Here is a 55004-nt window from a genome sequence, read left to right as displayed (position 1 = left end):
GTTCGAGCGGGTCCGCGCCTCGGTCGACGTACCGGTGCCCAACTATCCGGCCCCCGACGGGGTCAAACTCGCCGCGGGCTGGCTGGTCGAGCAGGCCGGGTTCGGTAAGGGATATCCCGGCGACGGCGCCGCCGCCCGGCTGTCGACCAAGCATGCGCTGGCGCTGACCAACCGCGGCAGCGCCACCACCGCCGAGGTGATCGCGCTGGCCAGGGCGGTACGCGACGGCGTCCGAACGAAATTCGGGATCGAGCTCACAGCCGAGCCTGTCCTGATCGGGTGCTCGCTGTAGGTACGCTCGATTCACGTGAGTACTGCAGAACCCCTACCGCCGGGGTTCAACCGGCGGCGCGCCTTGGCCGCGTTCGCGGTCGGTGTTGTCGCGCCGGGCGTGCTGGCCGCCTGCAGCACCAAGAACGACGGGTCGGCGCCGCAGGGCGATGACGCGCCCGCAGCCCCCTCGCTGAATTTCGAGCCCGCAAACGCCGCGACCGACGTATCGCCGACCGGGCGCGTCGGTGTCCAGGTCACGGACGGCTGGTTCCAGCGGGTCTCGCTGACGAACGCGGACGGAAGGGCCGTCGCCGGCGCCCTCAACCGCGACCGCACCGAGTTCACGATCACCGAACCGCTCGGCTACGGCGTGGAGTACACCTGGAAGGGCTCGGCCGTCGGCCGCGACGGCAAGGCGGTGCCCATCGAGGGCTCCTTCTCCACGATCAATCCCAGCACCCAGGTGAGCGGCCGCTTCCAACTCGCCGACGGCCAGGTCGTCGGGGTCGCGGCGCCGATCATCATCCAGTTCGACGGGCCGATCAGCGATAAGGCCTCGGTCGAAAAGGCGCTCGAGGTCACCACCGATCCGCCGGTCGAGGGCAGCTGGGCGTGGCTACCCGACGAGGTCGGCGGATCCCGTGTGCACTACCGCACCCGCGAGTACTACCCGGCCGGCACCAAGGTGAACGTCGACGCGAAGCTCTACGGCGTGCCGTTCGGCGACGGGGCCTATGGCGCGCAGGACATCTCGCTGCACATTGAGATCGGGCGCCGTCAGGTGGTCAAGGCCGACGCACCGTCGCACCGAATCCAGGTGCTCGACGGGGCGGGCGCGGTGATCATGGACTTCCCCTGCAGCTACGGCGAAGGCGACCTGGACCGCAACGTCACCCGCAGCGGCATCCACGTTGTCACCGAGAAGTACGCGGACTTCTACATGACCAACCCGGCCGCGGGCTACGCCAACGTGCACATGCGCCACGCGGTGCGCATCTCCAACAACGGCGAGTTCATCCACGCCAACCCCGCGAGTGCGGGCGCACAGGGCAGCAGCAACGTCACCAACGGCTGCATCAACTTGTCACCGGCCGATGCCGAGCAGTACTACAACAGCGTGATGTACGGAGATCCCGTCGAGGTCACCGGCACGCGTATCCAGCTGTCCTACGCCGACGGCGACATCTGGGACTGGGCCGTGCCGTGGGAGGAGTGGAAGGCGATGTCGGCGCTGTCGGACGAGGAGGCGCCCGATATGCCGAGCACCGCGCCGGCAACACCGTCGGGTGCACCGGAGGCGGTGAACGGCCGTCCCGGCCGCTGATCACATTGTTGGCCGAACGTGGGTTACCCGCACGCTTCGCGGGCGCGCGGCGTGACACGAGCCCACACTGGGCGACGGCCAGGACGCGACTTTCGGTTGAACCGTGATCCGCTGGCCCCGCTGACCTGATCGCACGCCCGGCGGCCGACCTGCCTACCGAGCGTCGGTGCTGAACAGGTACCAGCCGCCGTCGCCCGGGGCGCAGAACCAATACGGGTAGGCCCGGTCGAAGTTGGGATCGTTCCAGACGATGGGAGCGTCCGACTGACATTCGGCCTCGGTGGGCCAGAACCACGGGTTTCCGTTGGCGTCGGTCTCCAGGTAATCAGTGGCATGGGCCGTTCCCGTTGCGCCCATCAAGCCCGCGAATGCCAGTGCAGCTGCCCCGATTGCCTTCTTCATGTGATCCACCCTGTTCAGTTGAATTGATTTGTCGAGTGGAAAGATAACGTCTGCGGCTCAATGATTCACGCGAACGTCAAAGCAATTCTTCAGACGCTTCGGTTGAACCGCGATCCGCTGGCCCCGCTGACCTGATCGCGCGGCCGGACCACGATCAGGTCCAGGTCGACATGCGACGGTCGGCTGGCGACGAAGCCGATGATCTCGGCGATGTCTTCGGCCACCAGCGGAGTGACGCCTTCGTAGACCTTGGCAGCGCGGTCCTCGTCGCCCTCGAACCGGTTCAGCGAGAAGTCCGTCTTCACCATGCCGGGCGCAACTTCGGTGAAGCGCACCGGTTTTCCGAGCAGCTCGCTGCGCAGCGTGCGGTGCAGCACGCCCTGGGCGTGTTTGGCAGAGGTGTAACCGCCGCCGTTGTCGTAGATCTCCACCGCCGCGATCGAGGTGACGGTGACGATCAGGCCGTCGCCCGAGGCGATCAGTTTCGGCAGCAGCGCGCGGGTCACCAGCAGCGTGCCGAGCACATTGACCTCCCACATCCAGCGCCAGTGCTCGGTGACGGCCTCTGCGACCGGATCGAGCCCGAGGGCCCCACCGGCGTTGTTGACCAGCACGTCCACCCGGTCCACCGCTGCCGCCAACGCCGACACCGCCTCCTCGGATGTGATGTCCGCCACAATCGCGGTGCCGCCGATCTCGTCGGCGAGGGCCTTGATGGGCCCCTCGCGCCGGGCCACGCACACCACGTGAAAGCCTTGTGCGGCAAGGGTTCTCGCGGTCGCTTCACCGATACCGGCACTCGCGCCGGTAACCACTGCGACACGACCGTCGCCCTGGAAAGTCGTCATCTGCCCAACTCTAATTGGCGTGCTAAGTTCACCCCGTGTTGTCCGGTCAGGCCTGTACGCGGTGTGCGTGTGGTTGTTGCACGCCTCGCCGCGCCTGACTGTTTCGTAGACGACATCGCTGTCCTGCCGAAAACGCCCGGTGTGGCCCGAACACCCCCGCCGGCCGAATTCTCCCCAAGGACAAGCAGATGCGTACTTCTTCCACCACCACCCTCCCCGCGAAATCTCCCGTGCGCAGCGCGCAACACGCCAAGCGCGCGCTGACGCCCGTCACCGGCCGGTACCCCCAGGCCCGCACGCGGATCGTCGCACCGTCGCTGAAGGTCGCCGACGCGGCCGCCGCCTCGGTGTTCAGTGCGGCCCGCCTGCGCGGACCCATCGCCCGTGATGTCATCGCTCAGGTCACCGGGCTGAGCATCGCGACCGTCAACCGACAGGTCACCGCACTGCTCGAGGCCGGTGTGCTGCGGGAACGCGCAGACCTCGCGGTCTCCGGAGCGATCGGCAGGCCCCGGGTGCCCGTCGAGGTGAATCACGAGCCGTACCTCACGCTCGGCGTCCACATCGGCGCGAAAACCACCAGCATCGTCGCCACCGACCTGTTCGGCCGCACCCTCGACGTGGTGGAGACCCCCACCCCGCGGGGCCCGCAGGCCGCGGCGCTGACGTCGCTGGCCGGCAGCGCCCGTCGCTACCTGAGTCGCTGGCATCGCCGGCGCCCGCTGTGGGTCGGTGTGGCGGCCGGCGGCGTCGTCGACAGCACGACGGGGTACCTGGACCACCCGCGGCTCGGATGGTCGGACGCACCGATCGGGCCGGTGCTCGCCGAGGCGATCGGACTGCCGGTGTCGGTGGCCTCGCACGTCGACGCGATGGCGGGCGCCGAACTCCTGCTGGGGGCGCGCAGGCAACCGTCGCCCACGTGGCCGGAAACGTTGCTCGCCCCAGCGGGCACGAGCCTGTACGTCTACGCCAGGGAGACCGTCGGCTACGCGCTGTCCATCGACGGGCGCGTGCACTCCCCGGCCAGCGGTCCGGGCACCATCGCCGCGCTGCCCGCACACTCCGAATTACTCGGCGGCACCGGCCAATTGGAGTCGACTGTCAGCGACGAGGCGGTGCTGATCGCCGCTCGCAGGGCGCGCATCATCCCGCTCGAGGGGCCGGGCTCGACGATGCAGGCGCTGCTCAAGGCCGCGCGTCAGGGCAGCCGGCCGGCGCAGGAACTGCTGGCCGAGCGCGCCCGGGTGTTGGGTGAGGCCGTGGCCCTGCTGCGCGACATGCTCAACCCCGACGACCTCGTCGTCGGCGGTCAGGCGTTCACCGAGTACCCCGAAGGTATGGCCACAGTGGAAGCCGCGTTCGCGCAGCGGTCGGTGATGCCGGCCCGCGAGATCCGGCTCACCGTATTCGGCAACCGCGTCCAGGAGGCCGGCGCGGGCGTGGTGTCGCTGGGCGGGTTGTACGCCGATCCGATCGGGGCCATGCGGCGCGCGCAACTGCGCAGACCCGAAGCCAGGCCCGAGGTCCCTGCGTAGCCCGGCGCATCGGGCCGACGGTGTAGACATGTCTGTGTGCGCCTAGCAACGGATCCGTCCCGTTCTGATGCCGCCGGACTTCCGGTCCCCAGGCGCGTCGCCGTGTTGTCGGTGCACACGTCGCCGTTGGCCCAGCCCGGCACCGGTGACGCGGGCGGCATGAACGTCTACGTGCTCCAGAGCGCCCTGCAGATGGCTCGCCGCGGAGTCGAAGTGGAGATCTTCACGCGAGCGACCTCCTCGGCCGACCAGCCGACCGTGCGGGTCGCTCCCGGTGTGCTGGTGCGCAACGTGGTCGCCGGCCCGTTCGAGGGGCTCGACAAGTACGACCTGCCCACCCAGTTGTGCGCGTTCACCGCGGGGGTGCTGCGCGCGGAGGCGACGCATGAACCGGGCTACTACGACATCGTGCATTCGCACTATTGGCTGTCCGGTCAGGTCGGCTGGCTGGCCCGCGACCGCTGGGCGGTGCCGCTGGTGCACACCGCCCACACGCTGGCAGCGGTCAAGAACGCGGCGCTGGCCGAGGGCGACTCACCCGAACCGCCGCTGCGCGCGGTCGGGGAGCAGCAGGTCGTCGACGAAGCCGACCGGTTGATCGTCAACACCGAACACGAAGCACAGCAACTGGTTTCGGTGCACAACGCCGATGCGTCGCGGATCGACGTGGTGCATCCCGGCGTCGACCTCGAGACGTTCACACCCGGGGACCGACTGGCCGCGCGTGCCGCGCTGGGACTCGACACCGGCGAGCAGGTGGTCGCGTTCGTCGGGCGCATCCAGCCGCTCAAGGCGCCCGACGTCGCACTTCGCGCCGCGGCCAAACTGCCCGGAGTTCGCGTGCTGGTGGCGGGCGGTCCTTCCGGCAGCGGATTGCAGGCTCCCGACGGGCTGGTTCGACTGGCCAACGATCTGGGTATCTCGGACCGGGTGACATTCCTGCCGCCCCAATCGCGCGAACAACTGGTCAACGTGTACCGCGCCGCCGATCTGGTGGCCGTGCCCAGTTACTCGGAGTCGTTCGGCCTGGTCGCGGTCGAAGCCCAGGCATGCGGAACGCCGGTGGTGGCCGCCGCGGTCGGTGGGTTACCGGTCGCGGTGCGCGACGGTGTCACCGGGGCACTGGTCGACGGGCACGACGACGGCGACTGGGCGCACGCCATCGGCGACGTGCTGAGCCGTGCCGACAGCCTCAGGCCCGCGGCCGCGGCGCACGCGGCGACGTTCTCGTGGGCCCGCACCGTCGATGCGCTGCTGGCCAGTTACGGCCGCGCGATCGCCGACTACCGGGCGCGCCATCAGATGCGCGACGGCGTGCGTCGTACCGGCCGGCGGTTCACGCGGCGGCGGGGGGTGCGCGCGTGAATTCCAATGCGGCGAAGGTCATCGAGGAGGCGTGCAAGGAGAACGGCCTGGTCTGCTCGTATCACGAAGGTGCGCATGGCGGGTTGCCCGGCATCATCGTCGAACTGCCCGGCGAGCGACGGCTCAAGACCAACACGATCCTGTCGATCGGCGAGCACTCGGTGCGCATCGAGGCGTTCGTCTGCCGCAAACCCGATGAGAACCACGAGGGCGTCTACCGGTTCCTGCTCAAACGCAACCGCCGTCTCTACGGAGTGGCGTACACGCTCGACAACGTCGGTGACATCTACCTCGTCGGGCGGATGTCGCTGGAATCGGTGACCTCCGACGAGGTCGACCGGATCCTCGGTCAGGTGCTCGAAGCCGTCGACAATGACTTCAACACCTTGTTGGAGTTGGGCTTTCGCTCGTCCATCCAGAAGGAGTGGGAGTGGCGGGTGTCTCGCGGTGAGTCGCTGAAGAACCTGCAGGCATTCGCCCACCTGATCGACGACGACGACTGACCCTCTCACTCAGACCGACGTTTTGGCGGGTGTTGCCGTTCAGAACCCGCCATTTCGTCGGACCCGGGACGGGGCGTGGCCGATCCGTCTGCCGTGAGAGGATTTCGTCATGGGTGACTGCACGCTGATCCTGCTCCGCCACGGCGAGAGCGAATGGAACGAGAAGAACCTGTTCACCGGCTGGGTCGACGTCGACCTCACCGAGAAGGGCCGCGCCGAAGCGGTGCGCGCCGGCGAACTGATCAAGGAACTCGATCGCCAGCCCGACGTGCTCTACACCTCGCTGCTGCGCCGTGCCATCACCACCGCGAATCTGGCCCTGGACAAGGCCGACCGGCACTGGATCCCGGTGCACCGCGACTGGCGGCTCAACGAGCGCCACTACGGCGCGCTGCAGGGCCTGAACAAGGCCGAGACCAAGGAGCGCTACGGCGACGAGCAGTTCATGGCGTGGCGGCGCAGCTATGACACGCCGCCGCCGCCGATCGAACCGGGCAGCACCTTCAGTCAGGACGGCGACCCGCGATACGCCGACGTGCCCGGTGGTCCGCCGCGCACCGAATGCCTCAAGGACGTCGTCGAGCGGTTCGTGCCCTACTACACCTCGACGATCGAACCGGACCTGCGCGCGGGTAAGACCGTGCTGATCGCCGCGCACGGCAACTCGCTGCGCGCCCTGGTCAAGCACCTCGACGGCATGTCCGACGAGGACGTCGTCGGGCTCAACATCCCGACCGGCATCCCGCTGCGCTACGACCTGGACTCCGATCTGAAGCCGACGATCATCGGCGGCACCTATCTGGATCCCGAGGCCGCCGCCGCCGGTGCGGCAGCAGTCGCCTCCCAGGGCGCCAAGTAGTCCGTCAGCCGTCCCAAGCGAACGGGCGGTGAACAGCGGGGGTCCGGAGCCCGAATTTCGGTGTTTCGGTATGTGAGTTGTCCCGTTTTGGCCGCACGCTGCTGGGATGACGTTCACCGTGTGCGTACGATTTCGGCGTGAGTGTCGTTTGGGCACTGCTGCTGGCAGCGGTGGTCGCACTGCTCGCTCTGGGGGCCGGAATCGCGCTCGGGGCGCGTTCGGGCCCCCGTCTCACGGATCGCAGACGACGTCGCGCCACCGTGCAGACCGGCATCACCGTCTCTCAGATGCTCTCCCACATCGCATCGCGAGCGCCCACGGGGATCGTGGTGGTCGACCACTTCCGTGACGTCGTGTACGCCAACGACCGGGCCCGCGAGCTGGGACTGGTTCGCGACCGGCTGCTCGACGAGCGGGCCTGGCGGGCCGCCGAGCGCACACTGTCCACCGGCGAGCCCGGCGACGTCGACCTCACCGCACACAAGCGGGCCAATCCGGGCCGGTCCGGCCTGTCGGTGCGCGGACACGTTCAGCTGCTGACCGACCAGGACCGCCGCTTCGCCGTCGTCTACGTCGACGACCACTCCGAATACGCCCGCATGGAAGCCACTCGCCGGGACTTCGTCGCCAACGTCAGCCACGAGCTCAAGACGCCGGTCGGTGCGATGGGGCTGCTGGCCGAGGCGCTGCTCGCATCGGCCGACGACCCCGAGACCGTGCGCCGATTCGCCGAGAAGATGGTCGCCGAGTCCAACCGGCTGGCCAACATGATCGGCGAGCTGATCGAGCTGTCCCGGTTGCAGGGCGCCGAGCGCCTGCCCGACCTCACGGCCGTCGACGTCGACACCGTGGTGTCCGAGGCGCTGTCGCGCCACAAGGTGCCCGCCGACAACGCAGACATCAAGATCACCACCGACGCGCCGACCGGTTTCCGCGCGCTGGGCGATCAGGCGCTGCTGGTCACCGCGATAGCGAACCTGGTCTCCAACGCGATCGCCTACTCGCCGCACGGGTCGTCGGTGTCGATCAGTCGGCGGCGTCGCGGGGACAACATCGAGATCGCCGTCACCGACCGCGGTATCGGCATCGCGGGCGAGGACCAGGAGCGGGTGTTCGAGCGATTCTTCCGCGTCGACAAGGCGCGGTCCCGGGCCACCGGCGGCACCGGACTCGGGTTGGCCATCGTCAAACACGTTGCGGCCAACCACAACGGAAGCATCCGGCTGTGGAGTCAGCCGGGAACGGGATCGACGTTCACCCTGTCGATCCCGGCCTATCCCGATCACGAATCGGACGAACGAGAGGACCATCCAAACCAATGACCAGTGTGCTGATCGTGGAGGACGAGGAGTCCTTGGCCGATCCCCTGGCCTTTCTTCTTCGCAAAGAGGGCTTCGAGGCCACCGTCGTCACCGACGGTCCCGCGGCCTTGGCCGAGTTCGAGCGCTCCGGCGCCGACATCGTGCTGCTCGACCTGATGCTGCCCGGTATGAGCGGTACCGATGTCTGTCGGCAATTACGTTCGCGCTCAAGCGTTCCGGTGATCATGGTGACCGCTCGCGACAGCGAGATCGACAAGGTCGTCGGTCTCGAACTCGGCGCCGACGACTACGTCACCAAGCCGTACTCGGCCCGCGAGTTGATCGCTCGTATCCGTGCGGTGCTGCGGCGCGGCGCCGAGAACGACGACACCGGGATCGGCGACGGCGTACTGGAGGCCGGGCCGGTCCGGATGGACGTCGAGCGCCACGTGGTTTCGGTGAACGGACAGCCGGTGACCATGCCGCTCAAGGAGTTCGACCTACTCGAGTACCTGATGCGCAACAGCGGCCGGGTGCTGACCCGCGGCCAGCTCATCGACCGCGTGTGGGGTGCCGACTACGTCGGCGACACCAAAACCCTTGACGTGCATGTGAAGCGGCTGCGGTCCAAGATCGAGGCCGATCCGGCCAACCCCGTACATCTGGTAACCGTCCGCGGCCTGGGCTACAAACTCGAGGGCTAGTGGCCTCACCGGTCTAACCCGTGGTGCCGCCCATGATTTCGAGGACATCGAACGTGTTGACACCGGCGGCGACCGACGGGTCGCGCTCGGCGATCGCGAGCACCTCGGCGCGGTCGCGCGCGCGCAGCACGCCCATTCCCCACACGCCTTCGGGGTCGGCGACCGGGCCGTAGACGACGACGCGACCATCGGCGAGCAGTTGCTCCCAGTACTGCTGGTGCGCCGCCATCGCCTGCTGCTCGGCCGGCGTCATGGTCTGGGCGAAATCCGGTCTCGGCGGGATCAGCCGGAACAGGAACAGCGATGCGGCGCCCGAAGGGTCGGTCATCCGGCCAAGCGGGTCGCCGGGTGCACCGCGATGAGCCCTAATCCGCTGCGCCGCTTGCACATCGCCGCGAGCTCCGCGTAGGCCTTCTCGCCGAGCAGTTCGGTCAGTTCGGGGCCGTAGGATTCCCACACCCGCCTGTTGCCGACGTGCGCGTTCGGATCGCCGGTGCAGTACCAGTGCAGGTCGGCGCCGCCTTCACCCCAGCCGCGTCGGTCGTATTCGGTGATCCACGTCTTGAGGATCTCGGTCCCGTCGGGCCGCTCCACCCACTCCTGGGTGCGGCGGATCGGTAGCTGCCAGCACACGTCGGGTTTCATGGTCAGAGGTTCGACGCCCAGCTTGAGCGCCTTGCTGTGCAGCGCGCACCCGATGCCGCCGGCGAAACCGGGCCGGTTGAGGAAGATGCAGGCGCCCTTGTACTTCCGGGTGCGCAGGTTGGGCTTGTCGTCGTACTCGTCCATCTCGAGGTAGCCCTTTTTGCCGAGCCCCTTCTCGCGGAACTGCCAGTCCTCGGCGGTCAGCGTTTTCACCGCGTCGTCGAGGCGGGCGATGTCGTCGTCGTCGGACATGAACGCGCCGTGCGAACAACACCCGTCATCCGGGCGTCCCTCCACCGTGCCCTTGCACGCCGGGGTGCCGAACACGCACGTCCACCGCGAGAGCAACCACGTCAGATCGGCCGCGATCAAGTGCTCGGGATTGTCGGGGTCGTAGAACTCGACCCACTCACGGGCGAAATCGAGTTCGACCTCTCCACGGTGCGGTGCAGTCACAATTCTCAACGGTAGACCCATTAAGTTGGATGAGTGCGATTAGGCGTGCTCGACGTGGGCAGCAATACCGTTCACCTTCTGGTGGTGGACGCGCGACGCGGTGGCCACCCGACACCGATGAGTTCGACCAAGGCCTCGCTGCGCCTCGCCGAGGCCATCGACAGCGACGGCAAGATCACCCGCAGGGGTGCCGACAAACTCATCGGCACCATCGACGAATTCGCCAAGATCGCCACGAGTTCCGGTTGTGCGGAGCTGATGGCGTTCGCCACCTCCGCGGTGCGTGACGCCAAGAACTCCGAGGAACTGCTCGCCCGGGTGCTCGCCGAGACGGGGGTGGCGCTGCGCGTGCTCGCCGGCGTCGACGAGTCGCGGCTGACGTTTCTGGCGGTGCGGCGGTGGTACGGCTGGAGCGCGGGACGCATCATCAACATCGACATCGGCGGCGGCTCGCTCGAACTGTCCAACGGCGTCGACGAGGAGCCGGAGGTCGCGCTGTCGCTTCCGCTCGGGGCGGGCCGGCTCACCCGCGAATGGCTCCCGGACGATCCGCCGGGCAGGCGGCGGGTGGCGATGCTGCGCGACTGGCTGGCCACCGAGCTGGCCGACGCCGGGGCCCAGATGCTCAAGCCCGGTGCCCCCGACCTCGCGGTCGCGTCGTCGAAGACGTTCCGCTCGCTGGCCAGGCTGACCGGCGCGGCGCCCTCGGGGGCGGGTCCGCGCGTCAAACGGACGCTGACCGCCACCGGATTAAGGCAGCTCATAAATTTCATCTCTAGGATGACCGCGGCTGACCGTGCCGAACTGGAAGGGGTGAGTGCCGATCGGGCGCCACAGATCGTGGCAGGAGCGTTGGTCGCTGAGGCGAGCATGAATGCCCTCGGTGTCGAGAGCGTCGACATCTGCCCCTGGGCGTTGCGGGAGGGGCTGATTCTGCGGAGACTCGACAGCGAAGCCGATGGCAGCGGTTTCGCCGGCGGTGCCGACAATCCGGCCTCAGCGCAGGCATTTGTGCGTAATGCTGGACGATAGATGACGAGGCCCGAAGGCAACACACGATGACAGGACCAGAAGACGATCACAGCAACACGCGACCCATCTCGGTCGCGGAGTTGCTGGCGCGCAACGGCACGATCGGTGCCCCGCCGGTCGGCGGGCGGCGCCGTCGTCGCCGCGGTGCCGACTCCATCACCGTCGCCGAACTGACCGGTGAGATCCCGATCGTCCGTGACGACGACGCACCCGCCACGGGACGTTCGGCCGCCGCGGTGGTCGAGGCCCCCGCCGATGCCGAGCCCGTCGCTCCCGCGGAAACCGCGGACACCGAACCCGCCGCCGAGACTGCGCAGGCCGCCCCCGCCGAGACTGCTGACGCGGCATCCACCAACGGCGCAGTCGACCACGTCGAAGAGACCGTCGAGGAAACCGAGCCCGGCGCCGAAGAGGTTGACGAGAACGCGCCCGAGGTCGAAGTCGAGACCCTCGACGCGGATACTCCCGACGTCGAGGACGTCGAGGACGTCGAGGACGTCGAGGCCGACGACGAAGCCGAGCCCGGCGTGGGCGAGGACACGGACTACGCCGATGCGGTCGCCGACTACCAGACCCACATCGAGCAGCGCGACGCCGACGAGGACCTCGACTTCTTCGCCCCGCCGCGGCGCTCGACCTTCGCGCGCCGGCGCTTCGGCATGCTCGGTCGCAGCGCGTCGGCAGAGCGCAGCGACGCCCAGGTCGGCGCCGAGGAGATGAGCCCGGACCCGCTCGACTGGGCCGATCCGGACGCCGACGAGGACGAGGCCGCCGACGCCGCCGTCGCCGTGGCCGAGCCGAAGCACGACGACGAGCGCGAGGATCTGCCGTCCTACCTGCGTTCCCCCGACGACGCCTTGTTCGGCGGTCCCGACGTCGACGACGATGTCGCTCGGCGCGACAGCGGCCTGAGCCCGGGCGACCTCGACCTCGACGAGGAGGAGGACACCGCGCGTCCGGGTGCGATGTCGTCGTTCCTGCGCGGGGCCATGATCGTCGGGCAGTGCATCGTCGCGGTCGCGTTCGGGGCCGGGCTGTTCGTCGCGTTCGACCAGCTGTGGAAGTGGAACAGCATCGTGGCGCTGGTGCTCGGCGTGCTGGTCATCCTGGGCCTGGTGGTCGGGGTGCGCGTGGTCCGCAAGACCGAGGACATCGGCAGCACACTGATCGCCGTCGCGGTCGGGGCGATGGTGACTTTCGGGCCGCTGGCACTGATGCAGGCGGCTTGAGGCGCCCAATCACCCGTGCGTCCAGCCATTAAGGTCGGTCTGTCGACGGCCTCGGTCTACCCGCTGAGAACCGAGGCGGCCTTCGAATACGCGGCCAAGCTCGGCTACGACGGGGTCGAGCTCATGGTGTGGGCCGAGACGGTCAGCCAGGATATCGACGCCATCGAGCGGTTGTCCGAGAAGTACCACGTTCCGGTGCTCTCCGTGCACGCGCCGTGCCTGTTGATCACCCAGCGGGTGTGGGGCGCCAACCCGATCCCCAAGCTCGAACGCAGCGTGCGGGCGGCCGAGCAGCTGGGCGCCCAGACCGTGGTGGTGCACCCGCCGTTTCGCTGGCAGCGCCGCTACGCCGAAGGCTTCTCCGAGCAGGTCGCCGAGCTCGAAGCGTCCAGCGAGGTGATGGTCGCCGTCGAGAACATGTTCCCGTTCCGCGCCGACCGCTTCTTCGGCGCGGGTCAGAGCTCGATCGAGCGCATGCGCAAACGCGGCGGCCGGCCAGGCCCGGGCATCTCGGCGTTCGCACCGTCCTACGATCCGCTCGACGGCGAGCACGCCCACTACACGCTCGACCTGTCGCACACCGCGACCGCCGGCTCCGACGCGCTCGAGATGGCGCGCCGCATGGGGGAGGGGTTGGTGCACCTGCACCTGTGTGACGGCAGCGGCGCCCCGACCGACGAGCACCTGGTGCCCGGCCGCGGCACTCAGCCGACGGTGGAGGTGTGCGAGATGCTGGCCGCAAGCGACTTCAACGGCCATGTGATCCTTGAGGTGACCACATCGGGCGCCCGCACGGCCGCCGAACGCGAGGCGCTGCTGGTCGAGTCGTTGCAGTTCGCCCGCAGGCATCTGCTGCGCTGACACCCTGACCTCGTTCGAACTCGCTTCCAGAAGGATTCACCAGATGGCCGGCTCCACCCTGTTCACCGACGCCATGGCGCTCACACCCGCCGGTGACGGCGTGTATCACGGTGAGCTGAACGAACATTGGACGATCGGACCGAAGGTGCACGGCGGTGCGATGCTGGCGCTGTGCGCGAACGCCGCGCGGATGGAGCACGCGGGAGACGTGCAACCGATCGCGGTGTCGGGAAACTTCCTGTGGGCGCCCGATCCCGGACCGATGCAGGTGGTCACCACGGTGCGCAAGCGCGGGCGTCGCGTCAGCCTGATCGACGTCGAACTCAACCAGGGTGACCGCACGGCTCTTCGGGCCGCGATCACGCTCGGCGAGCCGGAACACCATGTGGCGCCGCTGCTCTCGGTCAATCCCGTGATCCCGTTGATGCAACCGGAGCCGCCACCCGGTCTGGAGCCGATCGGCGAGGGCCATCCGATGGCCGACATCGTCCACCTCGCGCACGGCTGCGACATCCGGCCCTCGCTGACCACGATGGAACCGCGGTCCGACGGCGGGCCGCCGGTGATCGAGTACTGGGTGCGCCCCAAAGGCTGCGCCCCGGACGTGCTTTTCGCGCTGCTGTGCGGCGACGTGTCGGCCCCCGTGACGTTCGGCGTCAACCGGTACGGATGGGCGCCCACCGTCCAGCTGACGGCATACCTGCGCACCCTGCCCGCCGACGGGTGGCTGCGCGTGCTCTGCACGACCGTGCAGATCGGCCAGGACTGGTTCGACGAGGACCACATCGTCGTCGACTGCGAGGGCCACATCGTCGTGCAGTCCCGCCAACTCGCGATGGTTCCGCAGGCCTGAAGCGATCCGCGGTGGGTGGCCGCACACGCGATGGGCGGCCGTCTGCAATGCTTCCGGCATGGCCAGAATCGCAATCGTCGGCGGCGGAAGTATCGGTGAGGCGCTGCTGTCCGGGCTGCTGCGGGCCGGGCGGCAGGTCAAGGACCTGGTGGTGGCGGAGAAGGATTCGGACCGGGCCCAGTACCTGGCCGACACCTATTCGGTGCTGGTGACGACGGTGGCCAACGCCGTGGACCACGCGACCTACGTGATCGTGGCCGTCAAACCCGCCGACGTGGCCGGACTCGTCGACGAGATCGTCGACGCGGCGACCAATGCCGAAAGCGACACGGCCGAACAGGTTTTCGTGACGGTCGCGGCCGGCGTCACCACCGGGTACTACGAGAACAAGCTGCCCGCCGGCGCGCCGGTGATCCGCGTCATGCCCAACGCACCGATGGTCGTCGGCGGGGGAGTCAGTGCGCTCGCGCCCGGGCGCTTCGCCACCCCCGAACAGATGAAGGAGGTCTCGGCGATCTTCGACGCGGTCGGCGGGGTGCTCACGGTGCCCGAGTCCCAACTCGATGCGGTCACCGCGATCTCCGGGTCGGGCCCGGCCTACTTCTTCCTGATGGTGGAGGCGCTCGTCGACGCCGGCGTCGACGCCGGGCTGACGCGATCGGCGGCCACCGAACTGGTCGCACAAACCATGGCCGGGTCGGCCGCGATGTTGCTGGATCGCCTCGACCGGGCCGGGACCGCGGGCGGTGCCGCCGGCGGTCCGTCGGGCGCGGGAATGGACACCACGCCCGCTCAGCTGCGCGCCACGGTCACCTCGCCGGGTGGCACCACCGCAGCAGGTCTGCGGGAACTCGAGAGGGGCGGTCTGCGGGCGGCAGTAGCCAGGGCGGTCGAGGCGGCGAAAAAGCGCTCTGAGCAGCTCGGAATTACATCTGAGTAATTCATTGAATTGCCCACACCCGTCGCAGTAACACCATCTGCCACGCTATTCTCCTCGTGTAAGCACGGGTCGGTGCCAGCGGTGGGGAAGCCGCTGGAACTGCCCGTGCCTGAATGATTGGGTTGCGATGACGTCTATGAACGGGCCATCCTCGCGGGATTCGGCCAGTGGGAAGTCGGCTCGGGACTCCGGATCCGACGGTCAACAGCCACGGGCACAATTCCTCACCGTCGCCGAGGTGGCGAGCCTGATGCGGGTCAGCAAGATGACGGTGTACCGGCTGGTGCACAACGGCGAGCTGCCTGCCGTCCGGGTCGGCCGCTCGTTCCGCGTGCATGCGAAGGCCGTTCACGACATGTTGGAGAGCTCGTACTTCGACGCAGGCTGATCTACCCGCGTCCCGGGCGCCCATCGCCGGTCGGGCGCGTTTCGCGGTTACCTGCACAGCCCGGTAAAGTGGCCGGGTCAGTCAACGATGCTCATCGGGCAGGTAAGGCGTAGGTAGCGGAGTTCATGGGTTCAGTCATCAAGAAGCGGCGCAAGCGCATGTCGAAGAAGAAGCACCGCAAGCTGCTTCGTCGCACCCGGGTCCAGCGCAGAAAACTCGGCAAGTAATCGCCGCCCGCCGTCGCTAGGCTGACCGGACATGGATTCCGAGGGCCGCGCCAATGGAGACGTCAACGGGACTGACCCGCGCGACGCCGTGCAGTATCCGAAGGTCGTGCTGGTCACCGGGGCGTGCCGGTTCCTCGGCGGCTATCTGACGGCCAGGCTGGCGCAGAACCCGTTGATCAACCATGTGATCGCCGTCGACGCGATCACTCCGAGCAAAGACCTTCTACGGCGGATGGGCCGCGCGGAGTTCGTCCGCGCCGACATTCGCAATCCCTTCATCGCGAAGGTCATCCGCAACGGCGACGTCGACACCGTGGTGCATGCCGCGGCCGCGTCCTACGCTCCGCGCTCCGGAGGCCGGGCGACGCTCAAGGAACTCAACGTGATGGGCGCGATCCAGCTGTTCGCGGCCTGTCAGAAGGCGCCGTCGGTGCGACGCGTGGTGCTCAAGTCGACGTCGGAGGTGTACGGCTCGACCGCGCGCGACCCGGTGATGTTCACCGAGGACACCAGCGCGCGACGGCCACCGGGGGAGGGCTTCGCCCGCGACAGCATCGACATCGAGGGCTATGCGCGGGGACTGGGACGGCGTCGACCCGACATCGCGGTCACCATCCTGCGGTTGGCCAACATGATCGGACCGGGCATGGACACGGCGCTCTCGCGCTACCTCGCCGGGCCCGTGGTGCCGACGGTGATCGGGCACGACGCCCGGTTGCAGTTACTGCACGAACAGGATGCGCTCGGGGCACTCGAACGCGCGACGATGGCAGGCAAGGCGGGCACCTACAACGTCGGCGCGTCCGGCATCGTGATGATGAGTCAGGCGATCCGGCGGGCCGGCCGGATCGCGCTGCCCGTGCCGCGGTCGGCGCTGGCGGCGGTGGATTCGCTGAGGCGTGCGACTCGTTACACTGAACTCGATCGTGAACAGCTGAACTACCTCAGTTATGGCAGAGTGATGGACACATCGCGGATGCGCAACGATCTCGGCTACATCCCGAAGTGGACGACGGTGGAGGCCTTCGACGATTACGTCCGAGGTCGCGGATTGACTCCGATCGTCGACCCGCGGTGGGTACGCTCAATGGAGAGTCGCGCCGTTGCCGCGGCGCAAAGGTGGGGGCGCTAGGCGCATCAACTGATCGGGTGGGGAGAAGGAAACGACCGTGGCGGGCGAGTCCAAGGCGAAAGTCATTCCGCTGCATGGTAATTCAAGCCGTGCAGCGGCTCAGCGGCGTAATGCCGCACGAGCGCAGGGCTCGCGCCGACATCCCTCGCAGCTGTCGGATCCGGTAGGCGGAGCTTCTGCCGAGGAGATCGCGGCCGTCGTCCGCGAGATCGACGAGCACCGCGGCGGTGCCGCGGGCGCGCCGGCGGTCGACGAGACGCCCACCGAACTGGCCAAGCAGATCGCTTCGGTCGCCGAGTTCGTGCGCAAGCGGATGACGGGTGAGTACACCGTCGACGAGTTCGGGTTCGATGCCCACCTCAACAACGCAATCTTTTTGCCTTTGCTGAGAGTCTTCTTCAAGTCGTGGTTCCGCGTCGAGGTCAGCGGCATCGAGCATCTGCCCGAAACGGGCGCCGCGCTCGTGGTCGCCAACCACGCCGGTGTGCTGCCGTTCGACGGGCTGATGACGTCGGTGGCGGTGCACGACCACCATCCCGCGCACCGCGACCTGCGCCTGCTCGCTGCCGACATGGTCTTCGACCTGCCGGTGGTCGGTCAGGCCGCCCGCAAGGCCGGCCACACGATGGCCTGCACGGCCGACGCCCATCGACTGCTGGCCGCGGGTGAGCTGACCGCGGTGTTCCCCGAGGGTTACAAGGGTCTGGGCAAGCACTTCAAGGACCGCTACAAGCTGCAGCGATTCGGCCGCGGCGGCTTCGTGTCCGCGGCGCTGCGCACCAAGGCGCCCATCGTGCCGTGCTCGATTGTCGGGTCAGAGGAGATCTATCCGATGATCGCCGACGTCAAGCTGCTGGCCCGGCTGCTCGGGCTGCCCTATTTCCCGATCACGCCGTTCTTCCCGCTGGCGGGTCCGGCGGGCATGGTGCCGCTGCCGTCGAAATGGCATATCCAGTTCGGGGAACCGATCGAGACCGCCGAGTACGACGAGTCGGCCGCCGACGATCCGATGGTCACCTTCGAACTCACCGACCAGGTGCGCGAGACCATCCAGCAGACGCTGTACCAACTGCTCACCCAGCGTCGGAACACCTTCTTCGGCTGAGCGCCGAAACCCGCTAGCTCTACGAATTACTTTGCTTGGCAATCATTTTCGCGATTGCCTCATCGCGGGCGGCGGCGATGCGCTGACTCACCTCGTCGGCTTCGGTGTCCGACTGCGCCTCGCCCATGACCGTGACGACGCTCGTCAGCACGGGCTTCCCGTCGGCGTCGGTCACCTCGCCGCGCACCTCGGTGACGATGGCGCCGTGCGATTCGGTGACCGAGTCGAGGTATGAGTCGAAGAACAGCTTGTCGCCGGCCACGATCGGGCGGTGGAAGGTGATCTTCTGGTCTCGGTGCAGCACGCGCTCCATGTTGATCGGCACGTCGAACTGGTTGAAGATCTCCAACTGGACCCGGCGGCCGGCAACGGCGAGGAAGGTCAGCGGGGCGATCAGTGTGTCGTAGCCGTACTCGGCGGCCGCCTCTTCGGTGAAATGCGCCGGGTGCTCGTCCTTGACCGCGCGGGCGAACTCACGGATCTTCTCCCGGTCGACCTCGAAGTAATCGGGGTACCGGTAGTGGGTCCCGATGATGTTCTCTGCGATCCCCATGCAACGTCTCTTCTCGTCGGAGTGAGCGGCGCGAGCCTATCAGCGGGTCCGGACCACCGGCTCGGCCAGAGCGGCTCGTCAGCGGCCCTCCTGGCGGCGCGAGACCACCGCCGCCAGCGCCCCTCCGGCCGCGCCGAGCGCCAGCGCCGACGGCACACCGATGCGCGCGGCCTTGCGGGCGGTGCGGAAGTCGCGGATCTCCCAGCCCCGTTCACGGGCCAGATCACGCAGATCGGCGTCGGGGTTGATCGCCACCGCCGTCCCCACCAGCGAGAGCATCGGCACGTCGTTGAAGCTGTCCGAGTAGGCCGTGCAGCGGCGCAGGTTGAGTCCCTCGCGGATGGCCAGCGAACGCACCGCGTGCGCCTTGCCGGTGCCGTGCAGGATGTCGCCGACCAGGCGGCCCGTGAACACCCCGTCGATGGATTCGGCGACGGTGCCCAGCGCGCCGGTCAGGCCCAGCCGTTTGGCGATGGTGGCGGCCAGTTCGTACGGGGTCGCCGTGACCAGCCACACCTGCTGTCCGGCGTCCAGATGCATCTGCGCGAGCGCGCGGGTGCCCGGCCAGATCTTGTCGGCGATGATCTCGTCGTAAATCTCCTCGCCGACCGCCATCAACTCGGCCGTCGAGCGGCCCTCGATGAAGGCCAGCGCCTTGCGCCGGCCGGCGGCCACGTCGTCGCTGTTCTCGCGCCCGGTCAGCTGGAACTTGGCCTGCGCGTACACGAACCGCGCGATGTCGCCGTAGGTGAAGTACTTGCGGGCGGCCAGGCCGCGGGCGAAGTGCAGCAGCGATGAGCCATGCACCAGGGTGTTGTCGACGTCGAAGAACGCCGCCGCGGTCAGGTCCGGGGGCGGCGCCGGCGGCGCCGCGTCAGCTTCGGCCACGAGGTCGGTGACGGCCGCCTCCGCGCTGGCCTCACCGGCAAGTTGCTGTTCAGCAGCTTCGCGGTCGCCGTTTCGAGACACGAATCAACCCTAAGTCACGGAAGTGGAGATACTGGCGGGGTGGAGCACCAGGTGGAGTTGCTGACGCGCGACGGTTGCACGATCTGCACCGCGGCGGCGGCCCGGCTCGCGGCTCTGGCCGACGAACTGGGCTTCACGCTGGCCGTCACCGATGTCGACGCCGCCGCGGCCGCGGGCGACTCGGCGCTGCGTGCCGAGTACGGCGACCGGCTTCCGGTCGTTCTGCTCGACGGCAGCGAGCACAGCTACTGGGAGATCGACGAGCCACGCCTTCGCGCCGACTTGGCCGGGTGACCTCTGTTTCTGCGCGAAAATGCGTTCCAGCAGCCCTCCACTCGGGATTCGGCTGCTGGAACGCAATTTCGGCGATAATGGTGTGGAATTTGGTGAGCTAACTGTTCAGCGACTACCTTGGATGACGTGGTGATGAAGCCGTGAGCGTGCTGCTTTTCGGGGTTTCGCACCGCAGTGCGCCGGTGTCGGTGCTCGAACAGCTGAGCACAGACGAGTCCGATCAGGCCAAGATCGTCGATCAGGTGCTGCAATCCTCGCTCGTCACCGAGGCCATGGTGCTGTCCACGTGCAACCGGGTCGAGATCTACGCCGTCGTCGACGCATTCCACGGCGGGTTGTCGGTGATCGGCCAGGTGCTCTCCGAGCACTCCGGCATGAGCCTCAACGACCTCACCAAATACGCCTATGTGCGGTACGCCGAAGCGGCCGTCGAGCACCTGTTCGCGGTCGCGTCGGGCCTGGATTCCGCGGTCGTCGGCGAACAGCAGGTGCTCGGCCAGGTGCGCCGCGCCTACGCCGCCGCCGAGGCCAACCACACCGTCGGCCGCACCCTGCACGAGCTGTCGCAGCGCGCGTTGGGCGTCGGCAAGCGGGTGCACACCGAAACCGGCATCGACGCCGCAGGCGCGTCGGTGGTGTCCGTCGCGCTGGGCACCGCCGAGGGCAAGCTCGGCTCGCTGGCCGGTCGCACCGCGGTGGTCATCGGGGCGGGTTCGATGGGCTCGCTGGCCGCCAAGCACCTGACCCGGGCGGGCGTCGACCGGATCCACGTCGTGAACCGCAGCCAGCCGCGGGCCAAACGGCTCGCCGCGAACATCCGCGAGCTGGGCGTCGACGCACACGCGTTCCCGTTCGACCACCTGCCTCCGCTGCTGACCGACGCCGACGTGGTTGTCTGCTGCACGGGAGCGGTGCGCCCGGTGGTCTCGCTGGCCGATGTGCACCGCGGCCTGGCGCACGGTCAAGAGCCCAAGCAGCTGGTCATCTGCGACCTCGGCATGCCCCGTGACGTCGACCCCGCCGTGGCCGGCCTGCCCGGCGTCTACGTCGTGGACATGGACCGTATCCAGCGCGAACCGGCCGCCCGCGCCGCGGCCTCCGACGCCGAGGCCGCCCGCGCGATCGTCGCCGCCGAGGTCGCCAACTACCTGGCCGGTCAGCGGATGGCCGAGGTCACCCCGACCGTCACCGCACTGCGTCAGCGCGCCGCCGACGTGGTCGAGGCGGAGTTGCTGAGGCTCGATCACCGGCTGCCGGGCCTGGACGCCGTCCACCGCGACGAGGTCGCCAAGACGGTGCGACGGGTCGTCGACAAACTCCTGCACGCGCCGACGGTGCGCGTCAAGCAATTGGCGAGTGCGCCGGGCGGGGACAGCTACGCCGAGGCGCTGCGCGAGCTGTTCGAACTCGACCAGCAGGCCGTCGACGCCGTCGCGGGGCCCGAATTGCCTTTGATCACACCGGATCTCGATAAGGCCGAGTAACGCTTGACTGCAATTCGGATAGGCACTCGCGCCAGTCTCCTGGCGACCACTCAGGCCGGTACGGTCCGTGACGCGCTCATCGCGAACGGGCATGAGGCCGAGCTCGTCCCCATCTCCACCGAGGGCGACCGCAACCAGGGCCCGATCGCCGAGATCGGTGTGGGCGTGTTCACCGCCGCCCTGAGGGAGGCCATCGACGACGGCCGGGTCGACGCCGCCGTGCACTCCTTCAAGGATCTGCCGACCGCGGCCGATGCCCGCTTCGTCGTCGCCGCGACTCCTCCGCGCGAGGACCCCCGGGACGCCCTGGTGGCACGCGATGGCCTGGTGCTGGGGGAATTGCCCCCGGGTTCGCTGATCGGCACGTCGAGCCCGCGGAGGGCGGCACAGCTTAGAGCACTGGGTCTCGGTTTGGAAATCCGCCCCCTAAGAGGCAACCTGGATACCAGGTTGAACAGGGTTAGCAACGGTGATCTCGACGGCATCGTAGTCGCACGGGCGGGACTGGCTCGCATCGGGCGACTGGCCGATGTCACCGAGACTCTCGAGCCGGTGCAGATGTTGCCAGCACCGGCTCAAGGTGCGCTCGCGGTCGAGTGCCGCGCAGGCGACACCGAGCTCGCCGCGCTGCTGGCGGAGTTGGACGACGCCGACACACGCGCCGCGGTCACCGCTGAACGGGCCCTGCTCGCCCGACTGGAGGCGGGTTGTCACGCACCGGTGGGCGCGATCGCTGAGGTGGTCGAGTCCATCGATGAGGACGGCAACGTCTTCGAAGAGGTGTCGCTGCGCGGCTGCGTGGCGGCACTGGACGGATCCGACGTGATCCGCGCGTCCGGCGTCGGCACGACCGACCGGGCCCGGGAGCTGGGGCTCTCGGTGGCCGAGGAGCTGTTCGACCTCGGGGCGCGCGAACTCATGGCGGACGCCAACTGAGCTGTAGAGCGGAGTGACTGAGATGACAGGCCAGAACAGCGGGCGGGGGCGCAAGCCGAAGCCGGGCCGCATCACGTTCGTCGGCTCGGGTCCCGGTGACCCGGGACTGCTGACGACGCGGGCCCACACGGTGCTCGCCAACGCTGCCTTGGTGTTCACCGATCCCGACGTGCCCGAAGCGGTGCTGGCCCTGGTGGGTTGTGAGCTGCCGCCCCCGTCGGGTCCCGAACCGGCCGAGGCCGCCGACAACGGCGAGGCGTCGGGCACGGAAGCGCCGGCCCTGCCCGGCGGGCCGGATATCCGGTCGGCCGTGGGCGATCCTGCCGAGGTGGCCAAGACGCTGATCACCGAGGCCCGCACCGGAGTCGACGTGGTCCGGCTGGTGGCGGGCGATCCGCTGTCGGTGGACGCCGTGATCACCGAGGTGTCGGCGTTGGCCAAGTCGCACCTGAACTTCGAGATCGTGCCGGGCCTGCCGGACACCACCGCGGTGCCGACCTACGCGGGTCTGCCGCTGGGTTCGGCGCACACCGTTGCCGACGTCCGCGACCCCGATGTCGATTGGGCCGCGCTGGCCGCCGCGCCCGGCCCGCTGATCCTGCACGCGACGGCGTCCCATCTGCCCGATGCGGCGCGCACGCTGATCGAGTACGGCCTGACCGACACCACGCCGCTGGTGGTCACCGCGAACGGCACGACGTGCCAGCAGCGTTCGGTCGAGACCACGTTGGCCGGGCTGCTCGACAAGGCCACCCTGGCGGGCACCGAGCCGGCCGGTCCGTTGGCCGGACCGCTGGTCGTGACCATCGGCAAGACCGTGGCCAACCGCACCAAGCTGAACTGGTGGGAGAGCCGCGCACTGTACGGCTGGACCGTGCTGGTGCCCCGCACCAAGGACCAGGCCGGCGAGATGAGCGAGAAGCTGGTGGGCCACGGTGCGCTGCCGATCGAGGTCCCGACCATCGCCGTCGAGCCCCCGCGCAGCCCCGCTCAGATGGAGCGCGCGGTCAAGGGACTGGTCGACGGCCGGTTCCAGTGGGTGGTGTTCACCTCCACCAACGCTGTGCGTGCGGTGTGGGAGAAGTTCAACGAGTTCGGTCTGGACGCCCGGGCGTTCTCCGGTGTGAGGATCGCCTGCGTCGGCCAGGCCACCGCCGACCGGGTGCGGGCGTTCGGCATCAATCCCGAGCTGGTGCCCGCCGGCGAGCAGTCCTCGCTGGGCCTGCTGGATGAGTTCCCGCCGTACGACGACGTTTTCGACCCGGTGAACCGGGTGCTGCTGCCGCGCGCCGACATCGCCACCGAGACGCTGGCCGAGGGTCTGCGCGAACGCGGTTGGGAGATCGAGGACGTCACGGCGTACCGCACGGTGCGGGCCGCGCCGCCGCCCGCGCACACCCGCGAGATGATCAAGACCGGTGGCTTCGACGCGGTCTGCTTCACCTCGAGTTCCACGGTGCGCAACCTGGTCGGTATCGCGGGCAAACCGCACGCGCGCACCATCGTCGCGTGCATCGGGCCCAAGACCGCCGAGACCGCAGCGGAATTCGGTCTGCGCGTCGATGTGCAGCCCGAGGTGGCCGCCGTCGGGCCGCTGGTCGAGGCGCTCGCCGAGCACGCCGCCCGGCTGCGCGCCGAGGGGGCACTGCCCCCGCCGCGTAAGAAGAGCCGCCGCCGCTGACCGCGAGACCGAAGGTGGGTTTGCATGGCCTTTCCTAGGCATCGCCCCCGCCGGCTGCGCACGACTCCGGCGCTGCGGCGACTGGTCGCCGAAACAACCTTGGAGCCACGGCAACTCGTGTTGCCGATGTTCGTCGCCGACGGGATATCGGAATCGCGCCCGATCGCCTCCATGCCCGGCGTCGTCCAACACACCCGCGACTCGCTGCGTCGCGCCGCCGCCGACGCGGTGGCCGCCGGTGTGGGCGGCCTGATGCTGTTCGGTGTACCGCGCGACGAGGACAAGGATCCCACCGGCTCCGTCGGTGTCGCCGAGGACGGCATCCTCAACGTCGCCCTGCGCGATTTGGCGAGTGACCTCGGCGACGACACCGTGCTGATGGCCGACACCTGCCTCGACGAGTTCACCGACCACGGTCACTGCGGGGTGCTCGACTCCGCCGGTCGCGTCGACAACGACCTGACCAACAAGCGCTACGTGGAACTGGCTGTGGCGCAGGCAGATTCGGGGGCGCACGTCGTCGGGCCGAGCGGAATGATGGACGGTCAGGTCGCCGCGATCCGCGATGGTCTGGACGCCGCGGGACACACCGACACGGTGATCCTGGCGTACGCCGCGAAGTTCGCCTCTGGCTTCTACGGCCCGTTCCGGGAAGCGGTGGGCTCGAGCCTGCGCGGCGATCGTCGCACGTACCAACAGAATCCGGGCAACGCCCGCGAGGCACTGCACGAGGTGGAACTCGACATCGACGAAGGAGCCGACATCGTCATGGTCAAGCCCGCGATGGGCTACCTCGACGTGGTGCGCGCGGCCGCCGACCTGTCACCCGTTCCGGTGGCGGCCTATCAGGTCTCCGGCGAGTACTCGATGATCAGTGCCGCCGCCGCCAACGACTGGATCGACTTGCAGACGGTGGCTCTGGAAACGCTGACCAGCATCCGGCGGGCCGGAGCCGACATCGTCCTGACCTACTGGGCGGCCGACGTCGCCGGTTGGCTGGCGTGAATCCGGAGCCACAGGGCCGACCGGATGCGGCCGGCCAGCCGCCGGAGCCGGGCGCCCGCCCCGACGATGTCGACACCGGCTTCTGGCTCTGGGTGGTCGCGCTTGTCCTGATGGTCGTCGGCCAGGTGGTCGACCTGCTGGTCAGCGAACGCGCCGAGGGGCTACCCGCACCGGTGTTGGCCCTCTCGGTGGTGTTCATCGTGATCCTCGGCGCCGTGGCGCTGACCTTCCAGGTTTTGATGCGCCAGGGCTACCGGTGGGCTCGCACCGTATTGACCGGCGCAGGTGTCGCCACGGTCGTGTACGCCGTGAGCAGCCTGTTCGGCGAGGATCGGCCGCCCGCCGCCGCGTTCGCCTACGCCGTCACCGCGATCCTCGGCTCGGTGCTGATCGTCGGCGGGGTGTACCTGCTGCACCGAAAAGACGCCAACGACTACTTCACCCGGTGACCCGATAGGCTGACCCGACCATGACCGCTCCTGCGCCGCGAACCAGCGTCGTCACCGCCGCCTTCTGGTGCTGGGTCGTCGCCGCGGTGATGCTGATGCTGGGCGGGCTGATCGCCGCCTCGGTGAACCTGCCGCCGCTGTTCCGCGGCGCTGGGGTCCTCACCGCAGTCGCGGGCGCCGGAATGGCGTTTCTCGCGGGCCGCAGCCGCGCGGGTGACGTCCGGTTCCGCCGGGCCGGCGTCGCGTTGGCGCTGACCATCGTCGTGTTCGTCGCGCTGCTCGCGATGCGCGGCGTCGTTCACATCGTGACGCTGCTCGCGGTGCTGCCCCTGATCGCGGGCGCCGTCCTGATCACCCGGCCGAGCGCGAACGCCCAAGGGGAAGCGACGTGACCGACAAGCAGACCGCGCCGCAGGTGCTGTTCTACGAACAGGGTGCCAGCTGGTGGTGGTTGGCCGCCGGGCCCGCCGCGGCGATCGCCATGGGGTTGATCCAGGCGTCGGCCGGCTACGGGTTCCAGTGGGTGGTTCCCGGGATGTTCCTGGTCCTGGTCAGCGGCTTCCTCGCGATCCAGGTCAAGGCCGCCCGCATCCACACCTCGGTGGAGCTGACACCCGAGACGCTGCGGCAGGGCACCGAGCGCATCAGCACCGACGAGATCGTGCGCATCTACCCCGAGGCGACCGGTTCGGAGCCACCGAAATGGCAGTCGGCCCGGGCGCTCGGCGAGCTCACCGGTGTTCCGCGCGGGCGCACAGGTATCGGGCTGAAGATGACCAACGACCGCACCGCCCAAGCCTGGGCCCGCAAGCATCAAACGCTCCGGCAGACGCTGACCCAGCTCGTCGAAGAGCGCATTCCGCCGGCATGACCGTCCGGGCCGCGCTCGAGATGGTGCTGGCCGTCGCCGCCGCGGTGGGCAGCGTGCTGAGCTGGTTGGCGGCGAAGACGACGGTCGTGGTCCCGCCGGTGCTCGAAGGTGAACCCCGGACCACCTCGGTCGAGTACAGCGCGCCGATGCTGGGGCTCGCGCTGCTGTTGGCGGCGGTCGCCGGGGTGCTTCTGGTGCTGGCCATCGCGCACACGCGCCGCGCTCGCCGTTCCGCAGCATCCCGCACCACACCATCTGCCACCGCACCATCTGGCGAGTGACCGTGTTTGCGCCGTGACACGCCGTCACATCACGTACAAAACAGGTCGCTCGCCAGCATCGTGAGACCCCTCACAGCCGCTTGGTACAAAGTGCAAAACTTGTAACACTGTGTCTATGACCGAGTTGGTGGAGACAGACAGGCCCGTCGACGATGCGCTGCCGCTGGGCCCGCAGTCGCTGGTGTGGCGCTATTTCGGGGACAACCGGATGTACCTGATCGGGCCGCGCCCCGCGGTGCTGCAGAACATGCTGGCCGAACTCGGCCAAGGCGTGCTGGACCACTCGGTGTTCTTCGACGACACCGCCGCGCGGGTCAAGCGCTCGCTGCCCCCGATCTTCAACACGGTCTACGGCTCTGACGAAGACAACCCGGGCGCCCAGGTGCGCGACTTCCACACCGACATCAAGGGCAAGATGCCCGACGGCGCCCGGTACCACGCCCTGGATCCGGAGACCTACTTCTGGGCACACGCGACGTTCGTCGAGCAGGTGCTCTACTTCGCCGACACCTTCGTCAAGCGGCTGAGCCGCGAGGAGAAGGAGCAGATCTACCTCGAGTCGAAGACGTGGTACCGCCGCTACGGTGTGAGCGACCGGCCGATGCCCGCCACCTACGACGAATTCGAACGGTACTGGGATCGCATGCTCGACGAGATCGTCGTCGCGCACAAGACCGCGGTGTACGGCGTCGGCTACGTCACGAAGGGCTTCCCGTGCCCCAAAGGTGTTCCCGCATGGGCGTGGAAGCTGATCGCGCCGGTGTTCAATCCGCTCGCGGCGTTCCTGACCACCGGCGGCCTGCCGCCCCGCGCGCGCGAGCTGCTGCAACTGCCGTGGAGTGAACGCCAGGAGCGCCGCTACCAACGCTTCGCGGCGTTGTGGCGGTCGCGTCCGGTCAACTGGGTGTGGGATCGTCTGCCCATGAGTTGGCGCTACAACAGCTACGCCCAAAAGGGTTATGCCCGGGCCTGACCCGGCCAACGGGCCCGAGGCGTCGCCCGCGACTGGACCTGATTCGTCGCCCGCGACTGGACTCGATTCGTCACCCGCGACTGGGCCTGATTCGTCGCCCGCGACTGGACTCGATTCGTCGCCCGCGACGGAAGCCATCCTGGACGCCGCCGTCATCGAGTTCGAGCGGCACGGCTTCCGCCGGGTCGCGCTCGACGACGTCGCCCGCCGCGCAGGCGTCAGCCGGACCACGATCTACCGGCGGTTCGCCAACCGCGACGAACTCGTGGCCGCGGTGATCGAACGCGAGAACATCGCACTGTTCGCCGACATCGCCGAAGAGGTCAAACGCGCTGGGCCGCAGTCGAACTACTACGTCGAGGCGTTCACCCTGTCGATCCTGAAGTTCCGTCGCCACCGCGTGCTGTACCGGATACTGACCGACGAACCCGCGCTGCTGCTCGAACTCGCCCGCACGCACTACGACGCCGCGATCACCCGGATGGCCGCAGCGTTGCGGGTCATCTTCCCCGCCGGGTTCGCCGAGCGGATCGGCGAACAGACCGTCGAGGAGCTGGCCGACACCATCCTGCGGTATGCGGTGATGGTGTTGCTGCTGCCCAGCTCCCAGCCGCTGGAGTCCGCCGACGACATTCGCGCTTTCGCTCGCAAACACTTCCTTCCCAGCCTGCCCGCCGCTTTGCGGACAGTGCCCACCGGTTAGCCGAACTGCGTTTCGTATTTCGGCTCTCCGGGCAGTCGTAGTTCCATGACCAGCGAACAAGGGCAGGACCCAGGGTTCATCGAGGAGCAGCGGAAAGCCGAACCGGAGACCGACGAACACCACCAGGTCACCAGCGAACAGGAAACGCCGCCGCCCACCGAGAAACCCGAAGTCACCGACGAGCATCGGGAAAAAGCCAAAGAGATGCACAAGGCCTACGAAGAAGAGAGGCCGACCACCAAAATGCCTGGCACCGGCGGTGCGGTTGCGGGTACCGCGGTCAACGACTGGCTCGACGATGACGGCAACCCGAAGTTCGGCAAGGAATCTGCGGGCACCGAAACCTCCGAGGGCAACAGCAGCTGACCGGCCGAGCGGGCGCGTGCCTACGCTAGGCAACCGTGACCACTCTGGAACAGATCGCACCGGCGTTCGTCGAGATGGCCCACTCGATCGTGTGGGCCTCGGTGGCCACCGTCGACGCGAACGGCCGACCACGTACCCGCATCCTGCATCCGTTGTGGGACTGGGACGGCACCGATCTCCTCGGTTGGATCGCCACCGTGCCGTCTCCGGTGAAGAAGAACCACCTCGCGGTCCACCCGCAGGTCTCGGTGAGCTACTGGACCACCAACCACGACACCTGCAGCGCGGAGTGTCTGGTCGAGTGGTACGTCGACGACGAAACCAGGGCGACGGTGTGGGACAAGTTCGCCACCGCCCCCGCACCGGTCGGCTACGACCCGCGCATCATCCCGATGTGGCAGGACGGGCCGACCTCAGACCAGTTCGCCGCGCTGCGGTTGACGCCGTACCGCATCCGGGTCATGCCCGGGACGGTGATGACGAAAGGTGAAGGCGCGCCGCTCACCTGGTCCGCGTGAATATCGCGTACCGGTGCGGACCCGACATGACCTGGGCGATGATCTGCACATGACCACCACGCTCGACGTCTCGGCGTTGCCGCTGGTGCCGAAGAATCCGCTGCCGATCTGGCGGTTGGTCAAACTCCTCCGCAGGCTTGACACCGGCCAGGACGTCATCCGCGACGCCGGCGGCCCGATCACGCGCATCCAGGTCGCGCCGAAGTGGCTGTATCAACCGATCGTCGCCGTGATGTCGCCCGCAGGCATGCGCGACATACTCGGGCGCCCCGACGGCTCCTCTGAGCGATGCATCTACCACGACGAAGTCCGCAACATGGCGGGCGACAGCCTGTTCGTGCTGCCCAATGAGCTGTGGCGGCCGCGCAAGCGAGCGCTGCAGCCGGTGTTCACCAAACAGAACGTGCGCAATTTCGGCGGCTACATGTCGGCGGCCGCCCAAGCCTTCGTCGACCGCTGGCCTGACGGCGGCGAACTCGACCTCGACGTCGAATGCCGCCGCGTCGCGATGCAATCGCTGGGCCATTCCGTCCTCGGCGTCGACCTCAACGAACGCGCCGACACGATCGCCCGCTGCATGCACGTCGCGTCCTCCTACACCGCCGACCGCGCGCTGCGGCCGGTGCGGGCACCGCGCTGGCTGCCCACACCCGCCCGCCGCCGCGCGCGCCGCGCCGTCGCCGAGATGCGGGAGATCACCGACGAGATGGTGCGCGCATGTCGCGACGACCCGACGCGCGACGCCCCGCTCGTCCAGGCGCTGATGGCGGCCAGGGATCCCGAGACCGGGTTGCCGCTATCCGACGACGACATCTCGAACGACCTGCTGATCTTCATGCTCGCCGGCCATGACACCACCTCGACCGCGCTCACCTTCTCGCTGTGGGCGCTGGGGCGTCATCCCGACATCCAGGACCGCGTCGCCGCGGAAGCCGCCGCCATCGGTGACCGGGAACTGACCCCCGCCGACGTGCCCTCGCTGACATACACCGTGCAGGTGCTGCACGAGGCGATCCGGCTCTGCCCACCGGCGGCCGGGGTGGCCCGGCTGGCCACCCGTGACATCGCGGTCGACGGCTATCGCGTCGAGGCGGGCACCCTCGTGGCGCTCGGGCTCTACGGCCTGCACCACGATCCGGCGCTCTGGCCCGACCCGATGGTCTTCGATCCCGAGCGGTTCAGCCCGGAGAACACCGCGAACCGCGAGCGCTGGCAGTTCCTGCCGTTCCTCGCCGGTGGTCGCCCGTGCATCGGCGAACACTTCGCACGGCTGGAGACGACGCTGGCGTTGGCCACGATCGTGCGGGCCGCCCGGATCGAATCGTTGGACAGCGCGTTCGAGTGTGACGTGCCGTTCACCACCATCGCCAAAGGGCCCATCCGGGCCCGTCTGCGCCCGCGGGCTTAGCCCCGCGTCAGCAGGACGGCCTGATCGAACGGCAGCAGCCCGAACAGGGGCCGCATCCACCCGGTGACCGACGGCGCCGCCTCGGCTTTCGTGACCACCCGGGGGTCACGGACGCCGAACGTCCGGCCATACCTTCTCATCCGCCCACCGCCCGCCGCGGTGATGTTCTTCAGCCAGTCCCGGTCCGGGCCGTAGGTGAGCAGAATGGCCACGCCGTCATGGGTCGGGAACACCGTCAGCGGAGTCCGGTACGGCTTGCCCGACCTTCGCCCGGTGTGCTCGAGGATGCCCATCGACGGAGCCCACCCCGCCCACAGCCGCTGGATCGGGTTGGTGACGCGGCGGTTGAACCGCGCGAGCCATTGCGGAAGCTGCATGGTCTCATCCAACTCGGAAGCCCACCGTGGCTCAACCGTGTGACCACTACACCCTGTAGTTGACGGTTTGCGCCGGGCTGGGACACTGGTGGCCATGCGTGCTGACCAGATCACCACCGAGGTGTCGGCGCGGTTGTTCGCCGAGGCGTCGGCCGTCATCCCGGGCGGGGTGAACTCACCCGTACGGGCGTTCACCTCGGTCGGCGGCACCCCCCGGTTCATCACCTCGGCCAACGGCTACTGGCTGACCGACGCCGACGGCAACCGCTACGTCGATCTGGTCTGCTCCTGGGGGCCGATGATCCTGGGCCACGCGCATCCCGACGTCGTGGCGGCGGTGCAGAAGGTGGTGACCGACGGCCTGTCCTTCGGTGCGCCCACCCCCTCGGAAACGGAGCTGGCCGCAGAGATCATCGGCCGGGTCGCGCCGGTCGAGCGGCTACGGCTGGTGAACTCCGGCACCGAGTCCACGATGAGCGCGATCCGGCTGGCGCGCGGCTACACCGGCCGGGCCAAGATCGTGAAGTTCTCCGGCTGCTACCACGGCCACAGCGACGCGCTACTTGCCGACGCCGGTTCCGGCGTCGCCACGCTCGGGCTGCCGTCCTCGCCGGGTGTGACGGGTGCGGCCGCAGCCGACACGATCGTGCTGCCCTACAACAACGCCGCCGCCCTCGACGAGGTCTTCTCCCGGTTCGGCGACGAGATCGCCTGCGTGATCACCGAGGCCAGCCCCGGCAACATGGGCACGGTTCCGCCGCAGGACGGTTTCAACGCCGCGCTGCGCCGCATCACGGCCGACCACGGCGCCCTGCTGATCGTCGACGAGGTGATGACCGGATTCCGGGTCAGCCGATCCGGGTGGTACGGCCTCGATCCCGTCGATGCCGATCTGTTCACCTTCGGCAAGGTGATGAGTGGCGGGCTGCCCGCGGCGGCGTTCGGCGGGCGCGCCGAGGTGATGGAGCGGCTGGCTCCGCTGGGGCCGGTGTATCAGGCCGGCACGTTGTCCGGGAACCCTGTCGCGATGGCGGCCGGTCTGGCGACACTGCGCGCGGCCGACGACTCCGCCTACGCCAGACTCGACGCGAACGCCGACCGCCTCACCGCACTGCTCGAGCAGGCGTTGACCGAAGCCGGTGTGCCGCATACCGTTTCGCGGGCCGGCAACATGTTCAGCGTGTTCTTCACCGAACAGCCGGTCACCGACTTCGCCTCGGCGCGGGCGTCGGAGACGTGGCGATTTCCGGCCTTCTTCCATGCGCTGCTGGACGCCGGTGTCTACCCGCCGCCGAGCGCATTCGAGACATGGTTCGTGTCAACGGCTTTGGATGACGAGGCGTTCGACCGTATCGCGGCCGCGCTGCCCGGCGCGGCCCGCGCCGCCGCGGAGGCGGTCGAACCGGCATGACCGAAAACGCGTCGGAGGACGGCGAGGCCGTGAAGACCGTGGTGCACGTGATGCGCCACGGTGAAGTGCACAATCCCGACAAGATCCTCTACGGCCGCCTTCCCGACTACCACCTCTCCGAGCGGGGTCGAGCGCAGGCCCAGGCCGTCGCGGACTGGCTGGCGACGCGCGACATCGTCTACGTGGTCGCCTCGCCGCTGGAGCGGGCGCAGGAGACCGCGGCCCCGATCGCGGCGGGTCTGGGGCTGTCCGTCGACACCGATGACGAGCTCATCGAATCGCTGAACATCTTCCAGGGACAACGGGTATCGCCGGGGGACGGCGCGCTGCGCGACCCCCGCAACTGGTGGCATCTGCGCAACCCGCGCACACCGTCGTGGGGTGAGCCGTACCGCGAGATCGCCGAGCGGATGACCGCCGCCGTGCATCGGGCCAGGGCCAAGGCGGCCGGCCACGAGGCGGTGTGCGTCAGCCATCAACTGCCCGTGGAGACCCTGCGCCGGTCGATGACCGGCCAACCGCTGCACCACTTCCCGACCCGACGGCTGTGTAACCTGGCGTCGGTGACGTCGTTCTACTTCCACGGGGACACCTACGTCGGCTGGGGTTACGCGGAGTTGGCCGGGCAGTGAGTCGCTGGGTGGGGCGCGGCCGTTGGCTCTTCGCGCGGGCGCTCATCGCGGCCTGCGCGGGATGTATCGCGCTGACCGGCTGCTCCACCGGCGACGACGCCGTCGCGCAGGGCGGCACCTTCGAATTCGTCGCCCCCGGCGGCCAGACCGACATCTTCTACGACCCCCCGCAAGATCGCGGCCGCCCGGGTCCGCTGCGCGGTCCGGATCTGATCGACCCGGACAAGACCATCTCCCTCGACGACTTCGCGGGCAAGGTGGTGGTGCTCAACGTGTGGGGCCAGTGGTGTGGTCCGTGCCGAACCGAGATCACCGAGCTCCAACAGGTTTACGACGCCACCAAGGACCTCGGTGTGCAATTCCTCGGCATCGACGTCCGCGACAACAACCGGGTTGCGGCGCGGGACTTCATCATCGACCGCGGTATCACGTTCCCGTCGATCTACGATCCGCCGATGCGGACCATGATCGCGTTCGGGGGCCGCTATCCGACGACGGTGATTCCCTCGACGGTGGTCCTGGATCGCGAGCACCGCGTCGCCGCGGTGTTCCTGCGTGAACTGCTGGCCGAGGACCTCCAGCCGGTGGTGGAACGCCTTGCGCGCGAAAGCGATGGGGCGGACCCCGAGAAGGCCGGAACATGAGTCTCGACCAGGTGGACCAGCTGATCGCCGGCGGTCCGGTTCTGCTGGCCCTCCTGGTCAGCGCGCTCGCCGGCCTGGTGTCGTTCGCGTCGCCGTGCGTGGTGCCGCTGGTGCCCGGTTACCTGTCGTATCTGGCCGCGGTCGTCGGGGTGCAGGATGCGGCTACCCCCGGGGACACCCCCGTATTGGTGCGCCCAGACCGACGTTCTGGCGGAAAAACTCGGGAAGAACCCGCCAAGACGTCGGTCTCGGCGAAAACAACCCGGCTCCGCGTCGCCGGCGCGGCCGCATTGTTCGTCGCCGGGTTCACGGTGGTGTTCGTGCTCGGCACCGTTGCCGTACTCGGGATGACGACGTCGCTGATCACCAACCAGCTTCTCCTGCAACGCATCGGCGGCGTAGTGACGATCGTGATGGGGCTGGCGTTCGTCGGCTTCATCCCCGCGTTACAGCGTGAGGCCCGGTTCACGCCGCGGCAGATCTCCACGCTGGGCGGCGCCCCGTTGCTCGGCGCGGTCTTCGCGCTGGGCTGGACACCGTGCCTCGGTCCCACCCTGACCGGCGTCATCGCGGTCGCTTCGGCCACCGACGGCGCCAACGTCGCGCGTGGCGTCGCACTCGTCATCGCCTACTGTCTGGGCCTGGGAATTCCGTTCGTGCTGTTGGCATTCGGATCGGCGCGCGCGGTGCAGGGTCTGGCGTGGTTGCGCAGGCACACCCGCGCGATCCAGATCTTCGGCGGTGTGCTGCTGATACTGGTGGGCGTGGCGCTGGTGACGGGGCTGTGGGGAGACTTCGTGTCCTGGATGCGGGACGCCTTTGTCAGCGATGTGACGCTGCCGATATGACGAAAGTGTTTGCGCTGGTTCGTAACACCTGGCGGACCCTGACGTCGATGGGCACCGCGCTGGTGTTGCTGTTCCTGCTGGCGCTCGCGGCGATTCCGGGCGCACTGCTGCCGCAGCGCAGCCTCAACGAGTCCAAGGTCGACCAGTACATCGCCGAACACCCGACGATCGGGCCCTGGCTGGACCGATTGCAGGCGTTCGACGTGTTCTCCAGCTTCTGGTTCACCGCGATCTATGTGCTGCTGTTCATCTCGCTGGTGGGCTGCCTGACCCCACGCCTGATCGAACACTTCCGCAGCATGCGGGCCAACCCCGTGCCCGCCCCGCGCAACCTGGGCCGGCTGCCCAAACACCACACCGCCGAGGTGTCCGGCGAGGCGGACGAGGTGGCGACGACGGTGAACGAGCGGTTGCGCGGATGGCGCACCCTCAGCCGCTCGGAGAACGGAACCGTCGAGATCTCGGCGGAGAAGGGCTATCTGCGCGAGTTCGGCAACATCGTGTTCCACTTCTCCCTGCTCGGTCTGCTCGTGGCGGTGGCGGCAGGCAAGATGTTCGGCTACGAAGGCAACGTCATCGTCATCGCCGACGGCGGTCCGGGCTTCTGTTCAGCCTCGCCGGCGGCCTTCGACTCGTTCCGCGCCGGAAACACCGTCGACGGCACCTCGCTGTATCCGATCTGCCTGCGGGTCAACGACTTCCAAGCAGACTATCTGCCGACGGGTCAGGCGACGTCGTTCGCCGCCGACATCGAATACCAGGTGGGTGCCGACCTGGAGTCGGGCACCTGGCGGCCCTACCACCTGAAGGTCAACCATCCGCTGCGGGTCGGTGGTGACCGGGTGTACCTGCAGGGCCACGGTTACGCCCCCACCTTCACGGTGACCTTCCCCGACGGGCAGACGCGCACGCAGACATTGCAGTGGCGACCCGATGACCAGATCACGTTCCTGTCGTCGGGTGCGATGCGGTTCGACCCGCCCGCGGGCACCTATCCGGATCCCGATGACCGTCGCAAGAACCAGCTTGCGATCCAGGGCCTGTTCGCCCCGACCGAACAGTTGCACGGCACGCTGCTGTCGTCGAGCTTCCCGGCGCTCAACGACCCCGCCGTCGCGATCGACATCTACCGCGGCGACACCGGCCTGGACAGCGGACGGCCGCAGTCCCTGTTCACGCTGGACCCGCGGCTCATCGAGCAGGGCCGGCTGACCAAGAAGGCACGGGTCAACCTCGGCGCCGGCGAATCGACGCGACTCGACGACGGCACCCTGGTGCGGTTCGACGGCGCCGTGCCGTTTATCAACGTGCAGGTCTCACACGACCCGGCGCAGGTATGGGTGCTGGTGTTCGCGATGACCATGATGGCGGGCCTGCTGGTGTCGCTGGTGGTGCGTCGGCGCAGGATCTGGATTCGGATCAGCCCCGCGGGTCCGGGTACCGTAACCGTCGAGCTGGGCGGGCTGGCGCGCACCGACAACTCCGGGTGGGGCGACGAGTTCGAGCGGTTGACGCAGCGCCTCCTTCCCGACGCGAGGCCGGCGCACGCCGCAGGAGAGAAGGTCACATGAATCCCGAGCAGATCGACATCGGTTTGGCCCGGTACTCGGACTGGGCGTTCACCTCATCGGTGCTTGTTCTGGTGGGTGCGCTGCTGTTGCTCGCGATCGAGTTGGCTTACAGCCGCAGCCGCAAGGTCGACGCCCGGGAGCTCGTCGGAGCCGCGGCGGCGGCGACATTGGAGCGGGGAGCGGCGGCGGCGACATCGGAGCGGGGAGCCGCGGCAGCCGGCGGGGTCCGCGCGGATAGCGCCGCACCGGGCGTCGTCACCGAAGCCCGGCGCCGACCGGTCGACGAACGCATCGGCGGAGCGGGTCTTGCGCTGACCTACCTCGGCATCGGCTTGTTGCTCGCCTGCATCGTGTTGCGCGGTGCGGCCACCTCGCGGGTGCCATGGGGCAACATGTACGAGTTCATCAACCTGACCTGCTTCTGCGGGCTGGTTGCGGCAGCGGTGGTGCTGCGGCGCCGCCAGTACCGGACGCTGTGGGTGTTCGTGCTCCTTCCGGTGCTGATCCTTCTGACGGTCTCAGGGCGCTGGCTCTACACCAACGCCGCGCCGGTGATGCCCGCCCTGCAGTCGTACTGGCTGCCCATCCACGTGTCGGTGGTCAGCCTCGGGTCGGGAGTGTTCCTGGTCGCCGGTGTCGCCAGCATCCTGTTCCTGCTGAAGATGTCACGCTTCGCCGACCCCGACCGTCGCTCGGGCGACGGCATTCTCACCCGCGCCCTGGACAGGCTTCCCGATCCGCAGACCTTGGACCGAATCGCCTACCGCACCACGATCTTCGCCTTCCCGGTGTTCGGCTTCGGCGTCATTTTCGGCGCGATCTGGGCTGAGGAGGCATGGGGGCGCTACTGGGGCTGGGACCCCAAGGAGACCGTGTCGTTCATCGCGTGGGTCGTCTACGCCGCGTATCTGCACGCTCGCTCCACCGCTGGGTGGCGCGACAAGAAGGCCGCCTGGATCAACGTCGCGGGCTTCGTCGCGATGGTGTTCAACCTGTTCTTCATCAACCTGGTCACCGTGGGCCTGCACTCCTACGCCGGAGTCGGCTGAGTCGCAGTCTTGTGCTTGGCTAAGATCGGCGGCGATATCCTGCGAAGCCTTGGGGGACCGTCAGCGTGTCTGAGCAACCGGTGCAACACGCCCAGGATGGTGTCGGTGAGGACGCGGCTTCGCCCGCGATAATTCCCGAAAACGCCTATGCGCCAGGAGGATTCCGCGCACAGAGCCGGTTCAGCGATCCCTCGGCCGATCCGCCTCCCGAATGGACGGCGCCCACACCGCCCCACGGCCTTCCGGTGCTGTCCCCGCCATCGCACGTCGCCGATCCCGACCCGGCGCCGTATCTCGATCTCTCGACCGTCGCGCTGCTCGGCCAACCCAAACGTGCGCCTTCCGAGGGCTGGCGCAAGTGGCTGTATTACGCGTCGTTTCGATTGGTCAACCTCGGTGACGGACCGAAGGTGCGGCGCCGCCAGGCGCTCACCGCCGAAATTCAGCGCCCGTTGCGCGGGTGCCACCGCATCGCGGTGTTGTCGCTCAAGGGTGGGGTGGGCAAGACGACGATCACCGCGACGCTGGGCGCGACGCTGGCTTCGCTTCGCGGCGACCGCGTCATCGCCGTCGACGCGAACCCCGACCGCGGCACGCTGAGTCAGAAGGTGCCGCTGGAGACGCCGGCCACGGTGCGCCATCTGCTGCGCGACGCTCAAGGCGTCAAGGCCTACAGCGATGTTCGCGCCTACACCTCTCAGGGGCCGAGCCGGCTGGAGGTCCTCGCCTCCGAAAGCGACCCCGCGGTGTCGGAGGCGTTCAGCTCCGACGACTACAGCCGCACCCTCGAGGTGCTCGAGCGCTTCTACAGCCTGGTGCTCACCGACTGCGGCACGGGCCTGATGCACTCGGCCATGGCGGCGGTGCTGTCCAAGGCCGACACGCTTCTGGTGATCAGTTCCGGTTCGGTTGACGGGGCGCGCAGCGCGTCGGCGACGTTGGACTGGCTGGACGCCCACGGGCATCAGGACATGGTGCGCAACTCGATCGCGGTGATCAACGCGGTGCGCCCACGGTCGGGGAAGGTCGACATGACGAAGGTGGTCGACCATTTCAGCCGGCGGTGCCGGGCGGTGTTCGAAGTGCCCTTCGATCCACACCTCGAGGAAGGGGCCGAGATCAGCCTCGACCGGCTCAAGCCGGAAACCAGGGCGGCGTTGCTCGAACTCGCTGCCGAGGTCGCGGCCGGATTCCCCGGCGCGCGACGCTAGAACCGCGCGGTCACGGTCTCGGGTTGTCCTCCTGGCCGAGCCGACGCAGGAATTCTGGATCGTCGTCCGGCCCGATCACCCGGGTGCGCGGACGGCTCGAAGAGACTCGCGTCAGTCGCCAGCCGACATACGCCAGCGTGCCCAACACGAGAATCAGGAGCAGATACGCCACGAGAACAAAACCTCCTTGGTTCGAATATACGCGTCATCGGTAGGCTCGGTTCGTGTCCGACGGTCGCCAGGGAACTCGCCTCGTGGTCGACGTGCTGGCCTATGTGCTGGCACGGCTTCTGCTCGTCGCGGCGGTCGCGGCAGCGATTCTGGGCGCCGGACATCTGCTCGGGCTGCGCGAATTCCCGCTCATCGTCGCGTTGCTCTTCGCGTTGGTGATCGCACTGCCGCTGGGCATCTGGCTGTTCGCCCCGCTCCGGCGCCGCGCCACCGAGAGCATCGCGGCCTTCGACGAACGCAGGCGCCGCGACCGGGAGCAACTACAGGCCAGGCTGCGAGGCGAAGACCCACCGGCCCGAGGATGACCGCATCGGTGCGGGTCGACACGGTGGGCTGATGCGCCGACCCGCCGTCGTACTCGTCGGTAGATTGCGTACCTGCCCCCGGGCCGGGTAAGACACCACCATGATTTCGCCGAAAGAGCTATACAAACGATGGATAGACGAATTGTGGTCGGGAGATCCCGTTGCGGCCGAGCTGGTCACCGAGGAATTCCAGGGACATTGGCCGGGCCGGGAGGTTCGTGGGCCCGCCGAACTGCAGGCGGTCGTCGGAGAGACCCATCAGATGCTCAGCGACCTGAAGTTCGTGATCGAAGTGGAGCCGTTCGTCGACGGCGACATGCTGGCGGCCAGGTGGATCGGTACGGGCGCGGCCCAGGACGGGCCGAAGCGGTTCACCGGCAACGACATCCTGCGCATCGAAGAGGGCCGCTTCGCCGAGTACTGGACCGGAACGAGCACCGGCTAACCCGCCGCATCGCGTAGCACCTGCTCGAGCTTGTCGAGGGGATCGCCGGAACCGGGATCCAGCCGCAACGCGTCCCGGGGCGTATCGGCATCGGGCACCACCGGCGCCGGGGCCGGCGCCTGCGGTGGTGGGGGCGGCGCCAGGGGTGGCGCCGGCGGCGGCGGGGGCGGAGCGGCCAGACCGGCCAGCTTGGCCTGTAGCCGCGCTGCCGCGTCGTGGCGCACGGCGCGCCGCTCGGGATCCGGATCGGTGTTGCCTGCAAAACAGCCGTCGGGCGCGTTCTCGACGAGGTCGAGTGCGCTGAGGTATCGGTCGCGCGCCGCGCCGGGCCGGTTCTCCCACGCGTCGATGTCGCCTTGGCGCTCGCGGACGAGTTCCAGGTTGATCAGCACGGGACACGACCGATCCGGCGCGGTGCGGCCGAGGGATTCCGAGAAGTGCGCGTCGGCCTCGGCGAGGCGGTCGTCGAGCACCGCGAGCGTGCCGGCCGCGAACGGCGCCTTCGCGGGTTCGACGACGTTGAGCAGGCCCATCACCGCGACGTCGCCGCGCAGTGCGTCGGCGTCGCGCGCGGCGAAGCTCGACACCGCCGAGTGACCGGCCACCACAGCCGAGATGAGCTTCAGCGCGATCATCAGCGCCACGATGACGACGGGCGCCGAGAACAGCAGCAACCGGCGGCGCAGCCGCAACCGAGAGGGACGCATCAGATCACCTCGTCCCGCCGGGCCGAGCGGCTGGTGCGGAACTCGCGCAAAGTGAGGTAGATCTCGAACAGCAACAGCACCGCGGCCACCATGGTGAAGACCCAGTACAGGTCGGTGCGGTCGACGGCGGTGGCGCTGGCCTGCGCCGACGAGACACCATCCACATCGGGGGCGTCATCGGTGACCGCGCGCGGGGTATCGCGAGGGACGAACGGCACACCGAGCTGATCGGCGACGGCCTGCAGACGCGAATCGTCTCGGGTCTCTCCGTAACCGAACACCGCGCCGCCGTCCACCGAACCGGGCACCGGATCGAACTCGCCCTGCGGGGCCTGGGATCCGGGTGCGCCGGAGCCGAAGTAGAACACCAGGTTCTGTGCGCCCGGGCTGCGCTGACCCGCCGCGATCAACTGGTAGCGCAGGACGTTCGCGGCAGCTGCCGCGTTCACCTCGCCCGCGGCGATCTCGGAGGAGGCGGTCACGGCCGCGACCACCGGCTTGAGGCTCCAGTTGTCTTCGGACAGCGGCCATTCCACCGAGGAACGCGCGGTGAACGTGATGAGCGCGAAGCGCGCCTGCGGGTAGTGGTCGATGAGCGCGGCGACGTCGTCGCGGATGTCGGCGATGGTCGAGTCGGTGGAGCGGTCGACGATCAGAAACACGTTGGCTGTCGCGTCGCCGTCCGAGCTCGTCGCGGCCGACTCCTCGGCGCCGCCGCCGAGGGCCGGGCGGGCCGCGGCGATCAGCATCAGCATCACCGCAAGCGTCAGCGCCGACCACCGCCACACGGTGGTCCACCGCTGACCGGTGCGTGCCAGCTGGCGCATGGTGATGAGCCGCAGCACGACCGCGGCCAGGGCGACGGCGATCAAAAGGACCGGCGGTACGACGGGGGAGAAGGTCATCGCCGCAGCACCGCCAGCGACAGACACAGCAGCGCCGAGACCGCGACCGCGATCGCCAACGGGACGGTCGGGGTGTCGCCGCGGAACCCTGCGAGCGTGGCGGCACGGTCGGCGTCCGGCGGATGCGCTCGGATCCCGTCCAGTTGAGCCTCCAGGTCGGGTCCGACGGGTGCGTATCGCCCGCTCGTGGCCGATACGACGGACCGCACGGGGCCCGGGGACGACACCAGCGCGTTGACCTGGATTCCGCGCTCCTGGGCCAGCTCGACGACCTGCTGGTCGGTGTAGAGCGAGGGACGGGTCTCGTTCGGGGCCCGCAGTTCGCCCGGCCCCAGATAGATGATCGACCGGCGCCGCTCGCCGGGTGGCTCGTCGGCGGGGAAACCCGCGACGCACAGCGCGAGGACGTCGGCGACCCTCGTCGCGTAGTCCACATACGTCACGGGCGCGGCGAATGAGGCGAGGCTGTTCCGTTTGGCCGAACGCTGGGCGGGCGAGAGCGCGGCATCGTCGGGCAGGCCGGCCAGACCGGCTGCCTCCCCGAGCTTTTCGACCGCGAACTGATGATCGCGGGTCAGCGGTATCACCCGGCGGTTGGTCGAGGTCAATCCGATTCGCTGTGTGCCGAACGCCCCCGTGCGCTGCGCGAAATACGAGAGGAACGCGCCGGTGCTGGGATTGTCGACGGGTTCGGCGACGCACAACATGACGTCTTCGGGTACCTCGGAGGTCTGTAGCGACCACCACAATCCGCTGGGGCGGGCGCTGGCCAGCACGGCAGCACCGAACAACAGCACGAGCAGTGCGATCGTGACGACCATCGACACCGTTCGTGCCCTCGCCACCCGCGCGTACTCCGGCAGACGGGTCAGGCGGGCGGTGTTGGCCAACGGCCGCAACTGCCGTCGCAGCTGCTTCGTCGGCACGAGCACCGCGAGCGCCACAGCGCCTGCCAGACAGGCGAATCCGATGACTGCGATCGGCCACCAGGTCAGGGCCACGAGCGGATCAGCTCCTCGGTTGTCGCCCCGACGTCGCCCACCCGCACCGGTGAGGCCGCGTTGAACTGCGCGTCGTCGAGCGCGGCGAGCGTCGGCGCAGCAGGCGCCAGCTCCCCGGAGGCGATGTCGTCGAGCTGCATGTACTGCGCCCGTGTCCCGGTCGCCTGGTGCAGGAAACTGCGCAGGATCCGGCTCATCGCCGCACCGGCCTCGGCGTCGGTGAGTTCACCGTCGCGGTGTCGGGCGGCGATGCGGTGCACGCTGCGCGAGTACCGACGCCGCAGCAGCCGGCTATGCAGGGAACGCGCCACGGGAAGGCGCCGAAGCCGCTGCGCCGGCAGCGTCCACACGAAAACGCCAACATACCAGGCGATTACCAGTAGCACGATCACCAAGCCGAGCCACAACCAGCCCGACGAGTACGGCATCGGCCCGCCGACGAACCGCAACAGGTCATCCGGCACGGGCGAACACCTCGGTCAATGCGACGAGCCGGGCACGGATCTCACTGCTGGCGCCGATTCTGGTGTGCGGGACCGCGCGAGCTGTCATGAACTCGTCGAGTCGGTGCGCCCGCGCCTGCTCTGCCTTGCGGTGCGCGGCAACCACCCGCGGGCCCAGTGTGGCGGTGTCGAGGATGAACCGGCCGCTCGACACGTCGAATCCGGCCCGGTCATCGCCGTTGGCGCCGATGGCGGGCATGTCGGAGACCGTCGCCCACAACACGTCGTGGCGGGCGGTCAGTCGGGTGACGGCGTCGGTCAGCCGGTCGTCGACCTCCGGCTCGTCGGACACCACCACGACCAGCATGGGGTGGCGGTAATGCGTTGCGACGTAGTCGAGTTGGCAGACGATGTCGCTGCGGCCAGAACCTTGGCAGGCGTGACCGTAGTACCTGTGCAGCAGGCTTTCGATGTGGGTCTCGCCGCGACGCTGCCGGATGTTGACGCAGCCCCGGGTGTCGCCGAACACCATGCCGATCTGATCGGACCGCCCCAGCGTGATGAGCCCGAACGCACCCAGGATGTTCACCGCGACATCGTGTTTCACTTCACCACTCGGGGTCAGGGCGGCCATGTTGCGACCGGCATCTGCCACCAGCAGGAGCTTGTGGTGCTTCTCGGAGACGAACCGCTTGATCAGCACATGGCCTGAGCGCGCCGAGGCCTTCCAGTCGATGTCGCGGACGTCGTCGCCGGGTACGTACGGCCGCAGGTCGTCGAATTCCAGGCTGCGGGTGTGCAACAGCGCGTAGCGACCGCCTTCGAGCATGCCGCGGGTGTCGGTGCCGAAGTGCGTCCTCGCCGTGGTGAGGTGTCTGCCCATACCGGCCCTACGGCACTCGAACCGCTTGCAGGACAGCGTCGATGATCAGCTCGGGCGTGACGTTGGCGCTGGCGGCCTCGAACCCGAGGATGAGTCGGTGTCGCAGCACCCGGTGGGCGAGCTTGGCGATGTCGCCGGGGATGACGTGTCCGCGGCCAGACAACAGCGCCAGCGAGCGGGCGGCATTGCAGAAGGCGATGGTCGCGCGGGGGCTGGCGCCGTACTCGATCAACCGGGCCAGTTGGCGCGGCAGATACCGGTCGGGTTCACGGGTGACGGTGACCAGTTGGCTGGCGTAGTGCATCAGTGCGCGGTCCATGTGGACGTGACGCACGACGGCGCGCAGCCGGCGGATGTCGTCGAGGCCGGCGACCGGCCGGCTGCGGTGGTCTTTGTCGTAGAGTCCCGCATCCATCCGGGCCATCATCTCCACCTCCTGTTCGGGGGTGGGGTAGTGCACGATGTCCTTGAGCATGAACCGGTCGGTCTGTGCCTCCGACAGCGGATAGGTGCCCTCCTGGTCGACGGGGTTCTGCGTGGCGATCACCAGGAACGGCTCGGGAATCGGATACTCGGTGCCCGCGATCGTGGTCTGACGTTCCTCCATCGCCTCGAGCATTGCGCTCTGCGTCTTGGCGCTGGACCGGTTGATCTCGTCGAGCAGCACGATGTTGGTGTGCACCGGCCCGAGCTGGGTGACGAACGAGTTGGTCGCGGACTCGTAGATCTGGGTGCCGATGATGTCGCTGGGCAGCAGGTCGGGCGTGCACTGGATACGTCGGAAACCCCCGTCGATGGCTTCGGCGATGACGCGCGCGGCGGTCGTCTTGGCCAGCCCCGGCACGCTCTCGATGAGGATGTGACCGCCCGCGAGCAGGCCGATCAGCAACGACTCGCGCAGGTTCTCCTGGCCGACGACCTTGGCCGAGAACGCGTCGGAGACAGCGGCGACGATCCGCCGCGCCTCCGCGAGATCGCGCTGGTCGAGTTGAGTTCGTGCTGCGGTCATGGATACCTCTCGTCTCCGGCTGCCGGATGCGGATACCCGGGCCAGGGTATTCACACACCGCCGATCCGGCGAACAGCCGCGGAGAACGCGAGAGGGCTTACGTCAGGAAGCGTTCGACGTACGGGGCGAAGCGGGCCTGCAACTCGTTCGGGTCGAGACCGAACATCTCCGGCGACGTCGCCACCCGCCCGAGCCGACCCCGCTGGTGGCCCGCGAGGTATTCGGCCATGGCGGCGCGGGCGTCCTCGGTCATCACCTCGTCCGCGAGCGCGTAAATCGCTGCCGCGGTGCCCATTTCGTCTGCCATGAAGTCGTCGAACCTGACGTCGATCGAGCGTTCGGCTCCGATGACGTCGCGATCGCGGATCAACGCCGCCAGCATGAGTTCCAGGCGGTCGATCCAGCATGCCGCGATGTCCTCGACCGGAACCGGGGAGCAGTGCATGCGCGCGGAGTAGGTGAGCATCGCGAGCATCGACAGCACCACCGGTACCGGATCGCGGTGGGTCGTGATCACCACCACGCCGGGAAAGACCCGGTCGAGCACGGGTAGTTGCTCGAGGTGCTGCGGGGATTTGAGCAGCCACCGCCTGCCGCCACGCAGGAATTGCAGCGCCTTCAACTGCAGGGCCAGGTGCTCGTAGTGAGGTGTCTGGTCATGTGACAGGTAGTAGTCGCGCCACCGCGGCACATGCGCCAACGTCTCGAACAGCATCGAGGAGAAATCGTTGGCCAGCAGTTGGATCTCCTCGTGCACGTGGTCGGTCGTCATCTCGTGCATGAGCGCGAAATGCGGCATGACCGCGTTCATGAACTCGACCGCGGCATCCATCCGGGCGCGCCGGGGGTCCGGTTCGATGCCGGCTTCGGCCGGCAGCGGGAACGGCTCGTTGCTCTCCCAGTACGGGAGCGTGCGGAAGGTCGGTCCCGCGGCGAGCAGGTTGTGCAGGTGAGTGGTGCCCGTGCGGGGCAGGCCGGCGATGACGACCGGCGGCGCCAGTTCGATGTCGTGGATCTCGGGATGCCTGTCCAGCAGATCGGTCAGCAGCAGACGGTTCTTCAGCAATTGCACCAGCTGAGCGTGGAAGTTCACGATTCCCGCGTCACTGAGTCCCGGAATCTCCTGCAGCGCAGCGAGATAGACGTCGAGTCGGTCTCGGTAGTCATCGGGGCCGAAGTCGTCGAGCCCGGTCTCCGCGCTGGCCTTGGCGTGCAGGGCATCGGCATCGAGCGGGCACTCGGGTGCCATCGCCGCCATCATGTCGCGAATCGGCTGGATCGCCGCTGGGAAGCGCGGCTCGGCGAGGTCGTCGAGAACGACTGGCGGCGCTGGTGAGATGTCGGTCACAGGCAGTTATGTTACTGTGAGTTTCGTAATGACGACGGAAATTGGCCGACCTCGCGACAAGCGCATCGATGACGCAGTGCTGAGCGCGACGGTCGACCTGCTCGGGTCCGCCGGTTACGCGGATCTCACCGTCGATGCGATCGCCCGGCGCGCGGGCACGAGCAAGCCCGCCATCTACCGCCGTTGGCCTGGCAAGGCGCACCTCGTGCACGAGGCGGTGTTTCCGCTCGGTGCGGCGACCGAACTTCCCGACACCGGATCGCTGGCCGGCGACATCCGGGAGATGGTCCACCGGACGGTCGGCGTGCTGACCACCCCGGCCGCGCGTGCCGCGTTGCCCGGACTGGTCGCGGAGATGGCCGCCGATCCCGCGCTGCACGCGGCGCTGCTGGAGCGCTTCTCGCACGTGCTCTCGCGCGGCCTGACTGAACGGCTCGACGCGGCGGTGACTCGCGGCGACGTCCGGCCGGAGGTGTCGGCCGCCGACGTCGTGGAGGCCATGGCCGGTATGACGTTCCTGTGTCTGATCACCCGCGCAGATCGCCTCGACGACGCATGGGTGGACCGAACCGCCACTTTCATCACGAGAGGAATCAGCGCATGACGGACGAAGCGGCTTCCGCGGCGAGCGGCGAATCGACTTCCGCGGCGAGCCGCGAATCAACTACAGCGTGGCGAGAACTGCTCGACACCCTCGGGGGCTTGGACCGCAGCTTCCTCGAAGGGGACCGCGCGGTCACCGACGACCGCCACATCGCCGACGGCTACCGGATGCTGGCCACCACGCTCGGCGTCGCGTTCGACACCTACCTGTTCGCCGAGCCGAGCCGGCCCGTGTGGGTCGAGCTCAACACGCCGTTCCGCCGCGACCGGCGCTGGGGCGGGGACAACACCGACGCCTACTACTTCATGTGCCCGGTCGACCCGAAGCGCCGCTACCGCATCAGCGGCAACAAGGGCGACAGCGTCTACTTCTCGGTGACCGCCTACAACGAGCCGTCGCCGGGGGCGTGGTCGGATCGGATCGTGGCGCTGGTGCGTGACGACGACCTCGACATCGACCCCGACGGCAACTTCTCCTTCGAGTACGGCCCGACCGACGGCGGTGTGGTGCTCGTGACGCGCGACTACCAGGCCGACCCGTTGACCGGACGCCCGGTGTCGTGGCGCATCGAGGCGCTCGACGAGCCCGACCCGATCCGCCACGGCGACGCCGAAACCGCCGCGGCGTTGCGCGCGAGTGCGGCGTGGCTGCGCACGATGTTCGCGATCGTGCCGCTGGCGGTCGGTGTGCGTGTCGACGACACGCATACGTTGGGCCACGAAATCTCGCAGGTGGCAAACCAATTCGCGGACCCGTACCAGGTGCCCGACGCCAACTTCGGCTGGTCGGCGCGCGACGCGTGCTATGCCTACGGCAGCTTCGTTCTCTCCGACGACGAGGCGCTGGTCGTCACGCACCGTCCGCCTGCATGCCGGTTCTGGAACCTCGTCGTATGGAACCAGTTCATGGCGGGTGTCACCGACGCCAAGACGTCGATCAACGGCTACAGCGCGGTGCCCAACTCCGACGGGTCCGTCACCGCGGTCATCTCCCGCGGTATGACCGCACACCCGAATTCGATTACCACGGTGGACTATCCGCGCGGCAATCTGGCGTTCCGATGGTTCCTCGCCGACGCGGTGCCCGCCAAGCCGGAGGTCACGTTGGTGAAGGTCGCCGACGCCCCGACCACCGTCACCTAATAGCGATTTCGGTGTCCAGACAGTCGCTGTGACGGACTGACCCGCCGGAGCGCGCGTTTGCCGCCGCCAGTCGCGCTGCCAGTGCGGTATCGTCAGGTCAAATCTGCCAGTTGGGGTACGCGATGGCGAAGAATTTGGAGGTGGACTCGGGCGGGCTGCGTTCCGCAGCGGCGTCAAGTGCGCGAGCCGCCTCCGAGGTGTTCTCCAGTGGTGAAGACGGTTCAGTCGTGGCCTCGCGCCCGAGCGGCGCGGGTATCACGGCGTTGGATGCTGCTGCGGCTGACGTCCGCGCTCAGCAGGCGCACCGCATAGTGGTTCAGGCCGATATGTTGTCCACAGCGGGGGCGATCTACGACCGGACGGACGGGGGCAGCGCCGACGCCATCGCCACGGTGGAGGTGTGAGCCCAGCGGCCCAGCCTGGCACAGGCATGGCGGTGCCCTCCCGCCCCGAAATAGAAGCTTGGGGCACCCGCGACCTCGATGATGCTGCCGCCCGGTGGCGCGAGGCCGCGACCACGGGCGAGAACGCTTTTGATACGCATCGCCAGAACATCGTGACGCCGGGCGGCACGGCGTGGGAGGGTGACGCCAAAGACGCCGCACTGGACCGAGTGACGGCGGACCTGGCTGTGGCACGTCGCCAGGGCGATGTGCAGCGCGAGGCCGCCGACATCGCCGAGGAAGGCGCACGGGACATCGCGATCGCTCGCGGCCGGGTACTCGATGCCATCGCCGAAGCTGAAGCGGAAGGTTTCGAAGTCGGCAAAGACCTGTCGGTCACCGATACCCGTCCTTCCGACGTTGACACCGTCGCGGCACGCGCGACGGCTGCGGCCGAGCACGCCGAGTACATCCGATGGCGTGCCGAACAACTCGCCGCCACTGACAGGCTCGTCGGACGACAGCTACAAGCCGAAGCCGCGGAGCTGAAAAGTATCCAGTTCGAGCCCGACGGCGAGATAAACCCTCGTGATCCCACGATCCAGTTGGTGGACAACAGAACCGAGACGGAAGCCTCGGATGCGGCTGCGGCGGGTGGAGGAGCTGATGCCGCCGAAGGCGCTGTCGGCGTCGCCCACTCGCCAATGGGCGAGCTGCTAGCCCCCGATAAGGCTGCCGACCCGGAGGCACCCGGCGATCTCGACGAGGCGCTCACCGAGATCGCCGGAGGGCAACTAACAGCACCGCCGACCGCGTCGGAGCAAATCCTCAATCAGCACAGCGGTACCGGCAAGGCTGATGACAAGCGCTACACACTGTCTCCGCTGGAGGCTCCGGTCGCGGACGCGGACCCGGCGGTGCTTGATCAGCAGCGCTCCCGAGTGGAGGAAGCGCGCGCGAACCTCGACGACGCACAGGCCGCACTCGACGACGCCGTCGGGCAGACCTACGCCCAGGGCGCTGGGGGCGGCACCGGCAAGGGGGAGACTGTCCCGCTGACGCACGCCGTGTTTGAGGCGCGCCGCGAGTTGGTTGAGCAGACGCAGATCCTGGAAGGCCTCAACCGCGCAGCGGCCGAAACCGGCGCACCGACTGCGCAGGTACCGCAATTGCCTCCGAACGCCGACGTCCAGGCGTTCCCACCGGAACCGTCCGCATTCGCCGAGGGTAGCCGTGCGCTTAGCGAAGGGAGCTTCGGTCTCATCCCCGATGTCGCGCACGATATAGATGTCTTGACCAACTGGAACGAACACTCCACCACCGACAAGATCGGTGCGGTAGCCGATGTTGCCGGCATGGCACCAATCCCTGGCGGCAAGTTCTTCGCTGAAGGAGTCGAACATGGGTTAGACGCTCTCGGCGCGACCCGCCACCTTGACGACGTACCGATTACGGCGGCAGATAATGTCGCTGACGCCGCTCCTCCGCATGTCCCTGATACACCAGACCTGCCGGACGTCCACCCAAGTAGCAGCGCTGATGTGTTACCAAACTTCGGTCTTGAGGAAACACACGCATTGCTGGACTCGAGCGAAGCCAGTGGTGGGCATCTAATCGCCCGGCACGTCGACCAGAGTCTGGGGGACATGTTCGCGCGGCTTGAGGCGCGTCCGAGCCTCGACGCAGTGTCGACCTTCGCGACACAGACGGAAGCCGCCGAAGCCGTCGGCGCAGCGCTTCGTCACAACCAATCCTCGATCGAAACTTGGGTGGCGAACGGAAGTAAGGGGACGTTGGTTATCACCGCTCCGTTTGATGGTGGAGCGGTGTTGATGAGAGGGGCAACAGAAGTGACACCGGGTACATCATCTCTCGTCGTGCTGAAAGGGGATGGAATGGGTAACTGGCATGTGCTGACGGGATACGTAACTCCATGAGTGATTACAAAGTGTCCGAATCTATTCGGCAGTTCTTCGGGGGAAACTTCCACCAAGACTGGGACCTTACTGCTGGAGACTGGCAGGGTGTCGTCGACAGCTATGCCGCTGGCGGAGATGCGGTAGATCTCGACGCTCTGGCTCGGGAAATCGACGCTATGCGAGAGGCATACGCCGAGGAGGAGCTGAAAATTTTGATGCCTCGGGAGGCGCTCTCCGCCTACAACCCCCGACCCCAGACCTATAGCGAGTGGCTGGGTCGAGTTTCTGAGCGTTTGCGCCAGCATGCAGAGCGACGAAGATGAGGCCTGAATATCCGAGTTAGACTGCGGTGCAACGCGATCGACTCGACTGTCCGGTAACCTCCGTTGCGAGAAACAAGGTCGCCGACGCCCCGACCACCGTCACCTAATAGCGATTTCGGTGTCCAAACAGTCGCTGATCGACTGTTAGAGCACCGAAATCGCAAGCGCCAGCGCGACCGCCACGGCCCACACCAGCATCGTCAAGCCCGTATCGCGCAGCACCGGAATCAGGTCCTTGCCGCCGCGGCCTCGGCGCACCGGCGCGGCCGCGCGGACTGCGAGCGGCAGCGCCACCAGGCCGACCGCCGCCCACGGCGTCGCGAGCATCAGCACCAATGTCAACGCGAACGCCACGACCAGCAGCGCCTGGTACAGCAGCCGGGTGCGGGCATCGCCGAGCCGCACCGCGAGCGTGATCTTCCCCGACTCCTTGTCGGTCGGGATGTCGCGCAGATTGTTGGCGACCAGCACCGCCGACGACATGCAGCCCATCGCCACCGCGACCGCGACGCCCACCCAGTCGATCCGCAGCGCCTGGGTGTACTGCGTGCCCAGCACCGCGACCAACCCGAAGAACACGAACACCGCGACCTCGCCCAAGCCGAGGTACCCGTACGGCTTCGATCCGCCGGTGTACAGCCACGCCCCGGCGATGCACACCGCTCCGACCGCGATCAACCACGGCGCGCTCACCGCCGCCAGCACCACACCGGCGACGGCGGCGACCACGAGGCTCACCACCGCGGCGGTCAGCACGGCTCGCGGGCTGGCGACCTTCGACCCCACCAGCCGCAGCGGGCCCGCCCGCACGTCGTCGGTGCCGCGGATCCCGTCGGAGTAGTCGTTGGCGTAGTTGACCCCGACGATCATCGCGACCGCGACAACCAATGCCAGCAGCGCCTTCCACCAGCACGCGGCCTGCAACCATGCCGCCGCACCCGTGCCCGCGATCACCGGTGCGATCGCGTTGGGCAGCGTGCGCGGCCGCGCGCCCTCGACCCACTGCGCGAATGTCGCCACGAGCGCCAGTCTCGCACGGCTTCAGACCGTGGCAGACTGAGCGGCATGGAGGACCGACTCAGCAAGGCGGAGATCCGCAAGGACGCCGTGCAGGAGATCTTCGACTCCGGCGTATCGACCGTCGGCGAGGTGGCGTCGATCATCACCACCGCGGTCAAGGACGTCGCCAACGCGATCGGCGGTTTCGCCACCGACGCCTTCGAGATCCGCGACACCGTGCGGCGCGCGTCGCAGCGACTCGACGAGACCGACGACCAACCGCCCACCTAGACGTGCTCGGAGTCATCGGCGGAAGCGGTTTCTACAGCTTCTTCGGGTCCGACGCCCGCAGCGTCACCGTCGACACCCCGTACGGTGCCCCGGCCGCCCCGATCACCGTCGGCGCCGTCGGCGCGCACGAGGTGGCGTTCCTGCCGCGTCACGGGGTCGACCACGAATACTCCCCGCACACCGTGCCGTATCGAGCCAACATGTGGGCGCTGCGTGTCCTCGGGGTGCGGCGCATCTTCGCGCCGTGTGCGGTCGGCAGCCTCACCCCCGCCCTCGGACCCGGGGCGATGGTGGTGCCCGATCAACTCGTCGACCGCACCCGCGGACGCGCCGACACCTACTTCGACTCCGGCGGCATCCATGTCGCGTTCGCCGACCCGTACTGCCCGAGCCTGCGTGCGGCGGCCACCAACCTGCCCGGCGTCGTCGACGGCGGAACCATGGTGGTGGTCCAGGGGCCGCGGTTCTCCACCCGCGCCGAGAGCCGGTGGTTCGCGAATCAGGGCTTCACCCTGGTGAACATGACCGGCTATCCGGAGGCGGTGTTGGCCCGCGAACTCGAAATGTGCTACGCCGCAATAGCGTTGGTGACCGATCTGGACGCCGGCATCGACAGCGGCACGGCAGTGCGCACCGTCGACGTGTTCGCCGAATTCCAACGCAACCTGGTGCCGTTCAAAAAGCTCGTACACGAGGCGATCGACCAGACGACGGTCGAACGGACCTGTACGCACTGCCTGGCGCACGACGGTGTCCGACTGCCGTTCGAACTCCCGTGAGAGTCCTGCTGACCGGCGCGGCCGGATTCATCGGGGTCCGCATCCGCGACGCGCTACGCGAGGCGGGCCACGACGTGATCGCCGTCGACGCGATGCTGCCCGCCGCCCACGGCCCGGGGGCCGAACCGCCTGCTGACTGCGAGGTGGTCGACGTCCGCGACGCGTCTGCGCTGGCACCGCTGATGAAGGACGTCGACGTGGTGTGCCATCAGGCCGCCGTCGTCGGTGCGGGTGTCAACGCCGCAGACGCTCCCTCGTACGGCTCACACAATGACTACGGGACGGCGGTGGTGCTGGCCGAGATGTTCGCGGCGGGCTGTCAACGGCTGGTGTTGGCGTCGTCGATGGTGGTCTACGGGCAGGGCCGCTACGACTGCGCCGAGCACGGACCGGTCGACCCCCACCCGCGTACGCGTGCCGACCTCGACGCCGGCGTGTTCGAGCACCGGTGCCCGCTGTGCGGCGAGATCGTCCGGTGGCGACTGGTGACCGAGGACGCGCCGCTGCGGCCCCGCAGCCTGTACGCGGCCAGCAAGACCGCGCAGGAGCACTACGCGCTCGCGTGGACGGAGGCCGTCGGAGGCGCGGTCACCGCCCTGCGCTACCACAACGTCTACGGCCCCTACATGCCCCGCGACACCCCGTACTCGGGGGTGGCCGCGATCTTCCGCTCCGAACTCGAATCCGGCGATGTGCCGCGCGTTTTCGAGGATGGTGGACAGATGCGCGACTTCGTGCACGTCGATGACGTGGCGGCGGCCAACGTCGCGGCCGTGGAGTCCGAGCGCGGCGGGTTCGAGGCGTTCAACGTGTGCTCGGGCCGGCCGATCTCGATCCTGGAGGTCGCCACCGCGCTGTGCGAGACGCGCGGCGACGCACCGCCGGTGGTCACCGGCCAGTACCGCAGCGGCGACGTCCGCCACATCGTCGCCGACCCCGCGCGCGCCGCCGAGGTGCTCGGGTTCTCCGCGGCGGTGGACCCCCTCGACGGGTTGCGCGAGTTCGCGTTCGCGCCGTTGCGGGCCTGATGCGCCGGGCCGTCCGCGTCGTCGTTATCGTCACGCTCGTGACGTCCGGTCTGATGGGTCTTCTGTGGTCGCAGCAACGCCGGTTGGTGTACTTCCCGTCGCCGGGTCCCGTGCCGTCCGCCGCCACGGTGGCGCGCAACGGACAGGACGTCGTGATCGAAACCGACGACGGAATCCGTTTGGACGCCTGGTATTTCCCGGTGGACGGCGACGGGCCCGCCGTGCTGGTGCTGCCGGGCAACGGCGGAGACCGGTCGATGCGCGCGCCGCTGGCCGTGGCGCTCAACCGGATGGGCTCCTCGGCGCTGCTGGTGGACTACCGCGGTTTCGGGGGCAACCCGGGCCGCCCGTCGGAGGACGGTCTGGCCGCCGACGCGCGGGCCGCGCAATCGTGGCTGGCCGCACGGGAACAGGAGATCGTCTACTTCGGCGAGTCCCTCGGCGCCGCCGTCGCTATCGGACTGGCAGTCGAGCGGCCGCCCCATGCGCTGATACTGCGTTCGCCGTTCACCTCGCTGCCCGACGTCGGGGCGGTGCACTATCCATGGCTGCCGGTGCGGTGGCTGCTGCTGGACCGCTATCCGTCGCTGGACCGGATCCCGTCGGTGCACGTGCCGCTACTGGTGATCGCCGGAGACCGCGACGACGTCGTCCCCGAGCCGATGAGCCGGCGGCTCTACGACGCGGCGAACGAGCCGAAGAGCTACGAGCTGGTGCCCGGCGCCGGGCACAACGACCTCGAGTTGCTGGTCGGCAAGCAGATGCTCGACGCGATACGGCGACTCCTGTCCCGGGCGTGAACCGGCCTGGCCATACTGGCCGGGTGAAACCAGCGATTTGTGAACAGTTCGGCATCGACTTCCCGTTGTTCGCGTTCAGCCATTGCCGCGACGTGGTGGCGGCGGTGTCCAACGCGGGCGGCTTCGGCGTGCTGGGCGGGACGGCGTACACACCCGAGCAGCTCGACCAGGAGTTGTCCTGGATCGATGACCACGTCGGGGGCAAGCCGTACGGCGTCGACCTGATCGTTCCCGCCCGCTACGAGGGCAAGGGCGAGGACCTGACGATGAGCGACCTCGCGGGCCGGATCCCCGACGAATACCGCGGCTTCGTCACCGAGCTGTTGGCCGCGCACGACATCGAGGCCGAGGAGGCGCCGCGGTTCGGCAACGCCGCCCTGTCGGGCAACACCGGCAAGGACCTGCTGGATGTGGCGATGAACCACCCGATCCGGTTGATCGCCAACGCGTTGGGTGTCCCGCCCGATTACATGATCAAGGCGGGTAAGGAGAACGGCGTGCCGGTGGCCGCGCTGGTCGGCGCCAAGGAGCACGCGGTCAAGCAGGCCCGGGCCGGAGTCGACCTGATCGTGGCCCAGGGCACCGAGGCCGGTGGGCACTGCGGTGAGGTGACGACGCTGGTGCTGGTGCCCGAGGTGTTGGAGGCGCTGGCGGCGATCGGCAGCGACATCCCGGTGCTCGCCGCGGGCGGGATCGTCACCGGCAGGCAGATGGCCGCGACGGTGGCGATGGGCGCCGCGGGCGCCTGGACGGGTTCGGTCTGGCTGACGACCGAGGAGGCCGAGACCGCGCCCTACACCAAGGAGAAGTTCCTGGCCGCCTCGTCGCGTGACACCGTCCGTTCGGCCGGCAGGACCGGAAAGCCTGCGCGCCAACTCGTTTCGGACTGGACGCAGGCGTGGTTGCCGAACGAGGGCGGCCAAAAGCCGCTGCCGCTTCCGCTGCAGTCGATGCTCGCCGAACCCGTCGTGCGTCGCATCGACGTGCTGGCCGCCCAGGGACATCCCGGCGCGCAGGCGTTGGCGACGTACTTCGTCGGACAAGGGGTCGGGCTGATGAACAAGGTCAAGCCCGCGCGCGAGGTGGTGCGCGAGTTCATCGAGGACTACGTCGCCGCGACCGAACGCCTGAGCAACTCGCTACCGGACTAGCTGTGATGCCCAGGGAGGTTGTCCCTCCCGTTATCGGTGAGCCTGTGTGACAGGGAAGGCCTCCGGTTGTGAAGTGGAGCTGTCTAAGA

66 protein-coding genes (1 of these 66 running past the window's edge) are annotated in these 55004 nt (G+C 68.4%); 50 read left to right on the top strand and 16 right to left on the bottom strand.

The annotated features are described in order from the left end of the window. Both RMCN_RS05135 and RMCN_RS05130 read left to right on the top strand, forming a co-directional pair. Nucleotides 1–292: the 3' portion of a UDP-N-acetylmuramate dehydrogenase gene (locus tag RMCN_RS05135; RefSeq protein ID WP_067387687.1), read on the top strand. Its footprint begins 764 nt before the window's first position; only the last 292 of its 1056 coding nucleotides appear in the window; the start codon falls outside the window, past its left edge; the stop codon is at nt 290–292. Between the two features lie 15 nt (nt 293–307). Next, entirely contained in the window at nt 308–1597 is a 1290-nt protein-coding gene (locus RMCN_RS05130; protein WP_067387686.1) for a L,D-transpeptidase, read from the top strand. Between the two features lie 153 nt (nt 1598–1750). On the opposite strand, the gene RMCN_RS05125 is transcribed toward RMCN_RS05130, so the two are convergent. Continuing rightward, entirely contained in the window at nt 1751–1999 is a 249-nt protein-coding gene (locus RMCN_RS05125) for a hypothetical protein (protein WP_064416562.1), read from the bottom strand. An 89-nt stretch (nt 2000–2088) separates the two neighbouring features. Beyond that, nucleotides 2089–2847, bottom strand: coding sequence for an SDR family oxidoreductase (locus RMCN_RS05120; RefSeq protein WP_067387685.1), 759 nt, complete (start codon nt 2845–2847; stop codon nt 2089–2091). A 188-nt stretch (nt 2848–3035) separates the two neighbouring features. Between RMCN_RS05120 and RMCN_RS05115 the strand changes: the two genes are divergently transcribed. From RMCN_RS05115 to regX, 6 genes are all read left to right on the top strand, one after another. Then, nucleotides 3036–4385, top strand: a complete 1350-nt coding sequence (locus RMCN_RS05115) for an ROK family protein (RefSeq protein WP_067387684.1) — start codon at nt 3036–3038, stop codon at nt 4383–4385. 36 nt (nt 4386–4421) lie between these two features. Continuing rightward, nucleotides 4422–5750, top strand: a complete 1329-nt coding sequence (gene mshA, locus RMCN_RS05110; RefSeq protein WP_064416565.1) for a D-inositol-3-phosphate glycosyltransferase — start codon at nt 4422–4424, stop codon at nt 5748–5750. After that, entirely contained in the window at nt 5747–6253 is a 507-nt protein-coding gene (locus tag RMCN_RS05105) for a type III secretion system chaperone family protein (protein WP_064416566.1), read from the top strand. Before mshA ends, RMCN_RS05105 begins: the two co-directional genes overlap by 4 nt. 109 nt (nt 6254–6362) lie before the next feature. Continuing rightward, the gene (locus RMCN_RS05100; protein ID WP_067387683.1) at nt 6363–7112 is read left to right on the top strand and encodes a phosphoglyceromutase; all 750 of its coding nucleotides are present in this window, start codon (nt 6363–6365) and stop codon (nt 7110–7112) included. A gap of 137 nt (nt 7113–7249) precedes the next feature. Continuing rightward, entirely contained in the window at nt 7250–8434 is a 1185-nt protein-coding gene (locus RMCN_RS05095) for a sensor histidine kinase (RefSeq protein WP_067387682.1), read from the top strand. Beyond that, nucleotides 8431–9117 carry a two-component sensory transduction protein RegX gene (gene regX, locus RMCN_RS05090; RefSeq protein ID WP_064351297.1) on the top strand — a complete coding sequence of 229 codons (687 nt, stop codon included), beginning with the start codon at nt 8431–8433 and terminating at the stop codon, nt 9115–9117. The genes RMCN_RS05095 and regX overlap by 4 nt, the downstream gene beginning before the upstream one ends. Nucleotides 9118–9130: 13 nt before the next feature. On the opposite strand, the gene RMCN_RS05085 is transcribed toward regX, so the two are convergent. Both RMCN_RS05085 and RMCN_RS05080 read right to left on the bottom strand, forming a co-directional pair. Then, nucleotides 9131–9445: a YciI family protein gene (locus RMCN_RS05085; protein ID WP_201028790.1), complete on the bottom strand. Its 315-nt coding sequence runs from the start codon at nt 9443–9445 to the stop codon at nt 9131–9133. Continuing rightward, the gene (locus tag RMCN_RS05080) at nt 9442–10239 is read right to left on the bottom strand and encodes a DUF3109 family protein (RefSeq protein ID WP_084377151.1); all 798 of its coding nucleotides are present in this window, start codon (nt 10237–10239) and stop codon (nt 9442–9444) included. Before RMCN_RS05080 ends, RMCN_RS05085 begins: the two co-directional genes overlap by 4 nt. A gap of 12 nt (nt 10240–10251) precedes the next feature. Between RMCN_RS05080 and RMCN_RS05075 the strand changes: the two genes are divergently transcribed. The 9 genes from RMCN_RS05075 (at nt 10252) to RMCN_RS05035 (ending at nt 17985) form a co-directional block, all read left to right on the top strand. After that, nucleotides 10252–11250, top strand: coding sequence for a Ppx/GppA family phosphatase (locus RMCN_RS05075; protein ID WP_064416570.1), 999 nt, complete (start codon nt 10252–10254; stop codon nt 11248–11250). A 26-nt stretch (nt 11251–11276) separates the two neighbouring features. Further along, on the top strand, nt 11277–12479 hold the full coding sequence (locus tag RMCN_RS05070) for an Rv0497 family membrane protein (protein WP_067387680.1): 1203 nt from the start codon (nt 11277–11279) through the stop codon (nt 12477–12479). Nucleotides 12480–12494: 15 nt separating this feature from the next. Next, a complete protein-coding gene (locus tag RMCN_RS05065; RefSeq protein ID WP_064351300.1) occupies nt 12495–13340 on the top strand; it encodes a sugar phosphate isomerase/epimerase family protein in 846 nt (281 codons plus the stop codon). Nucleotides 13341–13383: 43 nt separating this feature from the next. After that, nucleotides 13384–14193, top strand: a complete 810-nt coding sequence (locus tag RMCN_RS05060; protein WP_067387679.1) for a thioesterase family protein — start codon at nt 13384–13386, stop codon at nt 14191–14193. A gap of 58 nt (nt 14194–14251) precedes the next feature. After that, complete coding sequence (gene proC / locus RMCN_RS05055) at nt 14252–15133, top strand: pyrroline-5-carboxylate reductase (RefSeq protein WP_067387678.1); 882 nt, start codon at nt 14252–14254, stop codon at nt 15131–15133. 127 nt (nt 15134–15260) lie between these two features. Continuing rightward, nucleotides 15261–15521, top strand: a complete 261-nt coding sequence (locus tag RMCN_RS05050; protein WP_064351303.1) for a helix-turn-helix domain-containing protein — start codon at nt 15261–15263, stop codon at nt 15519–15521. A 125-nt stretch (nt 15522–15646) separates the two neighbouring features. Beyond that, on the top strand, nt 15647–15748 hold the full coding sequence (locus RMCN_RS05045) for a 30S ribosomal protein bS22 (protein ID WP_003402602.1): 102 nt from the start codon (nt 15647–15649) through the stop codon (nt 15746–15748). A 31-nt stretch (nt 15749–15779) separates the two neighbouring features. Then, nucleotides 15780–16880: an SDR family oxidoreductase gene (locus RMCN_RS05040; protein ID WP_067387677.1), complete on the top strand. Its 1101-nt coding sequence runs from the start codon at nt 15780–15782 to the stop codon at nt 16878–16880. A 37-nt stretch (nt 16881–16917) separates the two neighbouring features. After that, complete coding sequence (locus tag RMCN_RS05035; protein ID WP_064416575.1) at nt 16918–17985, top strand: lysophospholipid acyltransferase family protein; 1068 nt, start codon at nt 16918–16920, stop codon at nt 17983–17985. 19 nt (nt 17986–18004) lie between these two features. Here RMCN_RS05035 and RMCN_RS05030 read toward each other — a convergent pair whose 3' ends face one another. Further along, complete coding sequence (locus RMCN_RS05030) at nt 18005–18538, bottom strand: FAS1-like dehydratase domain-containing protein (RefSeq protein ID WP_064416576.1); 534 nt, start codon at nt 18536–18538, stop codon at nt 18005–18007. A 78-nt stretch (nt 18539–18616) separates the two neighbouring features. Next, nucleotides 18617–19507, bottom strand: coding sequence for an HAD family hydrolase (locus RMCN_RS05025; protein ID WP_064416577.1), 891 nt, complete (start codon nt 19505–19507; stop codon nt 18617–18619). Between the two features lie 39 nt (nt 19508–19546). Between RMCN_RS05025 and RMCN_RS05020 the strand changes: the two genes are divergently transcribed. The 14 genes from RMCN_RS05020 to RMCN_RS04955 all read left to right on the top strand — a co-directional run bounded on the left by RMCN_RS05020 (nt 19547) and on the right by RMCN_RS04955 (nt 30476). Next, nucleotides 19547–19801 carry a glutaredoxin family protein gene (locus RMCN_RS05020; RefSeq protein WP_064416578.1) on the top strand — a complete coding sequence of 85 codons (255 nt, stop codon included), beginning with the start codon at nt 19547–19549 and terminating at the stop codon, nt 19799–19801. A gap of 140 nt (nt 19802–19941) precedes the next feature. After that, entirely contained in the window at nt 19942–21285 is a 1344-nt protein-coding gene (locus RMCN_RS05015; protein ID WP_064416579.1) for a glutamyl-tRNA reductase, read from the top strand. A gap of 3 nt (nt 21286–21288) precedes the next feature. Further along, nucleotides 21289–22221: a hydroxymethylbilane synthase gene (hemC, locus tag RMCN_RS05010; RefSeq protein WP_064416580.1), complete on the top strand. Its 933-nt coding sequence runs from the start codon at nt 21289–21291 to the stop codon at nt 22219–22221. Nucleotides 22222–22243: 22 nt separating this feature from the next. Then, on the top strand, nt 22244–23902 hold the full coding sequence (locus RMCN_RS05005) for a bifunctional uroporphyrinogen-III C-methyltransferase/uroporphyrinogen-III synthase (RefSeq protein WP_064416581.1): 1659 nt from the start codon (nt 22244–22246) through the stop codon (nt 23900–23902). A gap of 24 nt (nt 23903–23926) precedes the next feature. Next, complete coding sequence (gene hemB / locus RMCN_RS05000; protein ID WP_067387676.1) at nt 23927–24907, top strand: porphobilinogen synthase; 981 nt, start codon at nt 23927–23929, stop codon at nt 24905–24907. Further along, the gene (locus RMCN_RS04995) at nt 24904–25356 is read left to right on the top strand and encodes a hypothetical protein (protein WP_067387675.1); all 453 of its coding nucleotides are present in this window, start codon (nt 24904–24906) and stop codon (nt 25354–25356) included. Before hemB ends, RMCN_RS04995 begins: the two co-directional genes overlap by 4 nt. Nucleotides 25357–25376: 20 nt before the next feature. Beyond that, nucleotides 25377–25748, top strand: a complete 372-nt coding sequence (locus RMCN_RS04990; protein ID WP_067387674.1) for a hypothetical protein — start codon at nt 25377–25379, stop codon at nt 25746–25748. Next, nucleotides 25745–26227, top strand: coding sequence for a transport-regulating membrane protein Mce1N (locus RMCN_RS04985; protein WP_064351315.1), 483 nt, complete (start codon nt 25745–25747; stop codon nt 26225–26227). Before RMCN_RS04990 ends, RMCN_RS04985 begins: the two co-directional genes overlap by 4 nt. Next, nucleotides 26224–26508: a hypothetical protein gene (locus tag RMCN_RS04980; RefSeq protein WP_067387673.1), complete on the top strand. Its 285-nt coding sequence runs from the start codon at nt 26224–26226 to the stop codon at nt 26506–26508. The genes RMCN_RS04985 and RMCN_RS04980 overlap by 4 nt, the downstream gene beginning before the upstream one ends. Before the next feature lie 115 nt (nt 26509–26623). Then, nucleotides 26624–27481: an oxygenase MpaB family protein gene (locus RMCN_RS04975; RefSeq protein WP_067387672.1), complete on the top strand. Its 858-nt coding sequence runs from the start codon at nt 26624–26626 to the stop codon at nt 27479–27481. Further along, the gene (locus RMCN_RS04970; protein WP_084377149.1) at nt 27468–28184 is read left to right on the top strand and encodes a TetR/AcrR family transcriptional regulator; all 717 of its coding nucleotides are present in this window, start codon (nt 27468–27470) and stop codon (nt 28182–28184) included. Before RMCN_RS04975 ends, RMCN_RS04970 begins: the two co-directional genes overlap by 14 nt. Nucleotides 28185–28229: 45 nt before the next feature. After that, complete coding sequence (locus tag RMCN_RS04965) at nt 28230–28550, top strand: hypothetical protein (protein ID WP_067387671.1); 321 nt, start codon at nt 28230–28232, stop codon at nt 28548–28550. 35 nt (nt 28551–28585) lie between these two features. Continuing rightward, nucleotides 28586–29068, top strand: a complete 483-nt coding sequence (locus tag RMCN_RS04960; protein WP_067387670.1) for a pyridoxamine 5'-phosphate oxidase family protein — start codon at nt 28586–28588, stop codon at nt 29066–29068. A gap of 49 nt (nt 29069–29117) precedes the next feature. Next, complete coding sequence (locus RMCN_RS04955; RefSeq protein ID WP_067387720.1) at nt 29118–30476, top strand: cytochrome P450; 1359 nt, start codon at nt 29118–29120, stop codon at nt 30474–30476. On the opposite strand, the gene RMCN_RS04950 is transcribed toward RMCN_RS04955, so the two are convergent. Continuing rightward, the gene (locus RMCN_RS04950) at nt 30473–30853 is read right to left on the bottom strand and encodes a nitroreductase family deazaflavin-dependent oxidoreductase (protein WP_067387719.1); all 381 of its coding nucleotides are present in this window, start codon (nt 30851–30853) and stop codon (nt 30473–30475) included. The two genes, RMCN_RS04955 and RMCN_RS04950, sit on opposite strands and share 4 nt — an antisense overlap. 94 nt (nt 30854–30947) lie before the next feature. On the opposite strand from RMCN_RS04950, the gene hemL reads away from it, so the two are divergent. From hemL to RMCN_RS04915, 7 genes are all read left to right on the top strand, one after another. Continuing rightward, the gene (gene hemL / locus RMCN_RS04945) at nt 30948–32264 is read left to right on the top strand and encodes a glutamate-1-semialdehyde 2,1-aminomutase (protein WP_067387669.1); all 1317 of its coding nucleotides are present in this window, start codon (nt 30948–30950) and stop codon (nt 32262–32264) included. Further along, nucleotides 32261–32896: a histidine phosphatase family protein gene (locus tag RMCN_RS04940; RefSeq protein WP_064416591.1), complete on the top strand. Its 636-nt coding sequence runs from the start codon at nt 32261–32263 to the stop codon at nt 32894–32896. Before hemL ends, RMCN_RS04940 begins: the two co-directional genes overlap by 4 nt. Nucleotides 32897–32940: 44 nt before the next feature. After that, a complete protein-coding gene (locus RMCN_RS04935; RefSeq protein WP_067387718.1) occupies nt 32941–33540 on the top strand; it encodes a TlpA disulfide reductase family protein in 600 nt (199 codons plus the stop codon). Then, nucleotides 33537–34388 carry a cytochrome c biogenesis CcdA family protein gene (locus tag RMCN_RS04930; protein ID WP_067387668.1) on the top strand — a complete coding sequence of 284 codons (852 nt, stop codon included), beginning with the start codon at nt 33537–33539 and terminating at the stop codon, nt 34386–34388. The genes RMCN_RS04935 and RMCN_RS04930 overlap by 4 nt, the downstream gene beginning before the upstream one ends. Then, the gene (gene resB, locus RMCN_RS04925; protein ID WP_067387667.1) at nt 34385–35959 is read left to right on the top strand and encodes a cytochrome c biogenesis protein ResB; all 1575 of its coding nucleotides are present in this window, start codon (nt 34385–34387) and stop codon (nt 35957–35959) included. Before RMCN_RS04930 ends, resB begins: the two co-directional genes overlap by 4 nt. After that, nucleotides 35956–37008: a c-type cytochrome biogenesis protein CcsB gene (ccsB, locus tag RMCN_RS04920; RefSeq protein ID WP_067387666.1), complete on the top strand. Its 1053-nt coding sequence runs from the start codon at nt 35956–35958 to the stop codon at nt 37006–37008. The genes resB and ccsB overlap by 4 nt, the downstream gene beginning before the upstream one ends. Nucleotides 37009–37136: 128 nt before the next feature. Further along, nucleotides 37137–38219 (top strand): MinD/ParA family ATP-binding protein, encoded by a 1083-nt coding sequence (locus tag RMCN_RS04915; protein ID WP_409366034.1) that lies wholly within the window; start codon nt 37137–37139, stop codon nt 38217–38219. Nucleotides 38220–38229: 10 nt separating this feature from the next. On the opposite strand, the gene RMCN_RS30985 is transcribed toward RMCN_RS04915, so the two are convergent. Then, entirely contained in the window at nt 38230–38391 is a 162-nt protein-coding gene (locus RMCN_RS30985; protein WP_165604411.1) for a hypothetical protein, read from the bottom strand. 52 nt (nt 38392–38443) lie between these two features. Here RMCN_RS30985 and RMCN_RS04910 point away from each other — a divergent pair, with 52 nt between their 5' ends. After that, the gene (locus RMCN_RS04910; protein WP_064351326.1) at nt 38444–38755 is read left to right on the top strand and encodes a DUF4229 domain-containing protein; all 312 of its coding nucleotides are present in this window, start codon (nt 38444–38446) and stop codon (nt 38753–38755) included. 100 nt (nt 38756–38855) lie between these two features. Next, nucleotides 38856–39200 (top strand): ester cyclase, encoded by a 345-nt coding sequence (locus tag RMCN_RS04905; protein ID WP_064416595.1) that lies wholly within the window; start codon nt 38856–38858, stop codon nt 39198–39200. Here the strand turns inward: RMCN_RS04905 and RMCN_RS04900 are convergent. The 7 genes from RMCN_RS04900 to RMCN_RS04870 all read right to left on the bottom strand — a co-directional run bounded on the left by RMCN_RS04900 (nt 39197) and on the right by RMCN_RS04870 (nt 45409). Next, entirely contained in the window at nt 39197–39907 is a 711-nt protein-coding gene (locus RMCN_RS04900) for a hypothetical protein (RefSeq protein WP_067387665.1), read from the bottom strand. The genes RMCN_RS04905 and RMCN_RS04900 overlap by 4 nt on opposite strands. Then, nucleotides 39907–40812, bottom strand: a complete 906-nt coding sequence (locus RMCN_RS04895) for a hypothetical protein (RefSeq protein WP_067387664.1) — start codon at nt 40810–40812, stop codon at nt 39907–39909. Before RMCN_RS04895 ends, RMCN_RS04900 begins: the two co-directional genes overlap by 1 nt. Then, nucleotides 40809–41813 carry a hypothetical protein gene (locus tag RMCN_RS04890; protein ID WP_067387663.1) on the bottom strand — a complete coding sequence of 335 codons (1005 nt, stop codon included), beginning with the start codon at nt 41811–41813 and terminating at the stop codon, nt 40809–40811. Before RMCN_RS04890 ends, RMCN_RS04895 begins: the two co-directional genes overlap by 4 nt. Next, a complete protein-coding gene (locus RMCN_RS04885) occupies nt 41804–42277 on the bottom strand; it encodes a YhgE/Pip domain-containing protein (protein WP_067387662.1) in 474 nt (157 codons plus the stop codon). The genes RMCN_RS04890 and RMCN_RS04885 overlap by 10 nt, the downstream gene beginning before the upstream one ends. Then, the gene (locus RMCN_RS04880) at nt 42267–43139 is read right to left on the bottom strand and encodes a DUF58 domain-containing protein (protein ID WP_067387661.1); all 873 of its coding nucleotides are present in this window, start codon (nt 43137–43139) and stop codon (nt 42267–42269) included. Before RMCN_RS04880 ends, RMCN_RS04885 begins: the two co-directional genes overlap by 11 nt. Nucleotides 43140–43146: 7 nt before the next feature. Continuing rightward, complete coding sequence (locus RMCN_RS04875; RefSeq protein WP_067387660.1) at nt 43147–44148, bottom strand: AAA family ATPase; 1002 nt, start codon at nt 44146–44148, stop codon at nt 43147–43149. A gap of 97 nt (nt 44149–44245) precedes the next feature. Further along, nucleotides 44246–45409, bottom strand: a complete 1164-nt coding sequence (locus tag RMCN_RS04870) for a sulfotransferase family protein (protein ID WP_165604412.1) — start codon at nt 45407–45409, stop codon at nt 44246–44248. A gap of 115 nt (nt 45410–45524) precedes the next feature. On the opposite strand from RMCN_RS04870, the gene RMCN_RS04865 reads away from it, so the two are divergent. The 5 genes from RMCN_RS04865 to RMCN_RS04845 all read left to right on the top strand — a co-directional run bounded on the left by RMCN_RS04865 (nt 45525) and on the right by RMCN_RS04845 (nt 49867). Beyond that, nucleotides 45525–46100: a TetR/AcrR family transcriptional regulator gene (locus RMCN_RS04865; RefSeq protein WP_067387658.1), complete on the top strand. Its 576-nt coding sequence runs from the start codon at nt 45525–45527 to the stop codon at nt 46098–46100. Beyond that, nucleotides 46097–47242 carry a DUF1214 domain-containing protein gene (locus RMCN_RS04860; RefSeq protein WP_067387657.1) on the top strand — a complete coding sequence of 382 codons (1146 nt, stop codon included), beginning with the start codon at nt 46097–46099 and terminating at the stop codon, nt 47240–47242. The genes RMCN_RS04865 and RMCN_RS04860 overlap by 4 nt, the downstream gene beginning before the upstream one ends. 122 nt (nt 47243–47364) lie before the next feature. Then, entirely contained in the window at nt 47365–47646 is a 282-nt protein-coding gene (locus RMCN_RS04855) for a hypothetical protein (protein WP_067387656.1), read from the top strand. Nucleotides 47647–47672: 26 nt separating this feature from the next. After that, nucleotides 47673–49562, top strand: coding sequence for an RNase A-like domain-containing protein (locus RMCN_RS04850; RefSeq protein WP_084377161.1), 1890 nt, complete (start codon nt 47673–47675; stop codon nt 49560–49562). Then, nucleotides 49559–49867 (top strand): contact-dependent growth inhibition system immunity protein, encoded by a 309-nt coding sequence (locus RMCN_RS04845; RefSeq protein WP_064416604.1) that lies wholly within the window; start codon nt 49559–49561, stop codon nt 49865–49867. Before RMCN_RS04850 ends, RMCN_RS04845 begins: the two co-directional genes overlap by 4 nt. Before the next feature lie 144 nt (nt 49868–50011). Here RMCN_RS04845 and RMCN_RS04840 read toward each other — a convergent pair whose 3' ends face one another. After that, entirely contained in the window at nt 50012–50887 is an 876-nt protein-coding gene (locus RMCN_RS04840) for a 1,4-dihydroxy-2-naphthoate polyprenyltransferase (RefSeq protein WP_067387655.1), read from the bottom strand. A 45-nt stretch (nt 50888–50932) separates the two neighbouring features. On the opposite strand from RMCN_RS04840, the gene RMCN_RS04835 reads away from it, so the two are divergent. Genes RMCN_RS04835 through RMCN_RS04815 form a run of 5 tightly spaced genes read left to right on the top strand, consistent with a single transcriptional unit; the run spans nt 50933 to nt 54915 of the window. Continuing rightward, nucleotides 50933–51157 (top strand): hypothetical protein, encoded by a 225-nt coding sequence (locus tag RMCN_RS04835; protein ID WP_067387654.1) that lies wholly within the window; start codon nt 50933–50935, stop codon nt 51155–51157. 2 nt (nt 51158–51159) lie between these two features. Continuing rightward, nucleotides 51160–51936 (top strand): S-methyl-5'-thioadenosine phosphorylase, encoded by a 777-nt coding sequence (locus RMCN_RS04830; protein ID WP_067387653.1) that lies wholly within the window; start codon nt 51160–51162, stop codon nt 51934–51936. Beyond that, on the top strand, nt 51933–52964 hold the full coding sequence (locus RMCN_RS04825; RefSeq protein WP_067387652.1) for an NAD-dependent epimerase/dehydratase family protein: 1032 nt from the start codon (nt 51933–51935) through the stop codon (nt 52962–52964). The genes RMCN_RS04830 and RMCN_RS04825 overlap by 4 nt, the downstream gene beginning before the upstream one ends. Continuing rightward, complete coding sequence (locus tag RMCN_RS04820; RefSeq protein WP_067387651.1) at nt 52964–53764, top strand: alpha/beta hydrolase; 801 nt, start codon at nt 52964–52966, stop codon at nt 53762–53764. Before RMCN_RS04825 ends, RMCN_RS04820 begins: the two co-directional genes overlap by 1 nt. Nucleotides 53765–53787: 23 nt before the next feature. Next, a complete protein-coding gene (locus RMCN_RS04815; protein WP_067387650.1) occupies nt 53788–54915 on the top strand; it encodes an NAD(P)H-dependent flavin oxidoreductase in 1128 nt (375 codons plus the stop codon). Nucleotides 54916–55004 lie beyond the last annotated feature (89 nt).

The sequence above is a fragment of the Mycolicibacterium novocastrense genome (assembly GCF_001570485.1).
Classification (GTDB): Bacteria; Actinomycetota; Actinomycetes; order Mycobacteriales; family Mycobacteriaceae; genus Mycobacterium; species Mycobacterium novocastrense.
Note: the sequence above shows the minus strand (reverse complement) of the source record. Positions and strands in the feature narration are given on the sequence as shown.

Coding starts and splice junctions, on each gene's coding strand:
- RMCN_RS04835 (WP_067387654.1), top strand. CDS start 50,933: ATGGAGGACCGACTCAGCAAGGCGGAGATCCGCAAGGACGCCGTGCAG.
- RMCN_RS04870 (WP_165604412.1), bottom strand. CDS start 45,409: ATGATGGCGGCGATGGCACCCGAGTGCCCGCTCGATGCCGATGCCCTG.
- RMCN_RS04855 (WP_067387656.1), top strand. CDS start 47,365: ATGGCGAAGAATTTGGAGGTGGACTCGGGCGGGCTGCGTTCCGCAGCG.
- ccsB (WP_067387666.1), top strand. CDS start 35,956: ATGAATCCCGAGCAGATCGACATCGGTTTGGCCCGGTACTCGGACTGG.
- RMCN_RS04865 (WP_067387658.1), top strand. CDS start 45,525: ATGACGACGGAAATTGGCCGACCTCGCGACAAGCGCATCGATGACGCA.
- RMCN_RS04860 (WP_067387657.1), top strand. CDS start 46,097: ATGACGGACGAAGCGGCTTCCGCGGCGAGCGGCGAATCGACTTCCGCG.
- RMCN_RS04875 (WP_067387660.1), bottom strand. CDS start 44,148: ATGACCGCAGCACGAACTCAACTCGACCAGCGCGATCTCGCGGAGGCG.
- RMCN_RS05040 (WP_067387677.1), top strand. CDS start 15,780: ATGGATTCCGAGGGCCGCGCCAATGGAGACGTCAACGGGACTGACCCG.
- RMCN_RS05115 (WP_067387684.1), top strand. CDS start 3,036: ATGCGTACTTCTTCCACCACCACCCTCCCCGCGAAATCTCCCGTGCGC.
- RMCN_RS05085 (WP_201028790.1), bottom strand. CDS start 9,445: ATGACCGACCCTTCGGGCGCCGCATCGCTGTTCCTGTTCCGGCTGATC.
- RMCN_RS05060 (WP_067387679.1), top strand. CDS start 13,384: ATGGCCGGCTCCACCCTGTTCACCGACGCCATGGCGCTCACACCCGCC.
- RMCN_RS04970 (WP_084377149.1), top strand. CDS start 27,468: ATGCCCGGGCCTGACCCGGCCAACGGGCCCGAGGCGTCGCCCGCGACT.
- regX (WP_064351297.1), top strand. CDS start 8,431: ATGACCAGTGTGCTGATCGTGGAGGACGAGGAGTCCTTGGCCGATCCC.
- RMCN_RS04930 (WP_067387668.1), top strand. CDS start 33,537: ATGAGTCTCGACCAGGTGGACCAGCTGATCGCCGGCGGTCCGGTTCTG.
- hemL (WP_067387669.1), top strand. CDS start 30,948: ATGCGTGCTGACCAGATCACCACCGAGGTGTCGGCGCGGTTGTTCGCC.
- hemB (WP_067387676.1), top strand. CDS start 23,927: ATGGCCTTTCCTAGGCATCGCCCCCGCCGGCTGCGCACGACTCCGGCG.
- RMCN_RS04980 (WP_067387673.1), top strand. CDS start 26,224: ATGACCGTCCGGGCCGCGCTCGAGATGGTGCTGGCCGTCGCCGCCGCG.
- RMCN_RS04845 (WP_064416604.1), top strand. CDS start 49,559: ATGAGTGATTACAAAGTGTCCGAATCTATTCGGCAGTTCTTCGGGGGA.
- RMCN_RS04955 (WP_067387720.1), top strand. CDS start 29,118: ATGACCACCACGCTCGACGTCTCGGCGTTGCCGCTGGTGCCGAAGAAT.
- RMCN_RS05050 (WP_064351303.1), top strand. CDS start 15,261: ATGACGTCTATGAACGGGCCATCCTCGCGGGATTCGGCCAGTGGGAAG.
- RMCN_RS05120 (WP_067387685.1), bottom strand. CDS start 2,847: ATGACGACTTTCCAGGGCGACGGTCGTGTCGCAGTGGTTACCGGCGCG.
- RMCN_RS05125 (WP_064416562.1), bottom strand. CDS start 1,999: ATGAAGAAGGCAATCGGGGCAGCTGCACTGGCATTCGCGGGCTTGATG.
- RMCN_RS04895 (WP_067387664.1), bottom strand. CDS start 40,812: ATGACCTTCTCCCCCGTCGTACCGCCGGTCCTTTTGATCGCCGTCGCC.
- RMCN_RS04965 (WP_067387671.1), top strand. CDS start 28,230: ATGACCAGCGAACAAGGGCAGGACCCAGGGTTCATCGAGGAGCAGCGG.
- RMCN_RS04880 (WP_067387661.1), bottom strand. CDS start 43,139: ATGGGCAGACACCTCACCACGGCGAGGACGCACTTCGGCACCGACACC.
- RMCN_RS05080 (WP_084377151.1), bottom strand. CDS start 10,239: ATGGGTCTACCGTTGAGAATTGTGACTGCACCGCACCGTGGAGAGGTC.
- RMCN_RS04975 (WP_067387672.1), top strand. CDS start 26,624: ATGACCGAGTTGGTGGAGACAGACAGGCCCGTCGACGATGCGCTGCCG.
- RMCN_RS05070 (WP_067387680.1), top strand. CDS start 11,277: ATGACAGGACCAGAAGACGATCACAGCAACACGCGACCCATCTCGGTC.
- RMCN_RS05045 (WP_003402602.1), top strand. CDS start 15,647: ATGGGTTCAGTCATCAAGAAGCGGCGCAAGCGCATGTCGAAGAAGAAG.
- proC (WP_067387678.1), top strand. CDS start 14,252: ATGGCCAGAATCGCAATCGTCGGCGGCGGAAGTATCGGTGAGGCGCTG.
- RMCN_RS05100 (WP_067387683.1), top strand. CDS start 6,363: ATGGGTGACTGCACGCTGATCCTGCTCCGCCACGGCGAGAGCGAATGG.
- RMCN_RS04850 (WP_084377161.1), top strand. CDS start 47,673: ATGGCGGTGCCCTCCCGCCCCGAAATAGAAGCTTGGGGCACCCGCGAC.
- RMCN_RS05030 (WP_064416576.1), bottom strand. CDS start 18,538: ATGGGGATCGCAGAGAACATCATCGGGACCCACTACCGGTACCCCGAT.
- RMCN_RS04950 (WP_067387719.1), bottom strand. CDS start 30,853: ATGCAGCTTCCGCAATGGCTCGCGCGGTTCAACCGCCGCGTCACCAAC.
- RMCN_RS05005 (WP_064416581.1), top strand. CDS start 22,244: ATGACAGGCCAGAACAGCGGGCGGGGGCGCAAGCCGAAGCCGGGCCGC.
- RMCN_RS04905 (WP_064416595.1), top strand. CDS start 38,856: ATGATTTCGCCGAAAGAGCTATACAAACGATGGATAGACGAATTGTGG.
- RMCN_RS04820 (WP_067387651.1), top strand. CDS start 52,964: ATGCGCCGGGCCGTCCGCGTCGTCGTTATCGTCACGCTCGTGACGTCC.
- resB (WP_067387667.1), top strand. CDS start 34,385: ATGACGAAAGTGTTTGCGCTGGTTCGTAACACCTGGCGGACCCTGACG.
- RMCN_RS04900 (WP_067387665.1), bottom strand. CDS start 39,907: ATGCGTCCCTCTCGGTTGCGGCTGCGCCGCCGGTTGCTGCTGTTCTCG.
- RMCN_RS04990 (WP_067387674.1), top strand. CDS start 25,377: ATGACCGCTCCTGCGCCGCGAACCAGCGTCGTCACCGCCGCCTTCTGG.
- RMCN_RS04940 (WP_064416591.1), top strand. CDS start 32,261: ATGACCGAAAACGCGTCGGAGGACGGCGAGGCCGTGAAGACCGTGGTG.